Annotated in this window: 50 protein-coding genes and 1 riboswitch (1 of these 51 running past the window's edge); of the genes, 28 read left to right on the top strand and 22 right to left on the bottom strand. The window is 60.4% G+C overall.

The window, feature by feature from the left end; all coding sequences use genetic code 11:
* A partial coding sequence (locus AC13RE_RS27470) for a metallopeptidase TldD-related protein (RefSeq protein WP_488565264.1) occupies window positions 1-1,097 on the top strand: 1,097 nt, incomplete at its 5' end.
* 18 nt (window positions 1,098-1,115) lie between these two features.
* On the opposite strand, the gene AC13RE_RS27475 is transcribed toward AC13RE_RS27470, so the two are convergent.
* Both AC13RE_RS27475 and AC13RE_RS27480 read right to left on the bottom strand, forming a co-directional pair.
* The gene (locus AC13RE_RS27475) at window positions 1,116-1,421 is read right to left on the bottom strand and encodes a pyrophosphatase (RefSeq protein WP_488565265.1); all 306 of its coding nucleotides are present in this window, start codon (window positions 1,419-1,421) and stop codon (window positions 1,116-1,118) included.
* Window positions 1,422-1,529: 108 nt separating this feature from the next.
* Window positions 1,530-2,837, bottom strand: coding sequence for a serine hydrolase (locus tag AC13RE_RS27480; RefSeq protein WP_488565266.1), 1,308 nt, complete (start codon window positions 2,835-2,837; stop codon window positions 1,530-1,532).
* A gap of 227 nt (window positions 2,838-3,064) precedes the next feature.
* Here AC13RE_RS27480 and AC13RE_RS27485 point away from each other — a divergent pair, with 227 nt between their 5' ends.
* Window positions 3,065-4,123: a polysaccharide deacetylase family protein gene (locus AC13RE_RS27485; protein WP_488565267.1), complete on the top strand. Its 1,059-nt coding sequence runs from the start codon at window positions 3,065-3,067 to the stop codon at window positions 4,121-4,123.
* A 3-nt stretch (window positions 4,124-4,126) separates the two neighbouring features.
* Here the strand turns inward: AC13RE_RS27485 and pdxH are convergent, their stop codons facing one another.
* Complete coding sequence (gene pdxH / locus AC13RE_RS27490; RefSeq protein WP_015339042.1) at window positions 4,127-4,747, bottom strand: pyridoxamine 5'-phosphate oxidase; 621 nt, start codon at window positions 4,745-4,747, stop codon at window positions 4,127-4,129.
* A gap of 64 nt (window positions 4,748-4,811) precedes the next feature.
* On the opposite strand from pdxH, the gene AC13RE_RS27495 reads away from it, so the two are divergent.
* From AC13RE_RS27495 to AC13RE_RS27510, 4 genes are all read left to right on the top strand, one after another.
* On the top strand, window positions 4,812-5,270 hold the full coding sequence (locus AC13RE_RS27495; RefSeq protein WP_015339041.1) for an RT0821/Lpp0805 family surface protein: 459 nt from the start codon (window positions 4,812-4,814) through the stop codon (window positions 5,268-5,270).
* 314 nt (window positions 5,271-5,584) lie between these two features.
* A complete protein-coding gene (locus AC13RE_RS27500; RefSeq protein ID WP_132716003.1) occupies window positions 5,585-6,748 on the top strand; it encodes a DnaJ domain-containing protein in 1,164 nt (387 codons plus the stop codon).
* A gap of 121 nt (window positions 6,749-6,869) precedes the next feature.
* Complete coding sequence (gene fabI / locus AC13RE_RS27505) at window positions 6,870-7,688, top strand: enoyl-ACP reductase FabI (RefSeq protein WP_015339039.1); 819 nt, start codon at window positions 6,870-6,872, stop codon at window positions 7,686-7,688.
* Between the two features lie 17 nt (window positions 7,689-7,705).
* On the top strand, window positions 7,706-8,302 hold the full coding sequence (locus AC13RE_RS27510; RefSeq protein ID WP_488565268.1) for a histidine phosphatase family protein: 597 nt from the start codon (window positions 7,706-7,708) through the stop codon (window positions 8,300-8,302).
* Window positions 8,303-8,412: 110 nt separating this feature from the next.
* Here AC13RE_RS27510 and AC13RE_RS27515 read toward each other — a convergent pair whose 3' ends face one another.
* Complete coding sequence (locus AC13RE_RS27515; protein ID WP_015339036.1) at window positions 8,413-8,673, bottom strand: DUF1344 domain-containing protein; 261 nt, start codon at window positions 8,671-8,673, stop codon at window positions 8,413-8,415.
* A 307-nt stretch (window positions 8,674-8,980) separates the two neighbouring features.
* Here AC13RE_RS27515 and aroC point away from each other — a divergent pair, with 307 nt between their 5' ends.
* Together aroC and ribB are read left to right on the top strand one after the other, a co-directional pair.
* Window positions 8,981-10,078, top strand: coding sequence for a chorismate synthase (gene aroC / locus AC13RE_RS27520; RefSeq protein ID WP_488565269.1), 1,098 nt, complete (start codon window positions 8,981-8,983; stop codon window positions 10,076-10,078).
* Window positions 10,079-10,088: 10 nt separating this feature from the next.
* On the top strand, window positions 10,089-11,192 hold the full coding sequence (ribB, locus tag AC13RE_RS27525; protein WP_112605961.1) for a 3,4-dihydroxy-2-butanone-4-phosphate synthase: 1,104 nt from the start codon (window positions 10,089-10,091) through the stop codon (window positions 11,190-11,192).
* 116 nt (window positions 11,193-11,308) lie between these two features.
* Here ribB and AC13RE_RS27530 read toward each other — a convergent pair whose 3' ends face one another.
* From AC13RE_RS27530 to AC13RE_RS27540, 3 genes are all read right to left on the bottom strand, one after another.
* Complete coding sequence (locus AC13RE_RS27530) at window positions 11,309-11,854, bottom strand: GNAT family N-acetyltransferase (RefSeq protein ID WP_488565270.1); 546 nt, start codon at window positions 11,852-11,854, stop codon at window positions 11,309-11,311.
* A gap of 77 nt (window positions 11,855-11,931) precedes the next feature.
* Window positions 11,932-12,990 (bottom strand): dipeptidase, encoded by a 1,059-nt coding sequence (locus tag AC13RE_RS27535; protein ID WP_132716000.1) that lies wholly within the window; start codon window positions 12,988-12,990, stop codon window positions 11,932-11,934.
* Between the two features lie 73 nt (window positions 12,991-13,063).
* On the bottom strand, window positions 13,064-14,254 hold the full coding sequence (locus AC13RE_RS27540; protein ID WP_488565271.1) for a winged helix-turn-helix domain-containing protein: 1,191 nt from the start codon (window positions 14,252-14,254) through the stop codon (window positions 13,064-13,066).
* A gap of 208 nt (window positions 14,255-14,462) precedes the next feature.
* On the opposite strand from AC13RE_RS27540, the gene AC13RE_RS27545 reads away from it, so the two are divergent.
* Genes AC13RE_RS27545 through AC13RE_RS27555 form a run of 3 tightly spaced genes read left to right on the top strand, consistent with a single transcriptional unit; the run spans window position 14,463 to window position 16,328 of the window.
* A complete protein-coding gene (locus AC13RE_RS27545) occupies window positions 14,463-15,140 on the top strand; it encodes an energy-coupling factor ABC transporter ATP-binding protein (protein WP_488565272.1) in 678 nt (225 codons plus the stop codon).
* Complete coding sequence (locus AC13RE_RS27550) at window positions 15,140-15,742, top strand: energy-coupling factor transporter transmembrane component T family protein (RefSeq protein ID WP_488565273.1); 603 nt, start codon at window positions 15,140-15,142, stop codon at window positions 15,740-15,742. Before AC13RE_RS27545 ends, AC13RE_RS27550 begins: the two co-directional genes overlap by 1 nt.
* Window positions 15,743-15,770: 28 nt before the next feature.
* The gene (locus tag AC13RE_RS27555) at window positions 15,771-16,328 is read left to right on the top strand and encodes a biotin transporter BioY (protein ID WP_488565274.1); all 558 of its coding nucleotides are present in this window, start codon (window positions 15,771-15,773) and stop codon (window positions 16,326-16,328) included.
* A gap of 8 nt (window positions 16,329-16,336) precedes the next feature.
* Here AC13RE_RS27555 and AC13RE_RS27560 read toward each other — a convergent pair whose 3' ends face one another.
* Window positions 16,337-16,738, bottom strand: coding sequence for an acyl-CoA thioesterase (locus AC13RE_RS27560; protein WP_112397994.1), 402 nt, complete (start codon window positions 16,736-16,738; stop codon window positions 16,337-16,339).
* Window positions 16,739-16,906: 168 nt separating this feature from the next.
* Here AC13RE_RS27560 and AC13RE_RS27565 point away from each other — a divergent pair, with 168 nt between their 5' ends.
* The 4 genes from AC13RE_RS27565 to dxs all read left to right on the top strand — a co-directional run bounded on the left by AC13RE_RS27565 (window position 16,907) and on the right by dxs (window position 21,152).
* Window positions 16,907-17,848, top strand: a complete 942-nt coding sequence (locus AC13RE_RS27565) for a histone deacetylase family protein (protein WP_488483696.1) — start codon at window positions 16,907-16,909, stop codon at window positions 17,846-17,848.
* A 2-nt stretch (window positions 17,849-17,850) separates the two neighbouring features.
* The gene (locus AC13RE_RS27570) at window positions 17,851-18,102 is read left to right on the top strand and encodes an exodeoxyribonuclease VII small subunit (protein WP_095434136.1); all 252 of its coding nucleotides are present in this window, start codon (window positions 17,851-17,853) and stop codon (window positions 18,100-18,102) included.
* 84 nt (window positions 18,103-18,186) lie between these two features.
* A complete protein-coding gene (locus AC13RE_RS27575) occupies window positions 18,187-19,110 on the top strand; it encodes a pirin family protein (protein ID WP_488565275.1) in 924 nt (307 codons plus the stop codon).
* A 125-nt stretch (window positions 19,111-19,235) separates the two neighbouring features.
* Window positions 19,236-21,152: a 1-deoxy-D-xylulose-5-phosphate synthase gene (dxs, locus tag AC13RE_RS27580; protein ID WP_488565276.1), complete on the top strand. Its 1,917-nt coding sequence runs from the start codon at window positions 19,236-19,238 to the stop codon at window positions 21,150-21,152.
* Between the two features lie 200 nt (window positions 21,153-21,352).
* Here the strand turns inward: dxs and AC13RE_RS27585 are convergent, their stop codons facing one another.
* A complete protein-coding gene (locus AC13RE_RS27585; protein ID WP_132715991.1) occupies window positions 21,353-23,299 on the bottom strand; it encodes a methyl-accepting chemotaxis protein in 1,947 nt (648 codons plus the stop codon).
* A 224-nt stretch (window positions 23,300-23,523) separates the two neighbouring features.
* Window positions 23,524-24,531: a DUF4424 domain-containing protein gene (locus AC13RE_RS27590; protein WP_132715990.1), complete on the bottom strand. Its 1,008-nt coding sequence runs from the start codon at window positions 24,529-24,531 to the stop codon at window positions 23,524-23,526.
* Between the two features lie 111 nt (window positions 24,532-24,642).
* Between AC13RE_RS27590 and AC13RE_RS27595 the strand changes: the two genes are divergently transcribed.
* Both AC13RE_RS27595 and AC13RE_RS27600 read left to right on the top strand, forming a co-directional pair.
* Window positions 24,643-25,383, top strand: a complete 741-nt coding sequence (locus AC13RE_RS27595; RefSeq protein ID WP_132715989.1) for a TlyA family RNA methyltransferase — start codon at window positions 24,643-24,645, stop codon at window positions 25,381-25,383.
* Complete coding sequence (locus tag AC13RE_RS27600) at window positions 25,380-26,630, top strand: class I SAM-dependent RNA methyltransferase (protein WP_488565277.1); 1,251 nt, start codon at window positions 25,380-25,382, stop codon at window positions 26,628-26,630. The genes AC13RE_RS27595 and AC13RE_RS27600 overlap by 4 nt, the downstream gene beginning before the upstream one ends.
* 4 nt (window positions 26,631-26,634) lie before the next feature.
* Here AC13RE_RS27600 and AC13RE_RS27605 read toward each other — a convergent pair whose 3' ends face one another.
* Together AC13RE_RS27605 and AC13RE_RS27610 are read right to left on the bottom strand one after the other, a co-directional pair.
* Window positions 26,635-27,387, bottom strand: a complete 753-nt coding sequence (locus AC13RE_RS27605; protein WP_488565278.1) for a crotonase/enoyl-CoA hydratase family protein — start codon at window positions 27,385-27,387, stop codon at window positions 26,635-26,637.
* A 9-nt stretch (window positions 27,388-27,396) separates the two neighbouring features.
* Window positions 27,397-29,175 (bottom strand): acyl-CoA dehydrogenase family protein, encoded by a 1,779-nt coding sequence (locus AC13RE_RS27610; protein WP_488565279.1) that lies wholly within the window; start codon window positions 29,173-29,175, stop codon window positions 27,397-27,399.
* A gap of 289 nt (window positions 29,176-29,464) precedes the next feature.
* Between AC13RE_RS27610 and AC13RE_RS27615 the strand changes: the two genes are divergently transcribed.
* Window positions 29,465-30,466 carry a transporter gene (locus AC13RE_RS27615; RefSeq protein ID WP_488565280.1) on the top strand — a complete coding sequence of 334 codons (1,002 nt, stop codon included), beginning with the start codon at window positions 29,465-29,467 and terminating at the stop codon, window positions 30,464-30,466.
* Window positions 30,467-30,635: 169 nt separating this feature from the next.
* Here the strand turns inward: AC13RE_RS27615 and AC13RE_RS27620 are convergent, their stop codons facing one another.
* Window positions 30,636-31,112, bottom strand: coding sequence for a BA14K family protein (locus AC13RE_RS27620; protein WP_488565281.1), 477 nt, complete (start codon window positions 31,110-31,112; stop codon window positions 30,636-30,638).
* 247 nt (window positions 31,113-31,359) lie between these two features.
* Here AC13RE_RS27620 and AC13RE_RS27625 point away from each other — a divergent pair, with 247 nt between their 5' ends.
* Window positions 31,360-32,370: a GH25 family lysozyme gene (locus AC13RE_RS27625; protein WP_132715982.1), complete on the top strand. Its 1,011-nt coding sequence runs from the start codon at window positions 31,360-31,362 to the stop codon at window positions 32,368-32,370.
* Window positions 32,371-32,479: 109 nt separating this feature from the next.
* Here AC13RE_RS27625 and AC13RE_RS27630 read toward each other — a convergent pair whose 3' ends face one another.
* Together AC13RE_RS27630 and AC13RE_RS27635 are read right to left on the bottom strand one after the other, a co-directional pair.
* The gene (locus AC13RE_RS27630; RefSeq protein WP_132715981.1) at window positions 32,480-33,568 is read right to left on the bottom strand and encodes a hybrid-cluster NAD(P)-dependent oxidoreductase; all 1,089 of its coding nucleotides are present in this window, start codon (window positions 33,566-33,568) and stop codon (window positions 32,480-32,482) included.
* A gap of 2 nt (window positions 33,569-33,570) precedes the next feature.
* Window positions 33,571-34,815 carry an aromatic ring-hydroxylating oxygenase subunit alpha gene (locus AC13RE_RS27635; protein ID WP_132715980.1) on the bottom strand — a complete coding sequence of 415 codons (1,245 nt, stop codon included), beginning with the start codon at window positions 34,813-34,815 and terminating at the stop codon, window positions 33,571-33,573.
* 97 nt (window positions 34,816-34,912) lie between these two features.
* Window positions 34,913-35,116: riboswitch (cobalamin riboswitch) on the bottom strand.
* A gap of 349 nt (window positions 35,117-35,465) precedes the next feature.
* On the opposite strand from AC13RE_RS27635, the gene AC13RE_RS27640 reads away from it, so the two are divergent.
* The 3 genes from AC13RE_RS27640 to AC13RE_RS27650 are packed head-to-tail and all read left to right on the top strand — an operon-like array spanning window position 35,466 to window position 38,571.
* Window positions 35,466-36,083 (top strand): DUF6656 family protein, encoded by a 618-nt coding sequence (locus tag AC13RE_RS27640; RefSeq protein WP_488565282.1) that lies wholly within the window; start codon window positions 35,466-35,468, stop codon window positions 36,081-36,083.
* Between the two features lie 59 nt (window positions 36,084-36,142).
* Window positions 36,143-37,117, top strand: a complete 975-nt coding sequence (locus AC13RE_RS27645; RefSeq protein ID WP_488565283.1) for an L-threonylcarbamoyladenylate synthase — start codon at window positions 36,143-36,145, stop codon at window positions 37,115-37,117.
* Window positions 37,118-37,140: 23 nt separating this feature from the next.
* Window positions 37,141-38,571, top strand: coding sequence for an FAD-binding oxidoreductase (locus AC13RE_RS27650; protein WP_488565284.1), 1,431 nt, complete (start codon window positions 37,141-37,143; stop codon window positions 38,569-38,571).
* A gap of 3 nt (window positions 38,572-38,574) precedes the next feature.
* Here AC13RE_RS27650 and phnF read toward each other — a convergent pair whose 3' ends face one another.
* Window positions 38,575-39,309 (bottom strand): phosphonate metabolism transcriptional regulator PhnF, encoded by a 735-nt coding sequence (gene phnF / locus AC13RE_RS27655; RefSeq protein ID WP_488565285.1) that lies wholly within the window; start codon window positions 39,307-39,309, stop codon window positions 38,575-38,577.
* Between the two features lie 72 nt (window positions 39,310-39,381).
* Between phnF and AC13RE_RS27660 the strand changes: the two genes are divergently transcribed.
* Complete coding sequence (locus tag AC13RE_RS27660; protein ID WP_488565286.1) at window positions 39,382-39,933, top strand: MOSC domain-containing protein; 552 nt, start codon at window positions 39,382-39,384, stop codon at window positions 39,931-39,933.
* Between the two features lie 285 nt (window positions 39,934-40,218).
* Here AC13RE_RS27660 and AC13RE_RS27665 read toward each other — a convergent pair whose 3' ends face one another.
* Both AC13RE_RS27665 and AC13RE_RS27670 read right to left on the bottom strand, forming a co-directional pair.
* Window positions 40,219-43,173 carry a DNA translocase FtsK gene (locus AC13RE_RS27665; RefSeq protein ID WP_488565287.1) on the bottom strand — a complete coding sequence of 985 codons (2,955 nt, stop codon included), beginning with the start codon at window positions 43,171-43,173 and terminating at the stop codon, window positions 40,219-40,221.
* Window positions 43,174-43,392: 219 nt separating this feature from the next.
* Entirely contained in the window at window positions 43,393-45,909 is a 2,517-nt protein-coding gene (locus tag AC13RE_RS27670; protein WP_488565288.1) for a DUF1217 domain-containing protein, read from the bottom strand.
* Between the two features lie 318 nt (window positions 45,910-46,227).
* Between AC13RE_RS27670 and AC13RE_RS27675 the strand changes: the two genes are divergently transcribed.
* Window positions 46,228-46,794 (top strand): DUF6101 family protein, encoded by a 567-nt coding sequence (locus AC13RE_RS27675; protein ID WP_015339003.1) that lies wholly within the window; start codon window positions 46,228-46,230, stop codon window positions 46,792-46,794.
* Window positions 46,795-46,873: 79 nt separating this feature from the next.
* Here AC13RE_RS27675 and ubiA read toward each other — a convergent pair whose 3' ends face one another.
* Together ubiA and AC13RE_RS27685 are read right to left on the bottom strand one after the other, a co-directional pair.
* Window positions 46,874-47,836 (bottom strand): 4-hydroxybenzoate octaprenyltransferase, encoded by a 963-nt coding sequence (gene ubiA, locus AC13RE_RS27680; RefSeq protein ID WP_488565289.1) that lies wholly within the window; start codon window positions 47,834-47,836, stop codon window positions 46,874-46,876.
* A gap of 74 nt (window positions 47,837-47,910) precedes the next feature.
* Window positions 47,911-48,696 carry a MipA/OmpV family protein gene (locus tag AC13RE_RS27685; RefSeq protein ID WP_488565298.1) on the bottom strand — a complete coding sequence of 262 codons (786 nt, stop codon included), beginning with the start codon at window positions 48,694-48,696 and terminating at the stop codon, window positions 47,911-47,913.
* Between the two features lie 295 nt (window positions 48,697-48,991).
* Here AC13RE_RS27685 and AC13RE_RS27690 point away from each other — a divergent pair, with 295 nt between their 5' ends.
* Complete coding sequence (locus AC13RE_RS27690) at window positions 48,992-49,426, top strand: hypothetical protein (protein ID WP_488565290.1); 435 nt, start codon at window positions 48,992-48,994, stop codon at window positions 49,424-49,426.
* A 187-nt stretch (window positions 49,427-49,613) separates the two neighbouring features.
* Here AC13RE_RS27690 and AC13RE_RS27695 read toward each other — a convergent pair whose 3' ends face one another.
* A complete protein-coding gene (locus tag AC13RE_RS27695; RefSeq protein ID WP_488565291.1) occupies window positions 49,614-50,873 on the bottom strand; it encodes a cyclopropane fatty acid synthase in 1,260 nt (419 codons plus the stop codon).
* 144 nt (window positions 50,874-51,017) lie between these two features.
* A complete protein-coding gene (locus tag AC13RE_RS27700) occupies window positions 51,018-53,327 on the bottom strand; it encodes a Tex family protein (protein WP_488565292.1) in 2,310 nt (769 codons plus the stop codon).
* Window positions 53,328-53,573: 246 nt separating this feature from the next.
* On the opposite strand from AC13RE_RS27700, the gene purD reads away from it, so the two are divergent.
* From purD to AC13RE_RS27715, 3 genes are all read left to right on the top strand, one after another.
* Window positions 53,574-54,842, top strand: coding sequence for a phosphoribosylamine--glycine ligase (gene purD, locus AC13RE_RS27705; protein WP_488565293.1), 1,269 nt, complete (start codon window positions 53,574-53,576; stop codon window positions 54,840-54,842).
* 112 nt (window positions 54,843-54,954) lie between these two features.
* A complete protein-coding gene (locus tag AC13RE_RS27710; protein WP_488565294.1) occupies window positions 54,955-55,383 on the top strand; it encodes a plant virulence effector HPE1-like domain-containing protein in 429 nt (142 codons plus the stop codon).
* A 363-nt stretch (window positions 55,384-55,746) separates the two neighbouring features.
* On the top strand, window positions 55,747-57,164 hold the 5' portion of the coding sequence (locus AC13RE_RS27715) for a methyl-accepting chemotaxis protein (RefSeq protein ID WP_488565295.1). The gene runs 400 nt beyond the window's last position; 1,418 of the gene's 1,818 nt are visible here — the first part of the coding sequence; its start codon is at window positions 55,747-55,749; its stop codon lies beyond the right edge, outside the window.

Genomic DNA, 57,164 nt, shown 5'->3' on the forward strand with positions numbered 1-57,164 from the left:
GCACCAACAAGGTGCTCTATGGCGACGAGAACCCGATCGGTACGCCGAGCTTCGAGGAGAAGGCAAAGCTCCTGCAGCGGATCGACAGCTATCTGCGCGACAAGGACGACAAGGTCCGGCAGGTGACGGCATCCATCGCCGCCAGCTGGCAGGTGGTCGACATTCTGCGCGCTGACGGTCATCGCGTTCGCGATGTGAGGCCGATGACGCGTGTCAATATCTCCGTGATCGTGGGTGACGGCGACCGGCAGGAATCCGGCTCCTTCGGCACCGGCGGGCGGATCGGCTTCGGAGATTTCGTCACAGAAGACAATTGGCACCACGGCGCCGACGAGGCCCTGCGTCAGGCGCTTGTCAATCTGGAGGCGATCGAGGCGCCTGCCGGTACGATGGATGTCGTGCTCGGCTCCGGCTGGCCGGGTGTCATGCTGCACGAAGCCGTCGGGCATGGGCTCGAAGGCGACTTCAACCGCAAGAAGACATCGGCCTTCGCCGGCCTGCTAGGCCAGATGGTGGCCGCTCCCGGCGTCACGGTCGTCGATGACGGCACGATCGAGAACCGCCGCGGCTCGATTACGGTCGACGACGAAGGCACGCCCTCGGCCTATAACGTGCTGATCGAAAACGGCAAACTGGTCGGCTACATGCAGGACCGGCAGAATGCCCGGCTGATGGGTATGAAGGCGACCGGCAACGGCCGCCGCCAGGGCTATGCCCATACCCCGATGCCGCGCATGACCAACACCTATATGCTCGGGGGCGACAAGACGCCGGAAGAAATCATCGCCTCGGTGAAGAAGGGCATCTATGCCGTTTCCTTCGGCGGCGGTCAGGTGGATATTACTTCAGGCAAGTTCGTCTTCGGCTGCACCGAAGCCTATCTCATCGAGGACGGCAAGGTCGGCGCGCCGATCAAGGGCGCGATGCTGATCGGTAACGGCCCGGATGCGATGAAACGCGTCTCGATGATCGGCAACGACATGAAGCTCGATACCGGCATCGGCAATTGCGGCAAGGCAGGGCAATGGGTTCCTGTCGGCGTCGGTCAGCCGCATCTCAGGATGGACCAGATCACGGTGGGCGGCACCAAGACCTAATCGTTCTTGAGGCGCTTATCACGCTTCGGGACGAAAACGCCATTTGCGCTCCACCGCAGCGGTCAAATCCAGGCCGTTGCGATGCGCGAATAAAAGAATGTGGCCGAGCACATCGGCCGTTTCGTCGGAAAGTGCGGTTGCCAGTTCCGCATCGCTCATGCCCTTGCGCCGTCCACGGCCGGTGACCTTGTTCCAGATCTGGATCAGCTCGCCCATCTCCTCCTGGAGTTTCAGCACGAACCAATCGTCGTCACGCTCCATGCCGTTATCGGCGGCGTAGCGTGCCGAAGCCGTTTCGAATTGCTCCATCAGATCTTTCAGCATCGAAATCGTTCCCTTTATGTTCTAGACATCAATGAACGATTCCCGCCAAAAAGTCGAGCCGGCGGAGATCGCTCCGCCGGCTCGCGTTTATCCAATTCAAGATTATGCTCAGCCCTTGCTTGGCAGCAGCATGCAATCGAAGTCCTTACGCTTCAAAGCAGAGCAGGCGGAATTCGCATCGTCGCGGCTTGCAAAGCCGGTGAAGCGGGCGCGATAGACCGTGCTGGCACCCTTGCCGACGGCCTCGGTATAGGGCGAGGCATTAGCGAGCGCATTGCCGGCCTTGGACTTCGCTTCCGAGAGAATATCCTTGGCAGCCTGGGCGGTCGGCGTCGCCGCGATCTGCACCTGCCAGCTTCCGGATACGACCGGCTTGCTGGCGGTTGCCGTCTGTTTGTTGTCGACCAGGATCTCGTCCATCGCAGCCGGGCGATCCATCGGCACGGTAACGTTCGAGGCGGCAGCGAATGCCATCGGAACGACCTCCGCGCGTTTGCGTGGGGTGGCTGCGGTGGTCTGCGTATCGACATCCACGGCAACATCGTCCGATGCAGACGCCACTTCGACCTGCTTGGCCATCTTGCCGCCGCCGACGCTCGCCATCAGGCGCGATGTCGCGGCGGGGGCTGCCTTGGGCACATAGCGGTCCAGCAGCGACGCCATCATCGCATCGCGGCCACGCGCGGTGGCGCCGCCCATGACGACGCCGATCACGCGGCGATTGCCCTGGCGCACGGCGCTGACGAGGTTGAAGCCGGAGGCATTGGTATAGCCGGTCTTAATACCGTCCATGCCTTCATAGCGATACATCAGATTGTTATGGCCGCGCACGTAATGGCCGCGGTAGTTGAAGCTCGTCTGCGAGAAGAGCCGGTACTCCTGGGGATAGTTGTTGATGAGCGCGACGGCGAGCGTCGACATATCTCGCGCCGTCGTCCACTGCTGCATGTTCGGAAGGCCCGAGGCATTCAGGAAGGTGGTGCGGCGCATGCCGAGTTCGCGCGCCTTCTGCGTCATCATCCGTGCAAAGCCGCTTTCGCTGCCGCCAAGCGCTTCCGCCATGGCGGTGGCGGCGTCGTTGGCGGACTTGATGATCATGCCATCGACGGCTTCACGGACGGTCACCGTGCCGCCGGGCTTGAGGCCCAGCTTGGTGGGCGGCTTGGCAGAGGCGAAGCGCGAAACCGGGATCCGGGTATTCCAGCTCAGCTTGCCGCGGTGGATCGCCTCGAAGGTCATGTACAGCGTCATCATCTTGGTCAGCGATGCCGGATGGTTGAGGTCATCCGCATTGCTGGACGCCAGCACGTTGCCGGTCTTTGCATCCATGATGAAATAGGCGCTGCCAGCGAAGCTCGCCACGGGAGCGCTCAACAGCAAGACGGCCGCAGACAAAGCCATCAGAAGTCGTTTCATAATTGTCCCCAACCGAAAGAATGCCAACACACCGCATCAATCCCTGTATGATTTTGCGACAAAAAGCCTGATACCGGTGCGATATTGAGGCAACAGCCTCGATAGTTCTTCAATTTTGCCTTTCCTGGTAAAATAAGCATTAACGCATTGGAAATTATGACAAAGATTCAGTAAGGTTTAACGGGGATGCGCTACAGCGTTGACATTGGTCAACCGGGTCGAGCCGCATGGAACAGGGCATCAAGGTCCGCCTCAAGCGCACGATGATCTCAAGCGGACTGGAAGCCGCCGCAATCTTGAAGGGTGCGGGGCTGATGCGCGACGTTGCCGGCCTCGGCACTATCTTCACCCTTCATCACGTCCGCCCTGCCCTCCCCCGCCGTTTTGCGCCCAATGCGCATCTGGAGGTCTCGCCCGACTTTCTCGATCAGGCGATCGTCCGGCTGAAACAGGACGGTTACGAGTTCATTGCACTCGACGCTCTTCCGTCACGGGCAAACGAGGCTGCCGGCAGACTACCCTTCGTCGCCTTAACGCTCGACGACGGCAACCGGGACAATCTCGATTATGCCCTGCCGATCTTTGCGCGCCACAATGTGCCTTTCACCGTCTTCGTCGCCCAGGGGCTTTCGGAGCGGACCCATAGCATATGGTGGGAGACGCTGGCTGAACTGCTTGGCCGGCTGGATCGGGTGACATTCGATTTCGGATCAGGAGACGAGTTTCTGCCACTCGGCAAAGACAGCCAGAAGCATGCCGCATTCGCCCGCTTCGCCGCTTTCGTCCACAGCGACGAAGAAAGCGAAGCCGTCGGCCGGATCGATGAGCTTGCCCGGCGTCATGGCCTGGAACCACTCGACATCGTCCGCGCATCGATCATGGATCGGAACGAATTGCGGCAGCTCGCACGCCATCCCCTTGCCTCGCTCGGCGCTCATACGGTGAGCCATCGGGCGTTGGCAAGGCTCCCCGAGGCGGAGGCGGCCGCGGAAATAGCACTCTCGGCCGATTATGTCGCCGACATCACCGGAAAGCGGCCCACCACAATCGCCTACCCCTATGGCACGAACGAAGCCGCCGCGCCGCGCGAAGGTCGGCTTGCGGCAGAGCTCGGCTTTTCCGTCGGCGTCACCACGCGCCCCGGCACGATCACAACGACAAACGGCAATGCACCGCTGCTGCTGCCGCGGCTATCGCTGAACGGCCATTACCAGAAGCCCCGCTATGCGTCGGCACTTGCATCCGGCATCCCCATGCGGCTGATGGGGCGCCGGGAGCCTGCATAAGGTTTACGGATACATCCGCACCTTTTGCCAGGCGCCTTCAGGCATATCGCGACGAAATTCGATACGATCATGCAGGCGGAACTGGCGGTCGTGCCAAAATTCGATCGACAGCGGCCGGATGCGGAATCCGGACCAGTAAGGCGGGCGCGGAATATCGCCGATCGCGTAACGGGCGGTATATTCGGCGACGGCCTTTTCCAGCGCGAAGCGGCCCTCCAGCGGTCGCGACTGCTTTGAGGCCCATGCCCCGATACGGCTGCCGCGAGGCCTTGTCTTATAGTATTCGTCGGCTTCCTTATCGCTCACCACTTCAACCAGGCCACGCAAACGCACCTGGCGGCGCAGCGACTTCCAGTGGAAACACATGGCGGCTTTCTTCTGGGAAAGAATTTCTTGGCCTTTCTGGCTCTCGAAATTTGTATAGAATACGAATCCGTCGCTATCGAAACCTTTCAGAAGAACCATGCGGACATTTGGCAAACCATCCTTATCCACCGTTGCCAGCGCTACCGCATTCGGATCGTTCGGTTCGGTGGTCTCCGCCTCACGCAACCAGGACGCAAAGAGACTGAAAGGTTCATTCTGCTCGGTGAAGTCACCGCTTGTTAACTCGTTTTCCGACATATTAATTCAAAAGCTCCGCAATTCCTAATAACCGCCGGCCTCTCTGGCTGGCCAAGAAGTTCGGGTGGAAGTCATAGCAAAGTCGATCGTTCATACAAAGCGCAAGCTTGCAAAAGGCGTGACGATGGCTGTCGCCCTCATCTCCCTTTTCACCCTTGGCGGCTGCGTCGGCGGCGGCATGGACTACCTGAGCTCGGCCAAAGTGGATCGCAGCGTATCGACGGGCACCGTGCCGACGGCACCGGTGACAGCGGACAGCATCTCCGACGAGACCACAGTGCGCAATGCCGTCACCTCGGCGGATCTCAATAAGCTCAACGGACAGCCCATACCCTGGGCAAACACCTCGACCGGCAGCGCCGGTGTCATCGATACGATTGTCGAAAGCAATGCATCCGGCGTGGTCTGCCGCCAATTCCGCACGAGCCGGCACTCCTATCAGGGCGTTGCCAACTTCTCTGGCAGGACGTGCCTTGTCGGCCTCGGCGAATGGCAGTTGCTGAGCTTCCAGCAGGCGGGCTGATCGCCTTTCTCCTGTTTCCGTCGCCTCCAAAACATCTTTGGTTTCGTACGCGTGATGTTGACATCCGCGCTCTCCGTCCGACTGCGATTTTTGGCACCGCTTGTTAGCGATTGGCTAACCATGCCCCGAAATGGGGATCTGCTGCCCCTCTCCGCCGTAACGCCTGATTAGCAACTCTTCCCGCAGGATCGGCTCATTGGCGCATCACCCTTGCCTCCCATGACAGGAAGCAGGACGGCGAAGCGCTATCAATTGGTTCTTTGCTTGGGGTGCTGCGATGGGGCTGGGCACACCCACGAATGATGGCGGGAAAGATGCGGGATCCGTATAAGGTGCTGGGCGTTAGGAAGGATGCGGGGGCGGACGAAATCAAATCCGCCTGGCGCAATCTGGCAAAGACTGCTCATCCCGATCACAATCCTGGCGATCCGACGGCGTCGGAGCGATTTGCCGAAATCGGCCGTGCTTACGAGACGTTGAAGGATCCCCAGAAGCGCAGCCGCTACGATCAGATCGCGCGCATGGCCGAGGCGAAGGGCCAGAGCCAGGAACAGACGATCATACAGCAGCGGCAGGCGGCACGGGAGGCCGCCGAACGAGCCAAGGCCGCGCGTGCCAATGCCGACAAGATCATGGAAGAGCTCGCCCGGGCCAATGCCCGCAAGGCAGCAGCCTCGGCGGCATCGGGCCAACATAGTAATGCCGCCGAATCGCCGGAAGATATGGTCGAGCGTATTTTCGGAGTGAAGACCGGCCAGGCGCAGCAGGCACAAGCCACGGCCGATGTCGGCGCACAGCAGGCGGAAAAGCCGCGGGAACAGCCCACTACCGCAGCATCGGAAGAGCTGCAGATGGAAGAAGAACAGTTCGCAGCGGTCTCCGCGTCGGCCGGCTCACGCTCGGCCTTCGGCATCCTCGGCTCTCTGGTGCGGCGCATCACGGGCGGCACTGTGCCCGAAAAGCCACCGGAAAAAACCCCGGAGGTCGCTGCCGAAGCGACGGTGACGCTCGACGACATGCTGAAGAGCCGTTGGATCACCGTGCCGCTGCCGGATGGCCGCGAGGCGCGCTTTCAGGCAACGACGGATATCTCCAACGGTCAGGTGCTGCACCTCAAGGGCCAGGGGCTGAAACTGCAGGGCATGCTGCGCGGCGATGTCGCCGTCACTGTGCATCTGTCGACCGACGGGCGCTTCATGCTCGAAGGCAGCGATGTGCGCACCATATTGCCTGTCAGCATCGAAAATGCGGTCCTTGGCTGCGAGACAACCGTCGAGGGATTGAACGGGCCGGTCCAGATCACGGTGCCGGCATGGTCCGGTTCGGATCAGATCATTCGCATTTCCGGTGAGGGATTGCCCGACGGCAATGGCGCAAAAGGCGATCTCATTGTCGAATTGCGGCTGATGCTCTGGGAAAAACCCGACGACAAGGTCACGGATCTCATGCGTAGTATGCGCGAAGGGCTTTTCCTGTGAAATTTTGGTGACAACAGCACCCTTTGTTACGATCCCTAACAGTTGATGATCTTTACGATGCTTGAACCGGGGGTCGGCCTATGCCATAGGCAGGTTCATCTAAAGTTCAAGGGAGCATAATATGGCTCAAGCCACTGGCCTCATGGCAGGCAAACGCGGCGTCATCCTCGGCGTAGCAAACAACCGTTCGATAGCGTGGGGTATTGCCAAGGCCTGTTCGGATGCCGGAGCCGAAATCGCATTGACGTGGCAGGGCGATGCCCTGAAGAAGCGCGTCGAGCCGCTCGCTCAGGAACTCGGCGCCTTCATGGCCGGCCATTGCGACGTGACCGAGCCGGCAACGATCGATGCCGTCATGGACACGCTTGAGGCGAAATGGGGCAAGATCGATTTCGTCGTGCACGCCATTGCGTTTTCCGACAAGGACGAGCTGACCGGCCGTTATCTCGATACCAGCCGTGACAACTTCACGAAGACGATGGACATCTCCGTCTATTCCTTCACCGCGGTTGCACAGCGCGCCGAGCGAATCATGAATGACGGCGGCTCCATGATCACCCTCACCTATTACGGTGCGGAGAAGGTCATGCCGCATTACAACGTCATGGGCGTCGCCAAGGCCGCTCTCGAAGCAAGCGTGCGCTACCTCGCAGTCGATCTCGGCAGCCGCGGCATCCGCGTCAACGCGATCTCGGCAGGCCCGATCAAGACGCTCGCAGCGTCCGGCATCGGCGACTTCCGCTACATCCTGAAGTGGAACGAGTACAACGCGCCGCTGAAGCGGACCGTCACGATCGACGAAGTCGGCAATTCCGCCCTCTACCTGTTGTCGGATCTGTCGACGGCCGTGACCGGCGAAATCCACCACGTCGATTCCGGCTATCACACGGTCGGCATGAAGGCCGTGGACGCGCCCGACATTTCCGTCGCGAAGGACTGACCAACAGGAATCTGACCGTGTCGCCCATCCTCTATGTGATACGCCACGGTCAGACCGACTGGAATGCCGAGCGCCGGCTGCAAGGGCAGAAGGATATCGATCTGAATGCCATCGGCCGCGAACAGGCGCGGCAGAACGGCGTCGATCTTGCGGAAATCCTTGCCTTCGAAAACATCCCCTTCGATTTCGTCGCAAGCCCGTTGCGGCGTACCCGCGAAACCATGGAAATCGTTCGGCAGGCCATGGGGCTGCCGCCCAAGGATTACAGCACCGACGACCGATTGGTCGAAGTGTCCTTCGGGGCCTGGGAAGGCTTTACTCTCAAGGAGTTGAAGGCGACCGAGCCCGACCGTCTTGCCGAGCGCAAGGCCAACAAATGGGATTTCATCCCGCCCGGCGATGATGCCGAAAGCTACGAAATCCTCTCCTGGCGCGTTGGCTCCTGGCTGACGTCCATCGACCGGCCGACGGTCTGCGTTACGCATGGCGGCGTTATACGCACGTTGTTTCGCCTGATCGGAGATGTCGAAAAGGAAGAGGCGGCCGAAATCCCCATCCATCAGGACCAGATCCTGAAAGTCGATCCGGAAATGAAGATTATCGGCTGGATGTAACGCGGTTTGGGATTAGGCCGGGGACCGTTATTTCGGAGAACGCTTAAAATCGATCAATCGAAAGCTCTGGATTTCACCCGCGCCGGGTGAGCGCCTGGCGAAGCTGGGATTTATTGGACGATATCAAGATCATTGACGACGCGCTTGCCGTCGACTTCCGTATAGAAGACCACGACCTTCACACCGGCCTGCAGGCCGCTGAAATCGAAATCCTCCGGCACCTGATAGCTCTTGCCATCATCCAGGGTGATATTGAAGTTCTTCGCATCGACCTTCTTGATGACGGCCTCGACATCTGCGCTCTCAGCAAAACCAGCGACAGGAGCAAGCAGGCTTGCCGTGGCCAAAAGCGTCGCTACAAAGAAGCGCATCGTCGTCACCCTTCAGGTAAATTGATTATGATTTCTTATGATGCCTAGAAAACACGTCGAATATGGCGGAAGTTGCCCCCAATAATGTCTTCGCCCGCCCAATTGGTGAATGCATCGTCACAATCCACAATTCGGATTAATCTTTGTTTACCATGCCGATGCTTGAGGAAGAAAATGGCCGGGCGCCGTTTCCGAGGCAACTGAAAGAAAGATTTTGTCTTGTCGGCATTTTGGCCTATGAGTGGGCCGCAATTGCAAGTGACAAGACGCGGCCTGCCGTCAGGCTGCGCTAATCCGGTCGTTTTACATGTCGCATAATACATTCGGTCACCTCTTCCGCGTCACCACCTGGGGCGAAAGCCACGGCCCGGCGCTCGGCTGCGTCGTCGATGGCTGCCCTCCGGGCCTCCGTTTCAAACTGCAGGACATTCAGATCTGGCTCGACAAGCGCAAGCCGGGGCAATCGCGCTTTGTGACGCAGCGGCGCGAGGACGATCTCGTGAAGGTTCTGTCGGGCGTCATGCTCGATGAGGACGGCGAGACGATGATCTCGACCGGAACGCCGATCTCGATGCTGATTGAGAATACTGACCAGCGCTCGAAGGATTATGGCGAAATCGCCCGACGCTATCGTCCCGGCCATGCCGACTATACCTATGACGTCAAATACGGCATTCGCGACTATCGTGGCGGCGGGCGCTCCTCGGCCCGCGAGACCGCAGCGCGTGTTGCCGCCGGCGGCATCGCCCGTCTCGTCGTGCCCGGCGTGACCATCCGCGGCGCGCTGGTGCAGATCGGCAAGCATAAGATCAACCGTGCCAATTGGGACTGGGCTCAGGTCGACCAAAATCCTTTCTTTGCGCCTGATCCGGACATCGTGCCGGTGTGGGAAGAGTATCTCGACGGCATCCGCAAGGCTGGCTCCTCGATCGGCGCAGTTGTCGAAGTCGTGGCTGAAGGCGTGCCGGCTGGGCTTGGCGCTCCGATCTACGGCAAGCTCGATCAGGATATCGCCTCGCTGCTGATGTCGATCAACGCCGTCAAGGGCGTCGAAATCGGCGAAGGCTTCGCCTCCGCCGAACTCACAGGCGAGGAAAATGCCGACGCGATGCGCATGGGCAATGACGGCAAGCGCATCTTCCTGTCCAATCATGCCGGCGGCATCCTGGGCGGCATTTCCACAGGCGAGCCCATCGTCGCGCGCTTTGCCATCAAGCCGACTTCGTCGATCCTGACGGAACGCCAATCGATCGATGCCGATGGCAACAATGTCGATGTCCGCACCAAGGGCCGCCACGATCCATGCGTCGGCATTCGTGCGGTGCCGATCGGCGAAGCCATGGTTGCCTGCGCGGTTGCCGACCATTATCTGAGAGATCGCGGCCAGACGGGCCAGCAGAGATAGGAATTTCGAGATGCCGTATGACCAGAAGCGCGTTGTCGATGCCATCCGGGCTTTTGAAGCCGGCGAGATCGTCGTCGTCATGGACGATAACGACCGCGAAAACGAAGGCGACCTGATCGTCGCCGCCGTACACTGCACGCCCGACAAGATGGCTTTCATCGTTCGCCATACCTCCGGTATCGTCTGCACGCCGATGCCGCGCGAAGAAGCCAAGCGGCTCAACCTCAATGCCATGGTCGCAGAAAACGACTCAGCACATACGACGGCCTTCACCGTTTCCGTCGACTTCAAGCATGGGACCACGACCGGTATTTCCGCCGACGACCGTACGCTAACCGTGCGCAACCTCGCCAACCCGAATGTCGGTCCCACAGATTTCGTCCGCCCCGGCCATATTTTCCCGCTCGTTGCCCGCGAAGGCGGCGTGCTGATGCGTTCGGGCCATACCGAAGCTGCGGTCGACCTCTGCAAGCTTGCCGGCCTGCCGCCGATCGGCGTCATCTGCGAACTCGTCAATGACGATGGCACCGTCACCCGCGGTCAGCAGGTGGTGAGCTTCGCCGAGCAGCACGGGCTGAAGCTTGTTTCGGTCGCCGACCTCATCGCCTATCGCCAGCGCAAGGAAACGCTGATCGAACTCGGCGCCAGCTTTGACGTCGAGACTCCGTTCGGCAAGGCGCGCGCCCATACCTATTCGCTGCCCTGGGATCCAATGCAGCACCTTGCCGTTGTCTTCGGCGACATCCGCGACGGTATCGACATTCCGGTCCGCCTGCATCCGGAGAACGTTGCCGAGGATATTTTCGGCAAGAACAGCCCGGTCGATTTCTACATGAAAAAGATCGCCGAAGAGGGCCGCGGCATCATCGTCTATCTGCGAGAGGGCTCTGTCGGCGTCGGCCATTTCGACAACGGCCGCAAATCGCGCCAGGCGGGCCGCGAAGCCCATGCCGAAGCACAGACGCGCGACAGCGAGTGGCTGGAAATCGGCCTCGGTGCGCAGATCCTGAAGGATCTCGGCGTCAGCTCGATCAAGCTGCTCACCAGCCGCGAGCGGCATTATGTCGGCCTGGAAGGTTTCGGGATCAAGATCGCCAAGACGGAAATCTGCTGATCTTTCACCCTCCCCTTGATGGGGAGGGTCGGAGCAACGCTCCGGGGTGGGGTGATCGCGTCGATGTCTGTAGCGAAACAATTGTCATCCCACCCGCCGCTTTGCGGCACCTCCCTTCACGGAGAAGGTGCCGAAAACTCGCGATCGAGCAGCCCCATCATGATGTCATCGTGCCAGCTGCCGTTGACATAGGCCGTCTCCCGCTCCCTTCCCTCGACAACGAAGCCGCATTTCTCATAGGCGCGGATGGCACGCTGGTTGTAGGCGAGCACGCGTATTCCGATGCGGTGCAGCCCCATATCACTGAAGGCATGGCGTAACAGGAGAGTGATCGCTTCCGTGCCAAACCCTTTGCCGAGTAACGCCGGGTTATAGATCCCGATCGCCATCGTCGCGCGCTTGTCCTGAAGATTGACGTTGTCCAATCTGATCACGCCGGCAAAGGCGCCCTTGATCTCGATGACCCATGCGTGAGGGTGATCGGCAATACCCTGAACCCATCTGACCGCAGTCTCCCGAGTGATGGGCTTGATGTCCTCTTTGTTGACGCCATACATCTCCGCGATCTCGGCATTGGTGCCCAAGAGGAGGCGCTCATCGGCGTCGTCAGCACATGGCGGGCGGAGTCTGACATTATGGCCTTTTAGAATCAGCGACGACAACGAACTCTCCTCCTCGGGTGCCCTTCTGCCTATTGGACTTAGTTAGCTATGTCCTCTCAAGGAGGAGGTGACAAAGTTCATGATCGATCCGGCCATGTGAGGCTGAACACGCGAAGCCAATTGTCATACGCGAATTTTCGCAAGGTCAGCTCGTCGAAACCACTTTCGCGCATGGCGTCGAGGAGACGCGGCAAGCCGCTTGCGTCCCCGATCTCGCGAGGCATTACGGCACCATCGAAATCCGATCCCAGAGCGACCCCCTCAGGCCCAACGCGAGCGATGAGGTAATCGATCTGACGAATGACGGCGTCGAGCGGCGTGTCCTCGTCAAGATTGGCATCCGCGCGGATATCGTTGACGGCAAGATTCAACCCGATGACGCCACCTGTATCGCGGATGGCGTCCAATTGCCGATCGGTGAGATTTCGCGTCGACGGACATATAGTATGGGCGCAGGCGTGGGTGGCGACGAGCGGAGCGGTACTCAATGCGGCCACGTCCCAAAATCCGCGCTCGTTCAGATGGGAAACATCGATCATGATCCCCAATTCATTGCATCTTCTGACCAGATTCTTTCCCAAATCCGTGAGGCCGGGTCCCGTGTCGGGCGATCTCGGATAGGCAAACGGAACGCCGTAACCAAAGATATTCGGGCGACTCCAGACGATGCCCAGGGATCGAAGGCCGGCATTGTGCAGGCTATCCAGATAGCCGAGATCGGGGCCGATGGCGTCGGCGCCCTCCATATGGAGCACGATGGCAAAGGCGCCGTCATAGCGTGCCGTCTCGATCTCGCCGACGCTCGTTGCAAGGCGTATTTTATCGCCCGAGCGCCCGATCAGCTTCCTTATGGCCGAGAGCTGCCCGTCGATTTGCCGGCGGGCATGGTCCGGATGCACCGCGTCGGCATAGTGAACTTCGTAGCCATTGTGAGTGATCGTCAGATCATCCACCGGCTCTTGGTCCGGCGCGGCGTACATCGCAAACAACCCACCAGCCAAGCCTCCTTCGAGCGCCCGCGGAAGATCGAGATGCCCTGTCTCGGACCGAGCCAGAAAATCACGGCCGTCGGATCTATAATCCAGCATGAACTGGACCGCATCATTGTGCCCGTCGAAGATCGGAACATTATCCATGCGATCGCTGTCCCCAAAAATCAGCGGCCGTTCCCCGGATGCCGCTCATCACTGATCTCTCGAAAAGCAAGGATCATCCCCGCCAGCCTTCGAGAAACACGACCTTCTCGACGCCGGTGAAACGGGCGATACGCTCCAGCTCCGCTTCCAGCTTCTCCAGCCGGCCGGCCGATGCCTTGACGCCCGGTTCGAGCCAAAGGCGCTTGACGTCAAGCGTTCCCGCCTTGCGATCAGCCTTCATATCGATCCGTCCGATCAGACGGTCTCCTTCGAGGAGCGGAAAAACGTAATAGCCATATTCGCGTTTCGGTTCAGGCACGAAGATCTCGATGCGGTAGAAGAAACCGAACAGGCGTTCGGTGCGGTTGCGATCGCGCAGCGTGGGATCGAAGGGGCTAAGCACACGGATACGCGCCGGCGCTTCGGCGTGACTATCGAGCGTGTCATGAAAGTCGAGGAAAGCAAGCGAAGGTCGAGGCTTGCCGCCACCGGCAGGCTCGATCAGCACTTCGGTCAGTTCGTCGCGATGCGTTTCGACCCAGCTTTTGGCCTCCTGCGGCGTCACCAGATCCCAGAAGGCGGCGATTTCGCCTGAGGTCGCAAAGCCGAGACGCTGCAGCGCGCTGCGGCAGGCCCAGTCGACAAATTCGTCATGCTCCACTTCCGGCTCATGGAAATGGGCCGGCAGCACACGTTCGACGAGGTCATAGACCTTCTGGAAATTGGTGCGGCCGGCGATCGCGAACTTGCCGGTGCGCCAGAAATATTCGAGCGCTGTCTTGTTGGGATGCCAGTTCCACCAGCCGCCTGAGACATGATCCTCCGCCTTGACCTCGCGGGCGGTGATCGCGCCGTTCTTCAGCACGCGCTCGTAGGTTTCCTCGAAAGCCGCCTCGAACCCCTCGCCGCGCCATTTTCGCCAGCGTTCGATGATCGCCACTTCCTCGCGGCGAAAACGGTGCTTCCAGTAGACGAAGAATGCGCTCGGCAGGATGGAGGCGTCGTGCGTCCAGTTCTCGAAGAGCGCGCCGTCCTTTTCCAGAAGTTCCGTCAGGTGCTCGCGCCGATAGGTCTGGTTGCGCGAAAACAGGATCTGGTGATGGGCACGCTCGACGGTGCCTATGCTATCGACCTGCACGAAGCCGATGTCATGGATGAGCTGCAACAGCCCCGCCTTGGTCAAGGCGCGGTTCGGCGGATTGGCAAGCCCCTGCTTGGCAAGGAACACGCGGCGGGCGTCACGATTCGAAAGCAGATTCGTCATGGCGGGATCATAGGCATAAATTCCCATGCTTTCAAAGAGGCCCTGATTTGATAAATAGGCGCGATACGCTATAGCTCCGCGATAGAGCAATTCCAGGAAAAGTGCGTAGCGGTTTTCCGTCCGGGATTGCGAGACAATAAAAGGCTGTAGCGGCTCTGAGGTTCCGTGAAACGCTGAGCCGCTCCAGCTTACCGAACAAGGAAGCCGCTTGGACATCCGCTTCGAAAATGCCGGCGTCGATTACGGCACGCGCACCGCGCTGTTTCCGCTGAGCCTGACGCTGAAGGAGCGCCGTATCGGCGTCATCGGTCTCAATGGCTCCGGCAAGACGACCTTCGCGCGGTTGATTAATGGACTAGTCAAGCCGACGAGCGGGCGGGTCGTGGTCGACGGGCTCGACACGGTCGGCGACGCTGCCAAAGTACTCGGCAAGGTCGGCTATATCTTCCAGTCGCCACAGAACCAGATCATCCTGCCCATCGTGCGCGACGATATTGCCTACGGGCTCAAGGCGCGCGGATATGACAAGGCGCAGATCGAAACCGCGGTCGAGGGCATTCTTGGCCGATTTGGCGTCGGCCATCTCGGCGCACGGCGGGCGCATGAGCTTTCCGGTGGTGAGTTGCAGATGGCTGCGCTCTGCTCGGTACTGGTCACCGGCCCGGATATCCTCATCCTGGACGAACCGACAAACCAGCTCGATCTGAAGAATCGGGCACTCGTGCAGAAGACCATGGCAACGCTTCCAGAAAATGTCATCGTCATTAGCCACGACCTGCCGCTACTTGAGGATTTCGACCGTGTGCTGCTGTTCGACCAGGGCCGGCTTGTTGCAGATGCGCCCGCAATGGAGGCCATCGCCCGCTACCAGGAGATGGCCGGCTGATGCAGACGCTGCATGTGGAAGCGGATACATGGGTGCATCGGCTCTCGCCGCGCGTGAAGCTGCTTGCGCTGACCGCATTCGGCGTATTGCTGTTTCTGACGCAGTCCATCGTGCTGCTCGCCTGCGCAAACCTTGTCGGCGCCGCCCTTTATCTTCGCAGCGGCCTTCCAGTTGCAGAGGCGCTCAAGCGGCTGCGACCTATCCTCGTCTCGATTGCCGTGCTCGCGATATTCGCTGCCCTCGTCGGTCCGCTGCACGCAGCGATCGTTACCGCCCTTCGTCTGACGGCGCTGGCGCTGTTCGCCGCCACAGTGACGGCAACGACATCGATGGCCGACTTCATCGATGAAATCACCGCGCTTGCCATGCCGCTCGAAAAGCTCGGCCTGCTGCAAGCCGCCGATATCGGCCTTGCGATCGGCCTCGTCATCCGTTTTGTGCCTGAAATTCTCGATCGCTACCGCGCGATCCGCGAAGCGCATCAGGCCCGCGGGATCAAGGTTCGCCTCGCAACCACGCTCGCGCCGCTGATCATCCTGACGCTGCGCGATGCGGACAACATCGCCGCGGCGATTGACGCGCGCGGCATTCGGCGTCAATGAACGTAAATCTCTTTCGGAAGGAGCCACCATGAACACCCGCGATCTCGTGCTTTCGGCGCTGTTTGCCGCCATCATCGTGGCTCTGGGCCTCTTGCCGCCGATCCCGATCGGCATCATTCCGGTTCCGATCACCGCCCAGTCGCTCGGCGTTATGCTTGCCGGCGTCGTGCTAGGCGCCAAGCGCGGGACCATCGCGGTGCTGCTCGTGGTCGTTCTTGTCAGCATCGGCCTACCGGTGCTGTCGGGCGGACGCGGCGGCCTTGCGGTCTTTGCCGGCCCGACGGCCGGCTTCTTCGTCGGCTGGATCTTTGCAGCCTTCGTCACCGGCTATCTCTCTGAACGACTGGTGAAGCCGGAGCAGAGCGGCCTATCTCAGGGAATCGGCTTCTTCATCGCTGCTGTTATCGGCGGCGTGGTGGTGCTCTATGCGTTCGGCATTGCCTGGCTGGCGATCAATATCGGTTTGAGCAAGGCATTTATCGGATCTCTGGGCTTCGTGCCGGGCGATATCATCAAGGCTGTGGTTGCAGCTCTTGTCGGCCGCGCCGTCATGGTCGGCTACCCGCTTCTGCCGCAGCGGAGCTAGGGCTCGGCTCAGGCCAGATATTTATAGAGCCAGTCGCGCGTGTCTTCCGGCAGCGGCACGGGATCATGCTCGTCGCCGCGCACCGCAAGCCAGAGGATTTCCACCTCTGCCGCCAGTTCGTTGCCGGTTTCGACCGCCACGACGAAACCGACCGATTTGCCGCCGATCTTGTTGACGCTGATCGAGTAGCGGGCGAGTTCATCATAGTGCAAAGCGCGGTGGAGCGAACAGGATACCTTCTTGGCGATGTAGACGGGCTCATCGTCGACAAGCGGCCGCGTGCGCCAGAAGTTCGAGAGTGCGGTCTCTGCCTGTGAGATATAGGATGCGATAAACATCTGGCCGTGCCTGTCGACATCGCGCGGCGGCACCCTTACCTCGATGACATCGGATCGTTCTACTCTTGCCATGACGCAATAACCCTGGCCGACGCCATACTGACCTTAATGAAAGCTTAACACCACGCTTCGATAAGTAAACGGGCGCCATTCCAAAGTGGTTAAGATGGATTGTTGACATTGTAGTGACATGGTCCATGTCCTGTAATAGGCGTCACACCTCATTTATAGATTGGCCCCATGAGCACACGTCTTTACGAACATCCGATCTTCCTTGAACACATCGTTCCGGCAGGTCACCCCGAACGGCCGGATCGGCTGCGATCGCTGAACATCGCGCTGGAGCATCCAAATTTCGAGCGGCTGGATCGGCGAAAAGCGCCTGCCGCGCATGAGGATGCAGTCCTGCTTGCCCACCCCGAGGAGCATCTGGAGTTCGTGCTGCGCTCGATGCCGGACAGGGGCGACGACGGCGAGATCAACCAGCTGGAAGCCGATACCTATGCCAGCCCGAAGACGTTGCAGGCGATCATGCATGGCGTCGGTGGCGCCATGGCGGCGGTCGATGACGTCTTCTCCGGTGCGGCCGACAATGTCTTTGTCGCGGCCCGTCCACCGGGGCACCACGCCGAGAAGACCAAAGCCATGGGCTTCTGCTTCTTCAACAATGCCGCGATCGCCGCGCGCCATGCACAAAAGGCACATGGTGCAGAGCGTGTCGCCATCGTCGATTGGGACGTGCATCACGGCAACGGCACGCAGGACATTTTCTGGGACGATCCCTCGGTGCTCTTCTGTTCCACCCACCAGATGCCGCTCTATCCCGGCACGGGCAAGAAGGATGAAAGCGGCACGCACAATACCATCGTCAATGCGCCGCTCTCCCCCAACACCGGCGGCGATCATTTCCGCGAGGCCTTCAAGTCGCGCATTCTGCCGGCGCTCGCCGACTTCAGCCCCGATCTCATCATCATCTCGGCCGGCTTCGACGCCCATCACCGCGATCCTCTGGCGCAACTGAACCTGACCGGCGAGGATTTCGACTGGGCGACGGGGCGGCTGCTGGAAGTTGCGGACCGCAGCGCGAAGAACCGGGTCGTCAGCCTGCTCGAAGGCGGCTATGATCTGGAAGGTCTCGCCGAGTCGGCGGGGATGCATATTCTACGCATGATGAGAGGTTGACGATGAGCGAGAGCGCCAAGGCAGATGTTTCGGGCTATTCCTTCGAGAAGGCCGTGGCGGAGCTTGAAAGCATCGTTGCACGGCTTGAGCGCGGCGACGTGGCGCTCGATGAATCCATTTCGATCTATGAGCGCGGCGAAGCGCTGAAGAAGCATTGCGAGGCGCTGCTTTCGGCTGCCGAGAACCGCATCGAGAAGATCCGGCTCGACCGTGCCGGCAAGCCTCAAGGCACAGAAGCGCTGGATGGGGCCTGAGACCCGATAGGAAAATTTGAGTTTGGGTGACATTGCCGGTAGGTTGGCCCGGTAGGTTGCGTTCCGACCGAAAGGAGAGCCGTTATGTCCTTCTTCCCAGGCAACGATCCGCAGGCCGGTGATGCCTTCGCCTGCGACGCGATCGAAAATCTGATTATACCGCGCACCAGCGACCTCGGCGGCTTCTCCGTGCGGCGCGCACTTCCGAGCAGCCGGCGGCGGCTGGTGGGGCCGTTCATCTTCTTCGATCGCATGGGGCCTGCCATTTTACGGCCGGGTCAGGCGCTCGACGTGCGCCCGCATCCGCATATCGGCCTTTCCACCGTCACCTATCTGTTCGACGGCGAAATCCGCCATATGGATAGCCTCGGCACCGCCAAGGTGATCCGCCCCGGCGATATCAACCTGATGACGGCCGGGCGCGGCATCGTGCATTCGGAGCGCACGCCGGAGAACTTGCGCGACCATCCGTTTTCCATGTCCGGCTTGCAGACGTGGCTGGCGCTGCCCGACGACAAGGAAGAGATCGATCCGTCATTCGCCCACACCGAGAAGGACGAGCTGCCTGTCATCGCCGATGGCGGCGTGGCCGGGCGCGTTGTCATCGGCGATTTCGAGGGCCTGAAATCGCCGGTGAAATCCTTCTCGGATACGCTTTATGTCGATCTTCAGCTGCAGCCGAACACGACGTTTCCTTTTGGGGCAGCGCACGAGGAACGCGCAGTCTATATTCTCTCCGGTTCCCTCGTCGTCGCCGGTGACCGTTTCGAACAGGATCAGCTCCTCGTCTTCCGGCCGGGTGATGCGATTACACTGGAGGCCGCTGAAAAAGGCTGTCATCTCATGCTTTTTGGCGGTGCAGCGCTCAATTCGAAGCGCTATATCTGGTGGAATTTCGTCTCGTCATCAAAGGAGCGTATCGAAAAGGCCAAGGAAGAATGGCGCACGGGCCGCTTCGATATCGTGCCGGGTGACGAGGAAGAGTTCATTCCCCTGCCGGAGAGCTAACGGGTTCATAACATTCCCACATGTTTCTTGTTCGGGAACACCTTGAATTCGGCGTCTTTTGTCGCAATCTGTTTTGACGTAAAGGCGGACAACCGCCCAAGAATAGCAAGAAAGAGGCTTCAGCCTTGACACAAATGCCACAGACGCCCCTGCTGGACCGGGTCCAATATCCTTCCGACCTGCGAAAGCTGGAGGACCGGGAATTGCCGCAGCTCGCCCGCGAAGTCCGCGATGAGATGATCGATGCGGTATCGCGCACCGGCGGACATCTTGGCGCCGGCCTCGGCGTGGTCGAGCTGACCATTGCAATCCACAGCGTCTTCAATACGCCGAACGACCGCCTCATCTTCGATGTCGGGCACCAATGTTATCCGCACAAGATCCTGACCGGGCGCCGCGACCGCATTCGCACGCTGCGGCAGGAAGGCGGTCTCTCCGGTTTCACGCGCCGGGCCGAGAGCGAATATGATCCCTTCGGCGCCGCGCATTCCTCGACATCCATTTCGGCCGGTCTGGGCATGGCGGTTGCCGCCGAGCTCGATAATACCGACCGCCGCGTGATCGCCGTCATCGGCGACGGCGCAATGTCCGCCGGCATGGCCTACGAGGCCCTGAACAATGCCGGCGCGCTCGATGCGCGGCTGATCGTCATCCTCAACGACAACGATATGTCGATCGCCCCGCCGACGGGAGCGATGAGCGCTTATCTCGCGCGTCTCGCCTCCGGCCGCACCTATATGGGCTTCCGGGACTTTGGAAAGAAACTGACCGCCTATCTCGGCAAGAAGGTTGACCGCGCCATCACCCGGGCGGTCGAGCACGCACGGGGCTATGTGACCGGCGGCACCATGTTCGAGGAAATGGGCTTCTACCATATCGGCCCGATCGACGGCCATTCCTTCGAACATCTGCTTCCGGTGCTGCGCAATGTACGCGACAATGCACAAGGCCCGGTGCTGATCCATGTCGTGACGCAGAAGGGCAAGGGCTATGCGCCCGCCGAGGCGGCTGTGGACAAATATCATGGCGTCAACAAGTTCGACGTCATTACCGGCGCACAGACGAAAGTGAAGCCGAATGCGCCAAGCTACACAAGCGTCTTTGCGGACGCTTTGGTGCAGGAGGCGACCCTTGACGACAAGATTGTCGGCATCACCGCTGCCATGCCGAACGGCACCGGCCTCGACAAGCTGCAGGAACTCTTTCCCAAGCGCTGTTTCGATGTTGGCATTGCCGAGCAGCACGCCGTGACCTTCGCCGCCGGCCTTGCTGCCGAAGGCTACAAGCCCTTTGCCGCCCTTTACTCGACCTTCCTGCAACGCGCCTATGACCAAGTGGTGCATGATGTGGCGATCCAGGGCCTGCCGGTGCGCTTCCCGATCGACCGCGCCGGCTTCGTCGGCGCCGATGGGCCGACCCATGCTGGCTCCTTTGACACCGCATTCCTCGCCACCCTGCCCGGTTTCGTCGTCATGGCCGCCGCCGACGAGGCGGAACTCAAGCATATGGTGCGCACAGCCGCCGCCTATGATCTCGGCCCCATTTCCTTCCGCTATCCGCGCGGTGAAGGCGTCGGCGTCGATCTGCCGGAGCGCGGCCAGATCCTCGAAATCGGCAAGGGTCGCGTCATCAAACAGGGCACGAAGGTCGCCCTGCTCTCCTTCGGTACGCGCCTTGCCGATAGCCTTGCCGCCGCCGAAGATCTGGACGCTGCCGGGCTTTCGACGACGGTTGCGGACGCACGCTTCGCCAAGCCGCTCGACCACGATCTCATCCGCCAGCTTGCCGCCCATCACGAGATCCTGATCACCATCGAGGAAGGCTCGGTCGGCGGTTTCGGCAGTCAGGTCATGCAGTTCCTTGCCAATGAAGGTCTGCTCGACAGCGGCCTGAAAATCCGCTCGCTGGTCATGCCCGATATTTGGATGGAACAGGCCAAGCCTGAGGCCATGAACGCCATGGCTGGCCTTGACCGTGCCAGCATCGTGCAAACGGTATTCCGTGCGCTCGGCCGCGGCCGCATCGTTGGAGCCGCCGGCTAGGTTTTTCCTTCTCCTCTCGGGGAGAAGGTGCCCGAAGGGCGGACCGGGGGCGTTCCGGCGTACTCTAAGTCGCCTTTCGCTTACCGCTCAAGGCACTCGCGGCCGGTGCTCCGAGACCCCCTCATCCGGTCCCGCGCCATTTCGTTTCACTCAATCGTTCGTGCCCACCTTCTCTCCGCCGGAGAGAAGGTGATCGGCAATCAGAACTCCTCCCAATCGTCGCGGGCAGCGACAGCGGTCGTCGCCGTTGCCTTGCCACCGAAAGCCTTGGCGACGGTGCGCCCAAGAGCACGGGCCGGAGAGGCGGCCGGCCTCGAACGTGCTGTCGCCACGGCCGGACGCGCGGGTGCAGCCTTGCCGGTATTGCCGAGACGGAACTGCTGGAGCAGCTCGTTGAGTGCTGCAGCTTCGCGGGCGAGCGCATGGCTGGCCGCTGTCTGCTCCTCAACCATAGCGGCATTCTTCTGCGTGCCTTGATCCATGTTGTTGACGGCCGTGTTGATCTCCTGCAAGCCAGTCGACTGTTCGCGGGTCGCAGTCACGATTGCGCCGACATGGCGGTTGATCTCCTGCACCTCGGATACGATCAGTTCCAGCGCCTTGCCGGTCTCGCCGACCAGCGACACACCGGTATTGACCTGATCGCTCGACGTCGTGATCAGCGACTTGATTTCCTTGGCGGCATTGGCCGAGCGCTGCGCAAGCTCGCGCACTTCCTGGGCAACGACCGCAAAGCCCTTGCCGGCATCCCCGGCACGCGCTGCCTCGACGCCGGCATTCAGCGCCAGAAGATTGGTCTGGAACGCGATGTCGTCGATGACGCTGATGATGTTGCTGATCTCGCCCGAGGATTTTTCGATCTGCTGCATGGCCGAAACGGCTTTGCGAACCACTTCGCCCGAACGTTCCGCACCGAGGCGGGCGCGCTCGACGAGATGGCCGACATCCTCGGCGCGCTTGGCGGAGTCGCGAACCGTGATCGTGACCTCTTCCAGTGCTGCGGCCGTCTCTTCGACGGCGGCGGCCTGCTGTTCGGTACGGTGTGCCAGATCGTCGGCGGCCGAACGGATTTCGTCAGCACCGGCATTGATGGCGGAGGCATTTTGGCCAACGGACCGCAAGGCCGCTTCGAGCTTTTCGACCGCATTGTTGAAATCGGCGCGGACGCTGTCGAACTGCGGCGCGAAGCCGTCATTGAGACGGGTTGCGACATTGCCCGCCGATAGGGCCGAGAGGCCGCCGGCGAGCGCTTCCATGGCGAAACGGATTTCGCCCTCTTCACGTGCCTTCTGCTCGTCATTCATCAGGCGCTGACGTTCGGCGTCGCCACGCATACGCTCGGTCTCGCCGGCAAGACGCAGCTTCTCGATGCCAGCCTGCTTGAAGACGAGGACGGCATCCGCCATGCGGCCGATTTCATCGCCGCGGCCAACAGCCGGGACTTCGACGTCATGCTCGCCGTTTGCCAGACGGCCCATGGCCGCCGTCATGCCGACGATTGGACGGACAATGATGCGCGAAAGCAGCCAGGCAAGTACAGCGGCGGCGAGCGAGGCGAAGACGCCGCCGATGATGAGGGTCAAGCGCAGATCGCCGTTGGCATCGTCCTGCATGGCTGCGAGACTGCTTGCCTTGGCGCGGGCAGCCTGCTTGATCTTGGCGGCGGCATCGCGAAAGCCGTCAAGCTGGCCCTTGGTTTCGTTCTGACCGATCTTGACGATCTGGTCGAGCGGCATCTCGGTTTCCTTACGCGCCTTGGCCTGCGGCTCCGCGAGCTGGTGGAAATAGAGATCGGCAGCCTTCTGCATGTTGTCGATCGCCTGCAGCAGATCCGGCGAATCGGCAGCCGCCTGCTTTGCAGCAGCGATGCTCTTCAGCATCCGCTCGCGATTGTTGAAGATATCGTCATAGGTGCTGTTGCTGCGCAGAAGCAGAAAGCCCCGCAGATTGACGGCCTGTTCCAGCATGGCCTGCAGCGAATCATCGATCAGGCTGACGAGCTGCTGCGACCTTTCCTGCTCGACGGCAGCACCGGCGGAAACCTCTTGCTTGGAATAGACGAATGCGGAAACGCAGGCGAAAATGGCAATCAGGGCCGTAAATGTGATGGCAAGCTTGCCATTTAAAGAGAGCTTTTTCGCGGACATAAGCGGGCGCCTCCGGAGCGCAGGTCCTGGCGAGCATGTTTAAGGACCGCGCGAGGAAGAGGCGCGGCTATGCTCGAAGAATTCAGGGAGGGGGCATGATTGGGACGCTGACGCGCGAAGCCTTCATGGCAGGCGGCGATCTTGAAACGGATCGCCGCAATCACGGGCATCAATAGAGGCTTCGGCTTTAAATTTATTTAATTTGAGAGGCAGTTAGTGCGCCGCTAGTTCACGGCAGCTGCAACCAGGATCAGGATATCCAGGTCGTGCTCCGGGTAGAAATCCTGCGCCGTCATCTGGAATGTCGTCGCGCCGATCTTCTTTACATTCGTACCGCAAAAGCTGATGTAGTTTTCAGGACTGCCCTTATCGACCGTCAACTCGAAATGCTTGATCGGACCGGACCAGTTGGCTCCGGTCGTCAGCACATAGGAGATCCAGCTCTCCGTATAGCCGCGGCCACCCTTGTCGGCCACCGCGGCAAGTTTCACCGCCGTCTTCAGAAAAGTCTCGTCGAGACAATATTTGCCACGATAGGCCTGGAGTTGTTGCTTCTGGTAATCTTCGTCGCCGGCGAAGGTGATGGCCACGGTGCCGCCGACACTTGGCTTGTAGCGATGCTCGACCGCAATCTTCACCTTGGCCGGAAATTTCGTACGCCACCAATAGGTGGTATGCAGCGTCCACATCGGCGTCGGATGATGCTTCATGCCCTGGCCGTCATTGTCGTATTCGTCGTCGGCGATCAAACCGCGGGCAGTCCAGTCCTCGAGTAGATCGACGGGCAGTTTGGCGACGGCATCCATGGCCGCCTTGCTGAGCGGCAGCAGCGGCACGCCATGAGCCTTCAATTCATCCGTCATGTCGACGCCGGCCACCGATACGCGCTGCTGCAGGGTCGGCGTAATGGCCTTACCATCCTGGGTCACAGTGAAGCCGAGGAAATTGTCGGAATCAACATTTCCCGTATCGACCATGCTGTCTATGTCACCCTTGATATCGGGCATCGGGAAGGCGACGACGCTTTCGACATCCCTGTCGGAAGTGTTTTCGAACACGTAATCGACGCGCACTTCGGTCTGCGAAATGAACAGTTTTTCCTGATCCATGCTGATATCGCCGGTGCGGACATAGGCAAGACCGCCCGTCTTCAGCTCGGCCATCGTATCATTTGCCATAGCCGGAACGGCGATCGTCGCCATCAGCGCTGCATAGCCACAGATCTTTCGCATGGTGCCCCTCACCGTTGATGTCGGCGATTATCGCCTGTCGCAATCCTGCGTCAACGCCGATATCAGCATAAAAGGCTTGCAACACAGCCGATTGCCCGGCATGGACAGCCCATGTCAGAACCACAACGCCTCGACCAGCTTCTCGTCACCCTTTCGCTCTTCGCCAGCCGCTCGCGCGCTCGCGATGCGATCCAGCGTGGCACGGTCACCGTGAACGGCAAGATCGTGACGAAGCCCGGGGCACTCTTCACCGAAGACGCACAGATCCGCATCGACGATCCGGCGCAGGATTATGTTTCACGCGCGGCGCTGAAGCTGGTGGCGGCGCTTGATCATTTCGACCTCGATCCGCGCGGACAGCATTGTCTCGATGTCGGCGCATCGACCGGCGGTTTCACCGAGGTGCTGCTTGAGCGAGGCGCTGCTCATGTCACGGCGATCGACGTCGGTCACGACCAGATGCATCCGCGCGTGGAAGCCGATCCGCGCGTGACCAACATCGAAGGGCTGAATGCGCGCAATCTGACCGCCGAGGACATAGGCGAGCCCTTCTCCTTCATCGTTTCCGATGTCTCGTTCATTTCGCTCAAGCTGGCTCTCGCGCCGGCGCTTGCGCTTGCCGAACCGGGCGCACGAGCGGCACTGCTCGTAAAACCGCAATTCGAGGCGGGCCGCGATGCGATCGGCAAGGCCGGGCTTTTGAAGGACCCCTCCTCCGCTCCGGCGGTGGCGGCCGAACTTGAGCGCTGGTTCACCGAAGACATGGGCTGGCAAAGCCTCGGCCTCATCGCCTCGCCGATTACAGGCGGCGACGGCAACCAGGAATTTCTTCTCGCAGGGATCAAGCCATGAGCACTGAAACCGTCACCATCCAGAAGCTCGGCGCCCAGGGCGACGGCATCGCGCAGGGCGCCGATGGCCCGATCTATGTACCTTTCACGCTGCCGGGCGAAATCGTCGCCATCGCTCGGGTGAAGAGCCAGGGCACGCTGATGTCGGTCGCGTCCGCTTCGCCGGATCGCCAGGAGCCACACTGTCGGCACTTCGGCTCGCATGGCGTCAACGGCGCCTGCGGCGGCTGCACCCTGCAGCATTATGCCGATGCGCCCTACCGCGCCTTCAAGCGCCAGCTTGTCATCGATGCGCTGCGCTCCAAGGGCCTGACGCCCGAAGTGGACAATATCGTCGCTGCGCATCCGGGCGAGCGGCGCAGGGTCGTCTTCGCCGCGCGCAAGACTGAAAAGGATATGCTGATCGGCTTCAATCAGGCCGAAAGTCACCACATCGTTGCCATCAACGAATGTCCCATCGCCTCGACCGGCATCATGGCCCGCCTGCCAGCGATCAAGACGATCGCAGCTGCAATGGCCGTCAATGCCGAAGCCTTCCGCATTTCCGTGTTGGAAACGCAGACCGGCCTCGATCTCGCCGTTGACGGCATCAAGTCGCTTTCGGACAAGCAGCGCCGCAGCACCATCGAAACGGTTCTGTCGCTTCGCGGCATCGCCCGCGTTTCGCTGAACGGCGAGATCCTGGTCGAACCGGTAAAGCCGATGATCGATTTCGGCGGCGTCCAGGTCGCACCGCCGCCTGGGGCCTTCACGCAGGCGACCAAGCAGGCCGAGGACGCCATGGCCGAATTGGTTGCAACTCATGTCGGCAAGGCCAAGCGTATTGCCGATCTCTTTGCCGGCAGCGGCACCTTCTCGCTTCGCCTGGCTCGGATCGGGCGCGTGCATGCGGTGGAAAGCGAGGAAAAGCCGCTCGCGGCACTCGACCAGGCCGCACGCACCACACAGGGGCTGAAGCCGGTCTCCGTCGAACGCCGCGATCTCTTTCGCCGACCGCTGATGACGCAGGAACTGAAGGTCTACGACGCCGTCGTGTTCGACCCGCCGCGCGCCGGCGCGGAATTCCAGAGCAAGGAACTGGCTCGATCGCAGGTCAAGAAGATCGTCGCCGTCTCCTGCAACCCGCTGACCCTCGCCCGTGACCTCGCTATCCTCGTCGAGGGCGGCTACCGCATCACACGCGTGACGCCGATCGACCAGTTCCTATGGACCTCGCATGTCGAGGTGGTTGCGGCGCTGGAGAAGTAAGCCTTCACCGCTTCATGAAAGCTTCGAAAGCCGCGCGAGCTTCGGCGCTTTTCAGCTGGGCGGCGAAATGCTCGGCCTCTTTCTGGATGCGGTCGAGGACGGCATCCGGAGGTCCCCGCATCAGGTCGCGTGCGATCCGAAGGGCCTCGGGCGGCTTGGCGGCGAGTTTTGCGGCCAGAGACAGCGTTTCAGCCTCCACCGCGTCGGGTGACGTCACCTTCCAGATCAGGCCGGCCTCCTTGGCGTCAGCAGCGGAAAGGCCTTCGCCGAGCGCAAGCAGGGCGAAGGCACGCTGATGGCCCATCACGCGTGGGGCAAGCAGGCTTGAAGCAGCCTCGGGAACGAGGGCAAGATCGACGAAGGGTGTCTTGAACAGGCTGCGGTCGGAGGCAACGGTCAGATCGCAATGCAGATGGATCGTGGTGCCGATGCCGATCGCCAGGCCATCGACGCCGGAGACGACCGGCTTCTTCGTGCTCGCCAGCGCGACGAGAAAATCAATGACTTCGCGCCCCATATTGCCGCTCATGGCGAAGGCAAGGAAATCGGCGAGGTCATTGCCGGCAGAGAAGCAGCCTTCCGTGCCCAGGAAGGCATGGACGCGGATATCCGGCGCAGCTTCCGCCGCCTTCAGCGCGTCGGTCATCGTCTGATACATGGCGCGGGTGATGGCGTTCTTCTTTTCCGGCCGGTTGAACCGGATGATCTGGATATGCAGCGCGGACTCGGGGCGTTCGATGAGGATATGGTCAGTCATGGCTTTCCCTTAGGCTAATGCGGCGCGGGCGGCTTCGAGGCTGGATGCGCCGGCGATAACCCGATCGGAGAGAGCGGCAGTCTCGGCTAGGAGGTTTTCGGCAACGAAGCGGCAGAGTGCGATGCGCTTGGCCCCCTCGCCATCGCCTGCATCGGCAAGGCCACCCTTGGCCATATAAGAGCCTGTTAGCACGAGGCCAAAAAGCCGCTGGTAAGGCGTGGCGCCCGCCAGAGCTTCGGCAACGGCGCCTTCTGCCTGTTTCGACAGGAGCCATTCGCTTGTCTTTTCCAGATCGGCAATGGCCGCCTGTAGCCGCGGCGCCGTTTCGCCGAAACCATCCAGATTGGACTTGGCGACGGAATCGGCGATCTCGCGCAGTTCGGCAATGAAACCGCGCACGTGGTCGCCATTGGCGATCGTCAGCTTTCGCGTCACCAGATCGATGGCCTGGATGCCGTTGGTGCCCTCGTAAATCGGTGCGATGCGGGCATCCCGCAGCAGGCGCGCGGCGCCTGTCTCCTCGATAAAGCCCATGCCGCCGTGAACCTGGATGCCAAGCGAAGCGACATCGACGCCGGCATCGGTGGAGAAGGACTTGGCAATCGGCGTCAGCAATGCAGCGCGCTCCTGCCAATATTTTGCTCTCTCGGGATCGCGATGCGACATGTCGATCGCCTGCGCACAGGCGTAGCAGATCGCGCGTGAGCCCTGCGTCAATGCCTTCATCGTCAGCAGCATACGCGCGACATCGGGATGCTCGATGATCGGGCTCATGCCCGAGGATGTCGTACCCGGCGCGCGGCCCTGGGTGCGCGCCCGGGCATAGACGATGGCCTGCTGGGTCGCGGCTTCAGCAATCGCGACACCCTGGATGCCGACAGCCAATCTGGCATTGTTCATCATCGTGAACATGCAGGCGAGGCCCTTGTTTTCCTCGCCCACCAGCCAGCCGACGGCGCCCTTTTCCGCACCATATTTGCCATCGCCATAGATCATCGTGCAGGTCGGTGAACCGTGGATGCCGAGCTTATGTTCCAGCGAATGCACGAAAAGATCGTTGCGGGCACCGAGCGAGCCGTCCTCATTCACAAGGAATTTCGGCACGAGAAACAGCGAAATGCCGCGCGTGCCGGCTGGCGCATCCGGAAGGCGGGCGAGAACGAGATGGATGATGTTCTCGGTCGCCTCATGATCGCCCCAGGTAATGAAAATCTTCTGGCCGAAGATGCGATAGGTACCGTCATCGCGGCGTTCGGCGCGGGAGCGCAGCGCGCCGACATCGGAGCCGGCATGGGGCTCCGTCAGGTTCATGGTTCCCGTCCACTCGCCGGAGACGAGCTTTGCCAGATATGTCTTCTTGAGGTCTTCGCTGCCGTGTGCCCGGAGCGCTTCGACCGCCCCCATGGTCAGCGTCGGCGCCAGGCCGAAGGCCATCGAAGCGGAATTCCACATTTCCAGCGTCGCGATATTCAGCATGTGCGGCAAGTCCTGCCCGCCGAACTCCTCCGGCGCGGTCAAGCCATTCCATCCGCCAGCGATCCAGTCGCGATAGAGCTTCTCCCAGCCATCGGGAAGAACCACCTTGCCATCCACCAGCCTTGCGCCTTGCTTGTCACCATTCTCGGCGAGCGGCTCCACCGCCTCACCGGCGAAACGCCCGGCTTCCGACAGTATAGCGTCGACAAGATCGGTGCCGAGATCGCCCAGAATGCCCTCTTCCATGGCACGCTCCATGCCGGCGACATGTTTCAGCGTGAACGCAATTTCTTCAACGGGCGCCTTGTACATGATGATTTCCTCCGGATCGGTACTGGCAATGACCCGCCTCACCCGGACCATCGACCATTTATGGCTATAGCTAGTTGATTTTTACGTAAACGTCAATTTTTTCAAATGGCAGGAGGTGTCGATTTCCACCGTCTCGCGAACCCAAACGGGACATGCGTCTTACGCGCGCCGAGCGGCTGTGACATCGCCGCCCATATCCGCGATTATTCCGCCAAAGCGTGGACTTGAATAAAAAACCGTCATGAACGAAGACTAAGGCGACTGTTCAGACAAAGCGAACGATGCCCCCATGAATACGCTCACGACAGCCAATACCATACCAGGCTTTATCTGGGCATACCGTCTCCGTCCCGGTGAAACCAAGCCGGAGCGCCTGCCCGACGATACCGATCGCTCGAGGCTGTTCGGCGACGACGGCTTTCTCTGGCTGCATCTCAATCTCGTGGATGCCCGGGTGCCGGCTTTCCTAGAGGATGCACCCGGACTGAACGAAGCCGCCCGCATAGCGCTGACCACGCATGAAACACATGCAACGCTTACGGTCGACGAGCAGATGCTGTTCGGCACGTTGGTCGATTTCCAGCGCGACTTTGCCCACAACACCCACGATATCGGCTGGCTGCATTTCGCGCTGACCGATCGCGTGCTGATAACCACCCGGCTGCAGCCGCTTCGCAGCCTGGACCGAACCCGGGTGCTGATCGAAAAGAACGCCGCACGATTTTCCAATCCCGTGGATATTTTCGAGCTGATCGTCGTCGAGTTCCAACGGACCCTGATCTCCGTCGTCATCGAGATCAGCGAAGAGTTGAATGCCATCGAGGACTTCGTCCACGGCAATACGTCACGCGACGAGCGCGCCAAGCTTCCGCCCATCCGCAGGACGATCGTGCGCCTGCATCGCCATCTGCGCACCGTTCTCTCGCTGATGCGCCATGCCGCCGCCTCGGACGATGAGGAAATGCCGCTCGGCTTCGAGGATGTCGCGGGCCGGCTGACCGGGCGGCTGGAAGCGGTCGAACACGACGTCTATGCGCTGCAGGAACGGGCGAGGCTGTTGCACGAAGAAATCGATTCCAAGCTCGCCTCCGAAATCAATCGGCATCTCTATATCCTGTCGATCATGACCGCATTTCTGCTGCCGCCGACGCTGGTGACCGGCTTCTTCGGCATGAACACATCGGGGTTGCCGTTGGCGGGCGGCGCAAGCGGCACCGGGTATGCAGTAGGGTTCATCATCGCCTCCATGCTGCTGGCATGGTGGCTGCTCAAACGGGTCAATATTCTCTGACGTCGAATCATGCAAAAAGCCGCCCGGCGGGAAACCGGACGGCTGGCATTGGCAGTTCTGGAAGCGCCGCTTAGAGCAATTCCAGGAAAAGTGCGCAGCGGTTTTCCTTCCGGAATTGCGTAAAAAAGAGCTAGAGCGGTTCAGAGATTCCGTGAAAAACTGAACCGCTTTAGAAATACGGCGAGTAGCACTGACGGCGCGGGCCGGAGTTCGGCTGGAACGTATTGTCGTAAGCGCGGTAAGAACGATAGCGTCCCTCGCACCATTCGACATGACGCGGATTGATGCCGGCGCTCGGAGCCGGAGCCGGAGCCGGCTCGTAATAGCGCGGCTGGCTGGCGATTGCGCCGCCAATCAATGCGCCGGCGCCGAAGGCAGCCAGCGGGAACCAATAGCCGTCATGATAGCGATAACCATGACGATAGCCGCCGCGATAACCACGGTAGCCGCCATACCAGCCGCGGCGATAGTAACCACCATGACGCCACTGTACCTGCTCGACATTACCCGGCGCGGCCTGGGTGGGCGCGGACTGTTTTACGACCGGTGCGGTGGGCATCTGCATGGCGAAAGACGGTGTGAAGCTCGTCAGGGCGACGGCAGCCGTTAAGGCGACTGTCGCGATTTTTGCACGGAAACCAAGCATTTTCATCTCCATTCCCTGGTTCGGCTTTGTACTCAAGCCTGTAGGCGTTTCATGTCGGGAATGCTTCCCGAGCAAGGTTTCGCTGCCTGCTTCGTCGTATATCCGAATAGACGACAAGAAACGCGGCGGCGCGTTATTTAGTTCCTCAAATCCCTACCGATTTAAGGAGTTACAAGGGGCTCCACGATGAATTTATAGTGATTGCTTTCTTAACCCAAGATTAACCAGCAATCCTTACTATTATTTCATGAAAGGATACCGAAAGAGTAACCTCCTCATTTACAGCTTGCTGACGATCCTGGCCCTGATGGGGCCGGTCTCCAAGTCTTCGGCCGGTGAGAGCCAGCCCTGGGGCGATCCGAAAAACGCCCTGATTGTCGATGCTTACGAGCTGAACACCATCGACTGGGCCGCATTCCTGCAGGACAAGCGGATTGCCGGTTTCATCTCAAAGGCGTCCGACGGACTTCCTGAAAGCTTCAGTTGCACCGGCGACCATGGCGGCGATACCGTGGCTCATTGCAGGACGATGTGGCGCAAATACGCCGTCAGCCGTGAGCTGTTTCAAACGCGCCGCATGCTGGCAAAATCGAATGGCCTGTTATGGGGCGCCTATCATCTGGGGCGGCCCGGCAATCCGATCGACCAGGCCAATCATTTTCTCGATTATGCCGATCCGCAACCCGATGAGCTGATGGTGCTCGATATCGACGGCATGGATGCGACGCAATTCATGTCGCTCGACGATGCGCAGATCTATGTCGCCCACATCAAGGTCAGAACCGGCCGCTATCCTATTCTCTACGTCAATCATAATACGGCACGCTATATCGCCGATCACCGAGGTACCTATCCGCTGCTGTCGCGGCTGCCCTTGTGGTATGCGCGCTACAAGCCTGATGTCAAAGGCACTTTCCCGCTCGGCAATTGGGACAATTATGCCATCTGGCAGTTTGCTTCGTCGGACAATTGTTCGGAGAAAAGCTGCCCCTATCGGGTCCCGGGCACGCTTACCGATATCGACGTCAACGTCGTGCCGATGACAAAGGTCCAGCTCGCTAGGATCTGGCCGCAGGGCGACCTCCTGCCGGCGAAACCGCTGCCCGCGCCGGATCTGACGATCGCGCTCGCACAGATGTGCAGCGGGCCGCGGCAGATGCTCGTTTCCCTCATGCTCGAGATCGACCCCGTCGTCACGGCCTCGACCCCGCAAACAAAGCCGGTCGAGATCAACGAGCTGAACTACCAGGATTTCTAGAGCGTGATGCCGAAAAGTGTGGGCGGTTTTCGGACGACATCACGCTCGACTTCTTTGAAGTTGGAGCGGATTCAGATTTTAGGTCGAATAGACCTAAAATCATCCGGCTCTAGGCCTCGATCTGCACATCCGTCTTCGGGCGCGAGCAGCAGGCGAGGATGTAACCCTCGTCTATCTCATCATCGAGGATGCCGCCATTGTGGCTCATCTCGACTTCGCCCGAAAGCTTCATGACCCGGCATGTGCCGCAGAGGCCGGATTCGCAGGCGGCGCCGATGCGCACGCCGGCGCCGCGCGCCGCCTGAAGCACGGTCTGGCCCGCTGCACAGGCCACATCCTTGCCCGCCATCGTGAAGCGGATCGTGGTCGCCGCCTCGCCGGAAGCATCGTCGGAGACTTCCGCAAGCGGTGTCGCCGCATTGGCCGGCTGGAAGCTTTCCTGATGGTAGCGTGACATGTCGAAGCCGTGCGCTTCCAGCATGGAGCGCACGGCATCCATGAAGACTTCCGGGCCGCAGCAGAAGATGGTGCGATCCATGAAATCGGGCGCCAGCAGGCCGATCTTCGCCTTGTCGATGCGGCCCTTCAGCCCCGACCAGAGATCGGTGCGGCCGCAGCCTTCGACGATGAAGCCGAGATCGAGGTTCGGCATGAAGCGGGCGAGATATTCGAGCTCGGAGCGGAAGATGATGTCCGTCGGGCTGCGCGAGCAATTAACGAAAGTAATGTCAGACAGTGGTGCTATGTCCGACATATACCGCGTCATCGACATCATCGGCGTGATGCCGGAGCCGGCCGAGACGAAGAGATATTTCTCGCCCGGATGACGGATGTGGCTGAAATCGCCCAGCGGGCCGAAAGCCTTGATGCGCATACCCGGCTTCAGGTTCTCGAACATCCAGCGCGTGCCGATGCTATCTTTCTGCGCCTTCACCGTCACGGCGACAGAGAAGGGCCGCGACGGCGTGGATGATAGCGTATAGGTGCGCATGACCGGCTCCGGAGCCGTCGGCAGCTCCAGCGTCACGAACTGGCCCGGCAGATAGCGGAACCAGTTGTCCTTGTCGGACCCGAAGGTGAAGGTCATCACGTCGGGCGCTTCGGGCGTGACCGAGAGACATTCAAGCAAATGCTGCCTGTCGTTCCAGGGCTGCATCTGGTCGAGGTGTCGATGCGGATGGGAGACGGCCATGTTCATACTCAGGCTACCGCCGACAGCTTGGCCTGGTCGCCCTGCAGCCGGTTGATCATGAAAGTCGTGTACCATTCGACGAACTGCATGACGCCGCCTTCATGGATTTCCGAATAGGGACCGGGCTCATAGGCCGGCGAGCGGATGCCGAAGGCATTTTCCTCAACGATGCGGCGGTCCTGGTCGTTGGTTTCAGTCCAGACGTGTGTCAGTTCCTCGAGATTGTAGTCGACACCTTCGACCGCATCCTTGTGAACGAGCCACTTCGTGGTCACGGCGGTTTCCTCGGCGCTGATCGGCAGGACGCGGAAGGAGATCGCGTGGTCGCCAAGGATGTGGTTCCATGTCGTCGGATAATGGAAGAGCAGCATGGTGCCGATGCCATTGATCGTAACGTCGGGCGAGAGTGGCCGCCTGACGGCGTTCTGGCCGGACATGGTGTAGCTTTCGGCGCCTTCGATCAACGGCATACGGGCGGTGCGGAACTGTCCGTCAGGAGAGATCTTGAATTCGCTCGGCAGGCCGGCGGCTTCGCAGCGCGCCCAGTGCTCGGTAATGACGGGATCGCTCATCGCGCCCTGCACGCCGGTAACCGTCGGAGCTTCCGGGAAGGTGCGGCAGAGTTCGGGGTGATTGGCCGCGCAATGGTAGCATTCGCGGTTGTTTTCCCAGACGAGCTTCCAGTTGCCCTTTTCGATGATCGTGCTCTGGAAGGCGACCTTGGCTTCGCTGATATGATGCGGGGCCATGTAGGGCTCGATCGTGGCGCGAACCGGTGCGAAATCCGGAGCGTTCTGTGCCAGGCAGATGAAGATGTAGCCAGCGACGCTTTCGCAGTGAACCGGCTTCAGCGAATGCTGGCTCTTGTCAAAATCCTCAGCCATCTGACGGGCAAAGAGCAGGGAGCCGTCAAGCTCGTAGGTCCATTGGTGATAGGGGCAGACGAGCTTTGCCGACGATCCGCGCTCGGTCGTACAGACGCGCGAGCCGCGGTGGCGGCAGCTATTGTGGAAGGCGCGGATGACCTGATCGCGACCACGGACGATCACGACGGGATAATCGCCGATCTGGACGGTGAAGTAATTGCCCGCCCGCGGCACTTCGCAATCATGGCCGATGAACAGCCAGTCGCGATAGTAGATCGTCTCCATGTCGAGCTTGAAGTAATCCGGATCGGTGTAGAAGGGTTGCTCCAGGCTCAAACCTGCCCGGTGGTTCTTCAATTGCCGCAGAACTTTGCTGCCGATATCCATTTGCCTATCCTTGCGCAATACCGGAAGACGAGCAGAGGACATGCAAGGCCGTTGGGGACGGCCGAAAGCAATGCCCCGACCGCCCGCCGCGGTCAGTAAACCATATGTGCCCAAGGCTGGTTTCCGGGCTCTGGAGCGGCCCTGTTGCCAGGACCCCATGGCACCTTCCCAGACCAATCGGCCCAGTGGCTTTATCCGCCATGCCTCACTCCACCACCGTTGCGGGGGCAGCGCCGGATTTTGACCGGCTTCCCAATTCTCCGTCTCCCTAGCAGACGGCACCTTGAGATTGATATCATCATAGCTCTCGGCCGCGTCTGCCGCTGCGCTGCAATGCGACATCGGCTTCGAATTTGACGACAGGCGAAACAGGGCGATGAGACGGTTGCATATCCTGAGAATATTGACAGGTAATTCAATTGCTTGAGCGCATGCATCGGAGATGGTCAAAGCATCGCATATCCATTCCACCAATGACGCTTTATCCTGATTGCGACAGGTCGGCGAACGGCCGGTAATCAGGGGAATAATTGGGCGGCAGAAAGCGCCAACGGAGCCGCTATCGGGGCGCCTTCAATCCGGCGCGATCAAGCTCGGCTCAAGCTCCGTGGTTCATCATGTCACCAAAGAGTTTTATAGCGAGATCCGGCATGGCCAAACTCAGATATTTCGACGCTGGGAAGCCCGCCGAGCCCGAACCGGCGCAGCCGGTATCGACGACGGGGTACACCGAATTCCTGCGCACCGGCCGCATCAACCGCAGCAGGCCGCATTGGCTGGCGGAAGAGCGGGAATACCTCACCCACGAACAGGTGGCCGAACGCACGGCGCTGAAGCTCAGGGACGCCGGCGAGAAGACCCACGACCGGCTCAACAATTTCCATAGGTCCATCCGCTTCCCGAAGCTCATCTTTCATCACACGCTGAAGGACACGCCGCATCTCGGCTATTGCCACGTTACCGCGGCGCGGACACAATTCGCGCATTATGAGGACGTGAACTGGGCTTTCTATATCGCCAACTTCTTCGCCCGGATCGGCCAGGAGGAAAACTTCTTCGAAGACATCAGCCTCAAATATTCGCGGATGTATTTCGCTGTCGCCATCCATCCGGACAAGGAGGCCGAAGACAAGAAACTGACGATCAACCGCGACGTCAGAGGCAACGGCGTACTGTTCCACACCCACGATCCGCAGATCGCCATCCGCAATGTTCTTCTCCTCGGCGCCCGCAACGAGCAGCTCCGCGACATCATTCGACAGCTTTGACGATTGATCCGAAAACTCGAAGAGCATAAGAAACGGCCTGAACTGCAAGCAGGCAGGCCATGGCACGACACATAGACATTCTCGAACATCCGCAAACGGCGATCGAAGTTGCGACAGCGACTCTCACCGAGGGTCTACCGATCGGGCTGCCGACGGAGACGGTCTATGGCCTTGCCGCCGATGCCACCAATCCCGCCGCCATTACCCGGATCTATGAGACGAAGGGGCGGCCGCGCTTCAATCCGCTGATCTGCCATATGAGCGACCTCGCCATGGCCGAGCGCTATGCGGTCTTCGACCCCATCTCGCGCAAGCTCGCCGAAGCCTTCTGGCCCGGTCCGCTGACGCTGGTGCTGCCGCTCAAGCCCGATAGCGGCATCCATCCGCTGGCAACCGCCGGCCTCGACACGGTCGGCATCCGCGTGCCGCAGGGCTTTGCCGGCGAGCTGATCCGCGCCTTCGACCGACCGCTTGCAGCACCCAGCGCCAATACCTCGGGCAAGATCAGCGCCACCAGCGCAGATCATGTGGACGACGACCTTGGAGAGCGGATTTCTCTTATTCTCGACGCCGGATCATCGGTTGTCGGCGTGGAGTCGACGATCGTCAAGGTTGAGGATGGCGAGATGCGCCTGCTGCGACCTGGTGGGCTGGCGGCGAGCGAGATCGAGCGGGTAGCCGGTAAGGCACTGAAGCGCAAGAAGAAGGCTTCCGCTGCCATCGAGGCGCCAGGCATGCTTGCTTCGCATTATGCGCCGGGAGCGGCGGTGCGGCTCGACGCCACGGAGGTTTCCGCAAGCGAGGCGCTGATTCGCTTCGGCACGCCAGACATTCCCGGCAGCGAGAACGCCGTTGCCGTGCTGGATCTGAGCGCCACCGGCGATCTCTCGGAAGCAGCGGCAAACCTCTTCGATTTCATGAAGCGCGCCGATGCCACCGGCGCTGCGACCATTGCTTTTTCGCATATTCCCGACGAGGGCCTCGGCGAGGCTATCAACGACCGGCTGCGCCGCGCGGCCGCGCCCAGAGACTAAAACCATCAGGCAAAGGAAACGCCATGAGCAGCTCCGCCTCCTCTTCCGACCTCCTCGATCGCTTCGCCGTCATCGTCGGCGAAAAACATGCCGTGCGGGATCCGGTGGAAATTGCGCCGCATCTGGTGGAAAACCGTGGGCTCTATCATGGCGCTTCGCCCATGCTGCTGAAGCCCGGCTCGGTGGAAGAGGTTTCGGCCATCCTCAAGCTTGCCAGCGAGACCGGAACGGCCATCGTGCCCCAGACCGGCAATACAGGGCTTGTCGGCGGCCAGACGCCGCGCGAGGGCGGCTCGGACATCATCCTGTCGCTAGAACGCATGAACCGCGTGCGCGATATCGATCCCGTCGGCAATACGATGATCGTTGACGGCGGCTGCATCCTGGCCGATGTCCACAAGGCGGCAGCCGAGCATGGCCGCATGTTTCCGCTCTCGCTCGGCTCGGAAGGCTCCTGCCGCATCGCCGGCAATCTTTCCACCAATGCCGGCGGCACGGCCGTTCTTGCCTATGGCAACATGCGCCAGCTCTGCCTCGGCCTTGAAGTCGTTCTGCCCACGGGCGAGATCTGGAACGGATTGCGCCGCCTGAAGAAGGACAATACCGGCTACGACCTGCGCGATCTCTTCATCGGCGCCGAAGGTACGCTCGGCGTCATCACCGGCGCGGTGCTGAAGCTCTTTCCGCAGCCACTCGGCCATCAGGTCGCCTTTGCCGGCCTGCGATCGGTCGATGACGCGCTGACTCTGTTCAAGAATGCCTCCAGCCTCTGCGGCACGGCGCTGACCGGCTTCGAGCTGATGCCGCGCATCGGCGTCGAATTCACCACGCGGCATATTCCGGGCGTGCGCGATCCGCTGGAGACGGTACATCCCTGGTATGTGCTGATCGACATCTCCACCTCCGATTCGGCCGAAACGGCCGAGCGGATGATGTCGGCTCTGCTCGAACAGGGCTACGAGGCCGGCCTCATTCAGGATGCGACCATCGCCAGCTCGGAAGCACAACAAAAGGCCATCTGGCATATGCGCGAGAGCATGTCGGACGCGCAGAAGCCGGAAGGCGGCTCGATCAAGCACGACGTTTCCGTGCCGGTGGCGCAGATTCCGCAATTCATGGCCGAAGCCGAAAAGGCCGTTGTCGCCGCCATGCCTGGCGCCCGCGTCTGCGCCTTCGGCCACATGGGCGACGGCAATATCCACTACAACATCTCGCAGCCCGTCGGCGCCGACAAGGCCGAGTTCATCGGACGCTGGCGCGAGATCAACAAGATCGTGCACGGGCTTGTGCTGCAGCATGGCGGCTCGATCTCCGCCGAACATGGCATCGGCCAGCTGAAGCGCGACGAGCTGGCTTCCATCCGCTCCGATATCGAGATGGACCTGATGCGCCGCATCAAGACGGCCTTCGACCCGGCAGGGATCATGAATCCGGGCAAGGTGTTGAAGGTCTGAAGTTTAGACCGTCACGACGACCCGCTCGGAAGCGAAGCAGCCGATCTGGCAGGAAATGACTGTGCCATTGGCATCGATGTCTTCGCCGGCATAGGCAAGCACCGGCACGAGGCGCGATTGCTGCAGAAGCCGTGCCTCTACTTCCGTCGGCATCCGAGCCGCGATGTCGGTTGAGCGCCGCCAATAATCCATCACGCCATACTCCCTCAGGGCTGCCGTGAACGAGTTCATTGCTGCGAACTTCTCCGCCAAGCCCGGAAAACGCTTCGCCGAGCAGCTGCGCGTGACGACGGATACGGGAAGCGCGTCGGCATAGGCGATCACGCACATGTCCAACACAGCCTCGCCCGGCTCGAGATTGAGCCTTGCAGCTATATCGACGCTTGCCGGAACTTCCCTGACCGAAAAAACCTTGCGCGCGAGGTTCGCATCCGTCGCGGTCAGATCCTTGCTAAACCGCACCTTGTCGCCCAGTTGGAAACGAACGGGGATGTCGGCGCGGACATAGGCGCCGCTGCCGCGCGCGACGCGTAGCAAGCCCTCCCCTTCCAGCTCTGCGATCGCACGCCGCACCGTCACCCTGGAGACGCCGAATTGTTCGGACAAGGCGCGCTCGCTTGGCAGGCGGCTGCCGGGCGCATGCCTGCCCGTATCGATGGCAGTTCGCAACTCCGCAGCAACGCTCGCCCAGCCTCTGGCAGCTTTTGCGCCTTCGGCCTTTCGATTTTTCTCTTCCATCACAAATCTGTCGCCTTGAAATTGGTATATACCAATTTATAAAGATCCAGATCGTTTATGGAAGGGTTCGGCATGGGCGACAAGCGCATATATGTGACAACGGTCAGCAGCAGCGGCGTGCACGAGTTCAGCAAGCAGACCAAGGATCATATCCAACTGCTGACAGGGCTTGGCGTCGAAGGCGATGCGCATATGGGGGTGACGGTGAAGCATCGCTCGCGCGTCGCGGTCGATCCGACCCAGCCCAATCTGCGCCAGGTGCATATCATCCACGAAGAGCTGTTCGACGAACTCACCGAAAAGGGATTTTCCGTTTCGCCGGGCGACATGGGCGAGAATATTGCCACCCGAGGGATAGACCTGCTTTCGCTGCCGCAAGGCACGCGCCTGCATATCGGCGCGGAAGCGATCGTCGAGGTGACGGGCTTACGCAATCCCTGCAAGCAGATCGACGATTTTCAGAAGGGACTGCTGCATGCGGTGCTCGACAAGGATGCCGATGGCGGTCTGGTTCGCAAGGCAGGGATCATGGGCATTGTCTCAAGGGGCGGTCGGGTGCAGCGAGATGACACCATTCGCGTCGAGCTGCCGCCGCTGCCGCATATCAAGCTTGAGCGGGTTTGATGCGCTCCGTATGAAGAGAAACTAGCCTTGAGCATGCTGAGCGTCTGATACCCCCCTCTGTCACTTACGTGACATCTCCCCCACAAGGGGGGAGATTGGTGGGAGTTTGACGCCCGCCCTCGTTAAGGCGGAAACGTCGATTTCAACAAATGAGCTATCAGCTTGAGGCGAAAGAGGGCTGCAAGCTAACAATCTCCCCCCTTGTGGGGAAGATGTCCCGAAAGGGACAGAGGGGGGTGCACACTCTCCACGACGATCGCAGCCAGCGTCATCCCCCAAATTGGATCAATCGAAATCCTCATTGCCCGAATTGCCGCCGCCATTGCGGTTGCCGGAGATGATCTCGCGTTTGCCGACGTGGTTGGCGGGGCCGACCAGGCCGTCTTTTTCCATGCGCTCGACGAGCGAGGCAGCGCGGTTGTAGCCGATGCCGAGGCGGCGCTGGATGTAGGAGGTCGAGCACTTCTTGTCGCGCATGACTACCTTGATCGCCTGTTCGTAGAGATCGTCGCCGTCTTCCGAGGCAATCGCGCCCTTGTCGAAGACGGCCGTATCTTCTTCCTCGTCTTCTTCGTCCTCGTCGGCGGTGACCGTATCGAGATATTCCGGACGGCCCTGCAGCTTCAGGTGTGCTACGACCTTCTCGACTTCCTCGTCGGACACGAAGGGGCCGTGAACGCGGGAGATGCGGCCGCCGCCGGCCATGTGCAGCATGTCGCCCTGGCCGAGGAGCTGTTCGGCACCCTGTTCACCGAGAATGGTGCGGCTGTCGATCTTCGAGGTCACCTGGAAGGAGATGCGCGTCGGGAAGTTCGCCTTGATCGTGCCGGTGATGACGTCGACGGACGGACGCTGCGTCGCCATGATCAGGTGGATGCCGGCGGCGCGCGCCATCTGTGCCAGACGCTGAATCGCACCTTCGATCTCCTTGCCGGCGACCATCATCAGGTCGGCCATTTCGTCGACGATGACGACGATATACGGCATCGGCGTCAGGTCCATTTCCTGTTGCTCTTCGATCGGGGCACCCGTGCCCTTGTCGAAGCCGGTCTGGACCATGACGTGGATCGTCTCACCCTTTTCCTTGGCGGAGGCAACGCGGCTGTTATAGCCGTCGATGTTGCGAACGCCGAGGCGCGACATCTTCTTGTAGCGATCCTCCATCTCGCGCACCGCCCATTTCAGCGCCATAACGGCCTTCTTCGGATCGGTGACGACAGGGGTCAGCAGATGCGGGATACCGTCATAGACAGAGAGTTCTAGCATCTTCGGATCGACCATGATCAGGCGGCACTGTTCCGGGGTCATGCGGTAGAGCAGCGACAGGATCATGGTGTTGATCGCGACCGACTTGCCCGAGCCGGTCGTACCAGCGACGAGCAGATGCGGCATCTTGGCGAGCTCGGCGATAACGGGTTCGCCGCCGATGGTCTTGCCGAGGCCGAGCGCCAGCTTGTAGCCGCTCTTCTCGAAATCGGGCGAATCGATCATCTCGCGGAAATAGACGGTCTCGCGGTTGACGTTCGGCAGTTCGATGCCGATGACGTTGCGGCCGGGAACGACGGCGACGCGCGCCGAGAGAGCCGACATCGAGCGGGCGATATCGTCGGCAAGGTTGATGACGCGCGAGGATTTGACGCCTGGCGCGGGCTCAAACTCATAAAGGGTGACGACCGGGCCGGGACGGACATGGATGATCTCGCCCTTGACGCCGAAGTCCTCCAGCACGCTTTCCAGAAGGCCGGCATTCTGCTCCAGCGTTTCCTGCGTCATGATCACGCCGGAACGAACGGCAGGTTCCTGTAGCAGTTCGCGCGGCGGCAGCTCGTATTCGCCGTCAGCGGAGCGGGCGATCGGCCGCCATTCGGGCGGCGTCAGCGATGCGGGCCGGCGCGGCGAGATCCGCGATGGCGGTGCGTCGATCAAACGCTGAGCGGCGGCTTCGACCGCGGGGATCGTCGGCGCAGCCTTGGCGACCGGTTGGGCAGCAGCCGGCGCGGCGGCCTTCGTCGGCATCGGCGCCACGACCATGACAGGCGCGGGCCGGGTTTCAGCTTCGGCACCATAGACGGCGGTTACGAAAGCGGGCGGCACGAATGTTTCGGCTGGCACCACCACAGTCTGCGGCTCGGCAGCAAGTGCTTCGACGATGACGGGGGCCGCCTCGACGGGGGCCAGAACGGCAGCCTCAAGCGCGGCAAGCTCGTCCATGGCCGGCGTGCTGATATCTGCTGCTGACGGTCTGGAAACGGTTTCGACGTGAGCTGCGATCTCGACTGCCGGAGGCTGCACGACAACGGGCTGCGGCTCGACCGCCGCTGCCGGGCGGCGGCACTCGACGACGCGGAACTTGGCGATGATCGATTCGGCATCGACTTCCGGCTTGGGCGTCGCCGGCTGCTTCGGCTCCCCCTTGAGGGCAGAGACGAATTCGCCATCGAACGGCATCGCATCCCAGAAGGCAAAATCGGAAAGATGGACAAGACGCGACTCGACCACAGGCGCGGCTAGGGACTCGGGAACACTTGACTGAACAGGGGAAGCATCCAGCGCGATCGCAGGAGCTTTCGAGAATGCGGTAGCGATAACGGTCATCTCCAATGCGTCCGGCTCGGTTGCCGGGGAATTCTGAATTACTGTCGGAATATAGCCTTCCACCACCAGCGGCATGTCTTCGAGCGCTGGCAGATGGAACTCTGATGATTGCATCGGCTGCTGAATGGCGGCGGCGATCGGAGCCTCGACGGCGGGCGGCTCCATGACCCGCATCGCGGCGTGCGCGGAAGCCTGCGGCCGGATCTCAGCCTTCGGCTCGACAGGCGGACGGCGGCTGATAATTTCATTTTCACGGGTGCGGGTGAAGCGCACGTTCGGCCCCATCAGGAAGGCATTCTGCCAGCCGGGCGATGCGAGATCTTCCGCGGAGATTCCCTGCGGCAGAACCGGCATTTCCTGCTCGCTCGTAACGGCGGCGGCCTGAAGCGCCTCCACAACAGGCGGCGGGGCCGCGGCGGTGCGCTTCCTCACCTCTTCGGCAAGGCGCTTTTCCTCGGCGTGACGCTGCTCTTCAGCCTTGCGCTTGGCTTCGCGGGCGTTGCGGATCTTCTCTTCCAGGAACGCGCGGCGAGCCGCGATCTGCTCGGCGCGGCGCGCCTCTTCGGCCGCCTGCTCCGGGTCGAGATCGCCCTCCGGCTGGACGCCTTGCGAGGCATTGGAAAGTGTCGTTCGGGAAAGACGCATGAGACCTGCAACCCAGTCATTGATATTGCCGTTGGCTTCTCAAATCGAATAGGGCAAGGATGGTTAATAAGTTCCTTCCTGCGCTTGTGGAAAGCAGCCATTCCGCACTCGGAAAATAGGTCCGAATATTCTCGGAATCTCTGTGGAAACAAGGGCATGACGCAGCTCAGCCGCACGGAAGTGCGGCAATGAGACAGGTTAAATTTTTTGTCGAGCCCGTTAGCGCGATGAGGACAGCTGCGCGATGGAAAGCAGCGTGTCGGCGCTGATACCCACGCCCGGGGAGGAACTCGTCAGAATCGAAAGCGCAGGGGATGTCGAGGAGGTCGTATTGTTCTGCAGGTCGTACATGGCCGAGAATCGCTGCAGCAGCCGATTGAGCTTGTCGGGATCGTGCAGGTCGCTCACATTGATGAAATTGCCGAGCATCTTGGCCTGGGTATCGACGTCCATATTGGAGATCGAGCTCGGCAGACTGAAGCTGGTCGTGACGACCTCATAAAGGGCGGCATCCCCCATGATGTCGTAGATCGAATTGATATCAGGCGCCTTGCGCTGGAAATAAAGCGCCAGGCGCACGCCGGGATTGCTGTCACCTTGCTGATCTTCCAGCGTCTGATGCAGGAAGAGATCATTGGTCGCTGAAAGCGCGCCCTGATTTTGCGCCGTGCCGAGCTTGCTGTCGGTCAGGTTGCCGTCGGTACCGAAATTGAACGCCTCGACGATACTCTTGAACTTGGCACCGTCAGCCGTGTTGACGAAGCTCTTCGCATCGGACGGATCGGAGGCAAAAGCTTTCTTCAGCGTCGCCGAATCGACCGTCTTCGGATCGATACCGTTAGCCGTCAGGATGAAATTCGTAAGTTTGCTGTCGGCGAGCAGATCCGTGGCGCTGGTCACCTTGACGATATTGGTGGCGAAATAAGTAGCGGCTGTCTTGGCGTCGTTGTTGGCCTTGGTCAGTTCGGCACCCGACAGCCCCGCCGTGCTATGGCGGGAATATTGCGAGATATAGCTGTTGATCTGCGTCTGCGACAGAGCCTGCACCGGCGCCTTCAGATTGCCTTTGCTGTCGAAATTGAAGGCCTTGGCAAGTGCAGTGAACCGCGGATCCTTGAGCGAGTTGACGTAGCTCTTCGGATCATAGGGATCGCTTTCGAGAATCCTGGTCAGCTGTGACTTCGTGACTTCGTTTTCGCCGATACCATAGGCGCGCAGCGCCATCTGATAGAGCTCCGGCGCGCTGTCATTGGCGGCGCTGCTGTCGGAGGTGTTGCTCGCAAAGAAATCCTTGATGGTCTTCACGTCAGCGATGCGGTTCTTGTAGTTGTTGACCGCATCCGTATTCAGGTTCGACTGCGACGACTGGTAGTTGCTCATATAAGCCTTGGAGGCCGCGTCGATCTCGCTTTGGGACTGCGCCGTCTGGCCGGAAGCAAGCGTCCCGTCCGACTGGAAATTGAACTGGGAGACGGCGTAAGTCAGGCCGAAGATGGCAGCGGTCGTCGGATCGGCGAAGGCATTCTTGAAGACGGCGGCGGGTGTCGTCGGATCGATGCCATAGGCCGTCTTGACGTAATCGAAGAGACGCGTGTCCGATGTCAGCTGATCGACCGACGTGATGGAGCCGATATGATTCTTGTAATAGAGATCGTTATCGGCCGCGCCGACGCTCGTAACGAACGAGGGCACGGTGAAATTATAGGCGCTCATCACATCGGCCTGCTGGCTGAGCGTCTGCGGCCCCCCCGGATAGTTCGCGGTATAGCCTGCCGTGGTGGCGCTTATCTGGCCGGACGTCTGCGCCTGCGAGCCGGATGCGACCGTGCCGTCGCTCTGGAAATTGAACTCGGCCATGACGGCGGTCAGTCCGTTCGAACTCGCGGTCGCGGCATCCTTGGCCGATGCATTGAACTGATCCGCGGTGATGTAGGACGGAATATTGAAAGCCGTCTTGACGTATTGGAACAGTTGCGGATTGGACGTCAGCTGGTCGACCGACGTGATGTTGCCGATATTGGCCTGGTAATAGGCCGTGTCGCCGTCCGGCGTCGATGTCTTGACCGTGCCGTCGGCATTGAAATTGAATTCCGCCACCAGAGCCTTGTCGGCGGCGCTGCCATTCTGATTGACGTAGCTGTTCGGATCGCTGGGATCGCTCGTCAGCATCTGCTTCAGAGCCGAATTCGATACATAGGTCGGATCGATGCCGTAGGCCTGCAGCACGTAATTGCGCAGGCGGGTATTGCCGAGCAGGTCATCAACCGTCTTAACCGAGGCAATGTTCTGGCTGTAATAGCTCGTTTCGGTCGCCGCCGACGTCTCCTCATTCGTAAACGACTGTTGGTAAAGCCCGATGAGGTCGTCTTCCTGCGTGCTGGTTTGCGCGGTATTCGTCGAGCCTGTCGCGCTCGTGCCGAAATTGAACGCCGCAGCGAATTCCTTATAGCGCGGATCGGTGAGCTTATTGGCGAAACTGCTGGAATCGCTGAGGTCGCTGGTCAAGACCTGTTTCATAAAGGCCTTGGCATAGGTCATGTCGGAAAGCCCGTAGGCTTCCATCGCATAACTGTATAATTGATAGTCATTCAGGAAGCTGTCGACGTCTTTTACTTTGCCGATATTGGCATTGTAATAGTCGATCGAACGCTTGTTTTGCGACTGCTGCGCCACCTGATTGAGCGACGTCGTCATATCTCTGGTTGCGATCGTATAACCAAGATAAGTGGAAATCATCAGCAGAATCCCAATAGATCTCTAATAAAAGCGGCGAATCTGGCTGACATTATTTCATATAAACCTTACCTGAGACTTACAGGCACTCATCCAATGCGTGCACCGTATCGATGCACCACCCTGCCCTGTATTCACCTTATGGAAACCCTGATGCATTCAACTTTGCTAACCATTTGAGGACGCAAAGTTTTCTTAACCTCGATTTTTAAGCTGTCTGGAAGGGACGGCGCCTAATCTGCCCAACAACGAGAGGACAAAAGTTCTCCGAGAGAAGACCGGAACAACCGGCTCTCAGGTAAAGCAAGGGTAGAGAAATCGATGACTAATACCGTCCTGAAGCCCGACTGGGCTGGAACCACACTGCGGCTTGATCCGGCGCGCTTCCCGCAACAGGTCAGCTATGCCATGCGAGGTGCCGAGGGTGACGTCACCATTACGATCGATGAGCGCGGCGCAGTGCTGCGCAAGATCCTGCCGTCCAGCGGCCTGCCGCTGTCCGTCGCCTTGCCCAAGCGTGCATTCAAGGGTGTTGCAGCCCGTGCCATCGACCATGGCGATGGCGAAGTCACTGTCACGCTGGAACTGCATCACTCCGATCCGGATCTCTGCATCCCCCTTCTCGTCGCTCATGACCTGAGCGATATCGCCGCCGACTGGCGCTCCTGGTCGGAAGCCTTCCGTATTCCGATGCTGATGATCGAAGCCGACGGCGTGGCCCGTCCGCTGGAAGAACATCTCGGCGGCGTCCGCTCGCAGGACAGCCAGCCGCGTCGTCGCCATTCCTACTTCGCAAATCGCCGCCCCCGCTTCCTCGTGCGCCGCACGACGGGCAAGCTCGGCATCAAGATGAAGATCCAGGGTCGCGAGATCATCGCAAGGCATTGAGCCGATAGGGCTCGAAAACCGAATATCGCCAAAAACCGGCCGTGGGAGAACCGATCCCGCGGCCGAAATCTTTGCGTTTTCAGGGAGCAAGAAGCAGGAACGACAGGAAGAGGCCGACGAAGATGATCAGCCCGACCCGATTGTTCGATTTGAATAGCGCAAGGCATTGGGCACCGTCGTTGATATCGAGCACGGCGATCTGATAGGCGAACATGCCGCCGGCGACGATAAGGCCAAGATAGGCCAGCCAGCTTGTACCCGCGAGCGCAAAGGACAGCAGCATCAAGAGCAGCGCCACCCCATAGAGCCCGACCAGCCAAAGGCGCGTTTGATCGCCGAAAAGCCGGGCAGTCGAGCGCACGCCGATCAGCTCGTCATCCTCCTTGTCCTGATGCGCATAGATCGTGTCGTAGCCGATGGTCCAGAGGATGGCTGCGAGATAGAGCACGATCGAGGCAAGCGACAGGCTTCCGAAGAGACCCGCCCAGCCCATCAGGGCGCCCCAGGAAAAGGCAAGGCCGAGGAAGAATTGCGGCCAGTCCGTGAAGCGCTTGGCAAAGGGATAGAGCGCGACGATGCCGAGCGACAGGACACCGAGCACGACGGCAAACCAGTTGAACTGCAGCAGTACCAGCAGGCCGACCAGAGCCTGCAATGCGATGAATACCTTGGCCTGCAGGCGCGTTACGCGGCCCGATGGCAGCGGGCGCGAGCGCGTGCGCGCCACGGACATGTCGATCTCGTGGTCGACGAGGTCATTATAGGCACAGCCGGCACCGCGCATGGCAACGGCGCCGACGAAATAGAGGAAGAGGTGATAGATCACCACGAATCCGGGAGAGCCCTGCCCCGAGGCGACGGAGGCATTGGCCGCAAGCGCCACGGACCAGAAGCATGGCCACATCAGCAGCTGCCAGCCGATCGGCCTGTCCCAGCGTGCAAGCTGGGCGTATGGCCAGAGCGTCGGGGGCAGAACGCGGTAGACCCAGTTGCCGGATGGCGCGTCAGCGACGCGCCCGTTGATGTCGCCAGTGTTTTGCATAGGCGAGTAGTAGTGACATCCGGCACCGGAGGTCAAGCGGCGAGGCCATAACGAAACATGACCTCGCCCGTTGCTCAGTTCATCGTGAAATTGAACTTGTAGCTCGCGGAAACGCCGATCAGCAGCTGGTTGCGATCGCCGCGCTCGCGCACGAGGCTGCTGTCGGCGGCGGGACCGGTGAGCCGGGTATATTCGAGGAAGGTGCTGGTCGTCCAGTTCTGCGAGGCCTTCCAGGTCAGTGCGCCGCCGAAGCCGACGGATTTGACACCGCCGCCGGGCTTGTAGCCGCTGAGGCCGGAGGCAGCCGATTGGCGCGCATTGACGCCGTAATAGGTGTCGAAATAATCGCTGCTGGCGAGTGTCACGCGTGGACCTGCGGAGGCGCGAAGCTCCGGCGTGATGTCGGTAAAGGCATCGACCGCGGCATCGGCGACGACGCCGCTATGGGCACGAATACCCTGGCGAACTTCGACGCGAGCGCGCAACCAGTCCGTGGGGTAGGCTTCGGCAAAGCCGCCGGCTTCCACACCCCACTTGACCTTTTTCAATCCCCTCAGCTCGCGGCCATCGCTGCTGTCGCGGCTCGGCACGAATTTGCCGACGATGCCGATGCGAAATGCATCGCTTTCGATCAGGGCAAAGGACGGATTGTCGTTACGCGAGGAAAAGCGCGGGCCTGGGCCTTGCCGGCCGATAGATACCAGCGGCGACCATTGCAGCTTGTTGTGCTTGCCGCCTTCGAACTTCGGTGCCGAGAAACCGGCCGCACCGACGCTTAAGTACCAGTCACCCGACCATAAATGCTGGCCATCGCCCGCCTCGGCAGCGCCGGCATAAGCGACGACGGAGAGGCCACCAATGAAAAGGAACCTTAATTTTGCAAACACAACGAAACTCCATGATACGCAATACAAAGGGCCGTCCGACCCAAGAGTTGCTGCAAATTATGCTGATCGCGTTACCGCTCCCTTAACCACAAGGCGGCGAATTCGGTCGGAACATCAAATTCAGGTTGCTCCAATCCGAACGCCATTCGACATGCGATGACCTATCGCGCTGATTTAATTTCTGTATAAATGCTCAATCGTGGGTAATGGCTGCAATTGCCAAGTGCCCGCCATCTCATAGCCCCCCATTTCAAAAGATGAGAAACGAATGAAGAGCATATCTCTAATCTCCCTAGCTCTGATCCTGACTGCCGGCATGGCGCTTTCCGGCTGCGTCGGCACTCCGATCAGCGGGGCGAAACAAAGCCATTTTTCGGGAAATGCTGCCCCCGGCAAGAAGACGAAGATTACGAGTACTTCACTCGTGAAACAGGACTGCACCTTTGCAGGATTTCCCTACACAGGCGTCATCAAACAGCCTGCCCACGGCAAGGTTGACGTCGAGCATGGCCCGGTCGCGGCAAAGTTTCCGAAAGACAGCAATGCCTATCTATGCTCGGGCAAGACGGTCCAGGGGAACATCGTCTACTACACGCCGAACCCCGGTTTCTCGGGCACCGACCAATTCACCCTGCGCCTTACGGGACTGAATACGGATGGTACGGTGCAAGACGGCACCTTCACCGTCCATGTCGGCAGATAGCAAGTTTGGCGACGTGCAGGCGTGAATAAAAATGGCCGGACCGTAGCTTTCCACGGTCCGGCCCCGTCAAACGGCGGCATTAGAGCGGTTCAGCTTTTCGCGGAATCCCTGAACCACTCCATCTCCTTGTTTTCACGCAATTCCGGACGGAAAACCGCTGCGCACTTTTCCTGGAATTGCTCCAGGCTCAGAACGTCACCTTCTCCAAAGGCGCGCGCCCTGCCTCGAATTCCTTCAGCTTCGCCTCGCGCTCCGCGATGTAATTGCGATTATCCGGTACGGCGAACTGGTTTTTGGTGATCTGGAGCTGCATAATGAACAGCTCATCCCAGCGGAAGCCCATTTCGGAACCGGCCAGATAGAACTCCCACATGCGGAAGAACTTTTCGTCGTAGAGCGCGACGGCGTCGGCCTTGCGCGCCACGAAGCGGTTGCGCCAATGCCTCAGCGTATAGGCGTAGTGCATCGGCAGGGTTTCGACGTCCCTGGTGAGCAAACCTGCCTTTTCCAGTGGCGGCGTGGTCTCGCCGATGGAGGGGATGTAGCCGCCGGGGAAAATATACTTTTCGATGAAGGCGTTGGTGGCAAAGCTCGGCTTCGGACGGGCAATCGAATGCAGCAGCATGACGCCGTTGTCATCCAGAAGTTCAGAAACCTTGCGGAAGAACTTGCCATAGTCGCCGATGCCGACATGTTCGAACATGCCGACCGAGACGATGCGGTCGAACGTCTTGCCCGTCAGGTAGCGATAGTCCTGCAGCTCGAAGCGCACGCGATCGGAGAGGCCGCGCTTGGCTGCCCGCTCGCGCGATACCTTCAGCTGCTCTTCACTGAGCGTGATGCCTGTCACGTCGAGGCCTGGATAGGCTTCGGCAAGATACATGGCCATGCCGCCCCAGCCGGAGCCGATCTCCAACACCTTCTGACCGGGCTCGACCAGCAGCTTGGCGGCGATGTGACGCTTCTTGGCCAGCTGCGCTTCGAAGAGGCTGATGCCAGGCGGATTGAAATAGGCGCAGGAATATTGCCAGTCCTCATCGAGGAAGAGATCGAAGAGCTTCGCCGAGAGATCGTAGTGATGCGCAACATTGTATTTGTTGCGATTGATCGGCGAGCGGCTCTTGATCTGCTGCCAGGCGATGCGGCCGAGCAGCAGCGCCGCCATGCGGAAATCGAAAATCTCGTTGGTGGTATTCTGCTTCACCAGCGACAGGAACTCGTAGATGTCCCCCTGCTCGAGGATGAAGCGACCCTCCATATACATTTCGCCAAGCTTGAGCGTCGGATCGCGGGCAACCGCATCTTCAGCCTGCTGATCGGCAAAACGGACGGCCACCGTCTCTCCGGTTCCGTCGCCGACCATATGGGTCTCGCCGGATGCGAGCGTAAGCCTGAGTGAACCTTTACGGATGATTTTCTTGACGAGAGAAAAGAGTGTCGACGCCATGGACGCCCCGAATGTTATGACATGACATTAAGGCAACTTTAACGCCTCACAGCATTGTGGCAAGCGCACCTTTTCACAGTCATTGGCACTCTGACAACAACGCTGCCAGAGTGTGACATTCTTGCACGAAGTTCCGCTAAGTCCTTATTTTCGTTTGAATGCGTCCGCCAACGCTGCCCCAAAACTACCCTGTTGTTCGGCCTTCGGACGGGTATTTCCCGTAACGCCAGCGCTGCGCGGACCACCCTGTTCGCGTGTGTCCCGGCCGGACGGGGCTGCCACAGTGCTGCCATCTTTGCGCATGGAGAGGCCGATTCGCTTACGCTTCGCGTCGACTTCGACGACCCTGACCTTGACGACGTCGCCGGCTTTCACGACCTCATGCGGGTCCTTGATGAAGCGATCCGCCAGCTGCGAGACATGCACCAAACCGTCCTGATGGACGCCGATATCGACAAAGGCGCCGAAGGCGGCGACGTTGGTGACAGTTCCTTCCAGCAGCATTCCCGGCTTGAGGTCACCGATCTCGTTGACGCCTTCGGCAAAGGTTGCGGTCTTGAAGCTCGGGCGCGGATCGCGCCCCGGCTTTTCCAGTTCGGCGATGATGTCGCGCACGGTCGGCAGGCCGAACTTGTCGTCGATGAACTGACGGGGATCGACCGCCTTCAGCGCTGCCGTATCGCCCATCAGCGTGCGCAGGTCGCGGCCGCAGGCGGCTACGATCTTCTTGGCGACGCCATAGGCTTCCGGATGTACCGAGGAAGCGTCGAGCGGCTCCTTGCCGTTCGGAATGCGCAGGAAGCCGGCGCATTGCTCGAAGGTGCGCTGGCCGAGACGGGCGACCTTCAGGAGATCGCGCCGCGTCTCGAAGGCCCCTTCGCCATCGCGATGCCGAACGATCGCTTCGGCAATCGAAGGCCCAAGGCCCGAAACGCGGGCAAGCAGCGGCACAGACGCCGTGTTCAAGTCGACACCGACGGCATTCACCGCGTCTTCGACCACGGCGTCCAGCGAGCGCGATAGCTTCTGCTGGTCGACATCGTGCTGGTACTGGCCCACGCCGATCGACTTCGGCTCGATCTTCACCAGCTCGGCCAGCGGATCCTGCAGGCGGCGGGCGATGGAGACGGCGCCGCGCAACGAGACGTCGAGCCCGGGGAATTCCAGCGCCGCCGTTTCCGAGGCGGAATAGACCGATGCGCCGGCTTCGGAAACAATGACCTTGGTCGGCTTCGGCGCCGGCAGTTCGGCCAGCATGTCGGCCACCAGCTTTTCGGTTTCGCGGCTGCCTGTGCCGTTGCCGATCGCGATCAGTTCAACCTTGTGCTTGCGGATAAGTGCGGCCAGCGTCGCCTGCGTGCCACGCACGTCGTTCTTCGGCGGGAAGGGATAGACGGTCGTCGTCTCCAGCAGCTTGCCCGTGCCATCGACCACGGCAACCTTGACGCCGGTGCGGATGCCCGGATCGAGGCCCATCGTGGCGCGCGAACCCGCAGGCGCTGCCAGCAGCAGATCCTTCAGATTGCGGGCGAAAACATGGATCGCTTCTTCTTCTGCGCGTTCGCGCAGCTCCCGCATTAGATCGAGCGACAGCGACATCGAAAGCTTCACACGCCAGGTCCAGCTTGCGACCTCCGTCAGCCAGCGGTCGCCGGGCCGGTTTGCGCCGATATCATAGGCCGCAGTGATCATGCGTTCGACCGGCTTGTTGGGTGAGACGGCGTCGGTATCGATTTCGATGTTCAGTGTCAGGACTTCCTCGTTCCAGCCGCGCAGCATGGCAAGCGCGCGATGACCGGGAGCCGTCGCCCAGCGCTCCTGATGGGCGAAATAATCCGAGAACTTGGCGCCTGCCTCCTGCTTGCCATCGACGACTGCAGCCTTAAGCGTCGCGTTGGTCTTCATGTAATTGCGCAGCTTGCCAAGCAGATCGGCATTTTCGGCAATGCCTTCGGCGATGATATCGCGCGCCCCCTCCAGCGCCGTTTTCACGTCAGGCACATCGGCCGTGATAAAGCCTTCGGCGAGAACCGCGGGCTCTTTGGAGCGATCCGCAAGGATCGTGTCGGCCAATGGGCCGAGGCCGCGTTCCCTCGCAATTTCGGCGCGCGTGCGGCGCTTCGGCTTGTAGGGCAGATAAAGGTCTTCCAGCTCAGCCTTTGTGCCGACGGTTGCAACCTTGCTCATCAGCTCGTCGGTCATCTTGCCCTGGCTGGTGATGGATTCGATGATAGCGGCGCGGCGGGCTTCCAGCTCACGCAGATAGACCAGACGTTCCGACAGAGTACGAAGCTGCGTATCGTCGAGGCCACCGGTCACTTCCTTGCGGTAGCGGGCGATAAAGGGCACCGTTGCACCTTCGTCCAAGAGCTCGATGGCGGCCTTGGCCTGATCCGGGCGGGAGTTGATCTCGGCGGCGATGGTAGCAGCAAGGGAACGGATATCGGCGGACATGTGTCTCTCTGAACTGGACAATCGTAAAGGGGACCATAAGCATGATCCCGCGGACATAAGAAGCGGTTTTCGTCGCGGAACACGCCAATCCGTGCGCGGAGATGGCGTGGAGGGCGAAGCCGCTTCCGCTTTAACGGGATAAAAAGGCATGGCAATGTTGCCAGCCCTGCCTCCACAGGATTTGCCGCTTGACCTTTGGCTCAAGCCCCCTTAACCGCGCAAAAGGACGCAACGAAAGGGCAAGCCATGAGAGTTCTGTTGATCGGATCGGGCGGACGCGAGCACGCATTGGCCTGGAAACTGGCGCAATCGCCTCTCATGACGGAATTCTATGCCGCACCCGGCAATCCCGGCATTGCTGAACATGCGATGCTTGCGCCGATCGATATCGACAACCATGACGCTGTTGTCGCCTTCTGCAAGGACAAGGCCATCGACTTCGTCGTCGTCGGCCCCGAGGCACCCTTGGTCGCCGGCATCGCCGACAAGCTGCGCGCCGCCGACATTGCCGTTTTTGGCCCTTCTGCAGCCGCCGCCCAGCTCGAAGGGTCGAAGGGTTTCACCAAGGATATCTGCGCCCGCTACAATATTCCCACCGGCGCCTATCAACGCTTCAACAATGCACCGAAGGCGAAAGCCTATGTCCGCGCTCAAGGCGCGCCGATCGTCGTCAAGGCGGACGGCCTTGCGGCGGGCAAGGGCGTCACCGTCGCCATGACCATCGACGAAGCGCTGGCCGCAATCGACGATTGCTTCGAGGGTGCATTCGGCGAGGCTGGCGCGGAAGTGGTGATCGAAGCCTATCTCGATGGCGAAGAGGCAAGCTTCTTCTGCCTTTGCGACGGCAAGCATGCGCTGGCGCTTGCGACCGCACAGGACCACAAACGCGTCGGCGACGGCGATACCGGCCCGAACACCGGCGGCATGGGCGCCTATTCCCCTGCCCCCGTGATGACGCCCGAATTGGTTGAGCGCACCATGAAGGAAATCATCGAGCCGACGATGCGCGGCATGGCCGAAAGCGGCCATCCCTTCAGCGGCGTATTCTTCGCTGGGCTGATGATCACCGCCAAGGGTCCTGAACTCATCGAATACAATGTCCGCTTCGGCGATCCGGAATGCCAGGTGCTGATGATGCGGCTGAAGAGCGACCTCCTGCCGATGCTCTATGCCTGCGCCAAGGGTACGCTGGATCAGGTGACGGCCGAATGGAGCGAGGATCCGGCGCTAACCGTCGTCATGGCCTCCAAGGGCTATCCCGGCTCCTACGCCAAGAACACACCAATCGCGGCGCTGCCGGCCGACAGCGAAGGCGAGAAAGTGTTTCATGCCGGCACAGCCTTGAAGGACGGCGCGCTCGTTGCGACGGGTGGGCGAGTCCTCAACATCACTGCGACAGGCAAGACTGTGGGCGAAGCAAAAGAACGCGCCTATGCCCTTGCCGGCGAAGTGAAATGGGACAACGGCTTCTATCGCAATGATATCGGATGGCGTGCAGTGGAGCGCGAAAAGTAAACATCACTTCGGTTCCGCAATCGCAAGTCCATTAAATTTTTACCTAATCTCCTGACGGGATGGAAATAAAGCCACACTAATGTCTTCGTCACTATAGGCGGAGTTCTTGGTTATGCGTTCCTTCTTTGTGACCTTGGCGTGCGTACTGGCCGGCGGTTCCGCCATGGCCTCGTCGATCCAGCCGATCGACGGCACGATGATCGGCGGCAGGGGCAGCATTATCAACAAGAGCTGCGCCGAATGTCCTCCGCTGAAGCCTCCCGTCACGGAAAAAGAATACACCGTGCCGACGCTGGAACCCGGCACGCAATCCGTCGTCGTGCGTGATATCGATGGTCAGAAAAAGGTCGTCCGCACCGAAGCTTGGATGGGTGGCTCGCCTGTTAACTTCGTCAGCAAGCCTACGCCAGAAGCGCTTGCCGCCGCCGGTGAGCCCGTCGACGGCATCGACATGACGGCTCGAACGGCGGCCTTGCCGAACTCATCCACAACTCGCGAACCTGCGCCGCTCGATATCTCCGCCTTCCAGCTTCGCCAATAAGCCCCGCAAGCCGCCTTGGTAACGCTTGGCCGCTTGCGGGATGCCGACTATATTCATACTTATAAATATATCCTCACAATATTCGATAGGCCTAAATAACTGCCGCAAATCTCAAAGTCTCCTCGACGGCATAACCAAGTAAAATTTCGTATTACTTACAATTCCCGCACGTATCTCCGGTTTAATTCCAAATTAAATACAACCAAATCCCTACAATTAAAGCTTTCTTAGACATAAACAGCGATTTTACTGCCACCGGACAGCAGCATGTCATTTAAGCGGCGGCAAACGTATTGAGTATCTCTCAGGCGATCGCACAGGCGGTAGGATACCGCACCGGTATTCACCCCTGTGGGAGGCACCATGAAGAATCTCAAGATTTCGCATCAACTATTTGCCCTGCTCGGCGTCCTGATGGCCGCCTTCGCCGTGGCGACCTATTTCCAGATCCGGTCGCAGGCCGATTCTATCTATAGCGACCGTTTCGACATGCTGCGCACGCAGGTCGAATCCGGCATCTCCATTTTGGACCAGTATTATCAGCGCGAAAAATCCGGCGAGATGACTCATGAGGCGGCTCAAGCCGAGGCCTTCAAGGTATTGTCGCATGTCAGCTTCGCGCCGGCGGGCTATTTCTTCGGCTTCGACTATAACGTCATACAGCGCATTCACCCGAGCCCGGTCAATATCGGCAAGGACATGTCCGGCCAAGTCGACAAGAACGGCACCCATTTCAGCAAGGAAATGGTCGAGAAGGCGATCAAGGGCGGCGGTCGCACGATCTATTACTGGAACAAGCCCGGCCATCCCGGCACCGACTTCTTCCTGAAGGGTAGCTATTCGGCCGCCTTCGCGCCCTGGCAGATCGTGCTCGGCTGCGGCGTCTACATGGACGACCTGGATGCGCAGATCAATGCAACGATGTGGCGCGCCCTGCTCATCTGCGGCATCGTCTTCGTCATCGGCATCGGCGCCGCGATCTACTTCATCCGCGGCATCACGAAGCCGCTCGCCGACGTCCATGCCGCACTGAAGGCCGTGGCCGACGAAGATGTGAAGATGGCCATTCCGCATGCCGAGATGCGCAACGAAATCGGCCTGATGGCGAAAGCGACCCAGGCGCTGCAGGAAAAGATCCGCGAGCGCCACATGCTGGCCGACCGCCAGGCTGCACAGGAACTCGAAATCAGCAATGAGCGCGAACAGAACCTGCGCCAGCAGCAGGACGAGGCCCACGAACAGGCGCGCGTCGTCTCTGTCATCGGTCGGGCGCTTGAAGATCTTGCCCAGGGGAACCTGACGATACGGTGCGGCGATCTCGGCACCAGCTATGCCGGCCTTCGCAACAACTTCAACGAAGCGCTGTCGCATCTCGAAGCCGCGATGGGCCGCGTCAATGCCAAGGGCAACGACATTGGCCTTAGCAAGGAAGAAATCCGTCGCGCCTCCAACGAACTGTCGCAGCGCACCGAGCGTCAGGCCGCCAGCCTGGAAGAAACCTCGGCGGCACTCGACGAGCTGACCGTCGCTGTCCGCCAGACCGCGGAAGGCGCCGACGAGGCCAGCAAGCGCGTTCATGCCGTCAGCGCCGAAGCATCGCGCAGCGATGCCGTGGTTGCCCAGGCAATCGAGGCGATGAGCGGCATCGAGAAGTCCTCGGCCGAAATCGGCAAGATCATCGGCGTCATCGACGAGATCGCCTTCCAGACCAACCTTCTGGCGCTGAATGCCGGCGTCGAGGCGGCTCGCGCCGGCGAATCCGGCAAGGGCTTTGCCGTCGT

It is taken from the genome of Martinezella sp. CNPSo 3959, assembly GCF_057784355.1.

What these genes read in the sequence shown, in the direction of transcription:
- AC13RE_RS27475 (WP_488565265.1), bottom strand. Translation starts at nt 1,421, where the DNA reads ATGCTGAAAGATCTGATGGAGCAATTCGAAACGGCTTCGGCACGCTAC.
- AC13RE_RS27480 (WP_488565266.1), bottom strand. Translation starts at nt 2,837, where the DNA reads ATGAAACGACTTCTGATGGCTTTGTCTGCGGCCGTCTTGCTGTTGAGC.
- AC13RE_RS27485 (WP_488565267.1), top strand. Translation starts at nt 3,065, where the DNA reads ATGGAACAGGGCATCAAGGTCCGCCTCAAGCGCACGATGATCTCAAGC.
- pdxH (WP_015339042.1), bottom strand. Translation starts at nt 4,747, where the DNA reads ATGTCGGAAAACGAGTTAACAAGCGGTGACTTCACCGAGCAGAATGAA.
- AC13RE_RS27500 (WP_132716003.1), top strand. Translation starts at nt 5,585, where the DNA reads ATGCGGGATCCGTATAAGGTGCTGGGCGTTAGGAAGGATGCGGGGGCG.
- fabI (WP_015339039.1), top strand. Translation starts at nt 6,870, where the DNA reads ATGGCTCAAGCCACTGGCCTCATGGCAGGCAAACGCGGCGTCATCCTC.
- AC13RE_RS27515 (WP_015339036.1), bottom strand. Translation starts at nt 8,673, where the DNA reads ATGCGCTTCTTTGTAGCGACGCTTTTGGCCACGGCAAGCCTGCTTGCT.
- aroC (WP_488565269.1), top strand. Translation starts at nt 8,981, where the DNA reads ATGTCGCATAATACATTCGGTCACCTCTTCCGCGTCACCACCTGGGGC.
- ribB (WP_112605961.1), top strand. Translation starts at nt 10,089, where the DNA reads ATGCCGTATGACCAGAAGCGCGTTGTCGATGCCATCCGGGCTTTTGAA.
- AC13RE_RS27535 (WP_132716000.1), bottom strand. Translation starts at nt 12,990, where the DNA reads ATGGATAATGTTCCGATCTTCGACGGGCACAATGATGCGGTCCAGTTC.
- AC13RE_RS27540 (WP_488565271.1), bottom strand. Translation starts at nt 14,254, where the DNA reads ATGACGAATCTGCTTTCGAATCGTGACGCCCGCCGCGTGTTCCTTGCC.
- AC13RE_RS27550 (WP_488565273.1), top strand. Translation starts at nt 15,140, where the DNA reads ATGCAGACGCTGCATGTGGAAGCGGATACATGGGTGCATCGGCTCTCG.
- AC13RE_RS27555 (WP_488565274.1), top strand. Translation starts at nt 15,771, where the DNA reads ATGAACACCCGCGATCTCGTGCTTTCGGCGCTGTTTGCCGCCATCATC.
- AC13RE_RS27560 (WP_112397994.1), bottom strand. Translation starts at nt 16,738, where the DNA reads ATGGCAAGAGTAGAACGATCCGATGTCATCGAGGTAAGGGTGCCGCCG.
- AC13RE_RS27565 (WP_488483696.1), top strand. Translation starts at nt 16,907, where the DNA reads ATGAGCACACGTCTTTACGAACATCCGATCTTCCTTGAACACATCGTT.
- AC13RE_RS27570 (WP_095434136.1), top strand. Translation starts at nt 17,851, where the DNA reads ATGAGCGAGAGCGCCAAGGCAGATGTTTCGGGCTATTCCTTCGAGAAG.
- AC13RE_RS27575 (WP_488565275.1), top strand. Translation starts at nt 18,187, where the DNA reads ATGTCCTTCTTCCCAGGCAACGATCCGCAGGCCGGTGATGCCTTCGCC.
- AC13RE_RS27585 (WP_132715991.1), bottom strand. Translation starts at nt 23,299, where the DNA reads ATGTCCGCGAAAAAGCTCTCTTTAAATGGCAAGCTTGCCATCACATTT.
- AC13RE_RS27590 (WP_132715990.1), bottom strand. Translation starts at nt 24,531, where the DNA reads ATGCGAAAGATCTGTGGCTATGCAGCGCTGATGGCGACGATCGCCGTT.
- AC13RE_RS27595 (WP_132715989.1), top strand. Translation starts at nt 24,643, where the DNA reads ATGTCAGAACCACAACGCCTCGACCAGCTTCTCGTCACCCTTTCGCTC.
- AC13RE_RS27600 (WP_488565277.1), top strand. Translation starts at nt 25,380, where the DNA reads ATGAGCACTGAAACCGTCACCATCCAGAAGCTCGGCGCCCAGGGCGAC.
- AC13RE_RS27605 (WP_488565278.1), bottom strand. Translation starts at nt 27,387, where the DNA reads ATGACTGACCATATCCTCATCGAACGCCCCGAGTCCGCGCTGCATATC.
- AC13RE_RS27610 (WP_488565279.1), bottom strand. Translation starts at nt 29,175, where the DNA reads ATGTACAAGGCGCCCGTTGAAGAAATTGCGTTCACGCTGAAACATGTC.
- AC13RE_RS27615 (WP_488565280.1), top strand. Translation starts at nt 29,465, where the DNA reads ATGAATACGCTCACGACAGCCAATACCATACCAGGCTTTATCTGGGCA.
- AC13RE_RS27620 (WP_488565281.1), bottom strand. Translation starts at nt 31,112, where the DNA reads ATGCTTGGTTTCCGTGCAAAAATCGCGACAGTCGCCTTAACGGCTGCC.
- AC13RE_RS27625 (WP_132715982.1), top strand. Translation starts at nt 31,360, where the DNA reads ATGAAAGGATACCGAAAGAGTAACCTCCTCATTTACAGCTTGCTGACG.
- AC13RE_RS27630 (WP_132715981.1), bottom strand. Translation starts at nt 33,568, where the DNA reads ATGAACATGGCCGTCTCCCATCCGCATCGACACCTCGACCAGATGCAG.
- AC13RE_RS27635 (WP_132715980.1), bottom strand. Translation starts at nt 34,815, where the DNA reads ATGGATATCGGCAGCAAAGTTCTGCGGCAATTGAAGAACCACCGGGCA.
- AC13RE_RS27640 (WP_488565282.1), top strand. Translation starts at nt 35,466, where the DNA reads ATGGCCAAACTCAGATATTTCGACGCTGGGAAGCCCGCCGAGCCCGAA.
- AC13RE_RS27645 (WP_488565283.1), top strand. Translation starts at nt 36,143, where the DNA reads ATGGCACGACACATAGACATTCTCGAACATCCGCAAACGGCGATCGAA.
- AC13RE_RS27650 (WP_488565284.1), top strand. Translation starts at nt 37,141, where the DNA reads ATGAGCAGCTCCGCCTCCTCTTCCGACCTCCTCGATCGCTTCGCCGTC.
- phnF (WP_488565285.1), bottom strand. Translation starts at nt 39,309, where the DNA reads ATGGAAGAGAAAAATCGAAAGGCCGAAGGCGCAAAAGCTGCCAGAGGC.
- AC13RE_RS27660 (WP_488565286.1), top strand. Translation starts at nt 39,382, where the DNA reads ATGGGCGACAAGCGCATATATGTGACAACGGTCAGCAGCAGCGGCGTG.
- AC13RE_RS27665 (WP_488565287.1), bottom strand. Translation starts at nt 43,173, where the DNA reads ATGCGTCTTTCCCGAACGACACTTTCCAATGCCTCGCAAGGCGTCCAG.
- AC13RE_RS27670 (WP_488565288.1), bottom strand. Translation starts at nt 45,909, where the DNA reads ATGATTTCCACTTATCTTGGTTATACGATCGCAACCAGAGATATGACG.
- AC13RE_RS27675 (WP_015339003.1), top strand. Translation starts at nt 46,228, where the DNA reads ATGACTAATACCGTCCTGAAGCCCGACTGGGCTGGAACCACACTGCGG.
- ubiA (WP_488565289.1), bottom strand. Translation starts at nt 47,836, where the DNA reads ATGCAAAACACTGGCGACATCAACGGGCGCGTCGCTGACGCGCCATCC.
- AC13RE_RS27690 (WP_488565290.1), top strand. Translation starts at nt 48,992, where the DNA reads ATGAAGAGCATATCTCTAATCTCCCTAGCTCTGATCCTGACTGCCGGC.
- AC13RE_RS27695 (WP_488565291.1), bottom strand. Translation starts at nt 50,873, where the DNA reads ATGGCGTCGACACTCTTTTCTCTCGTCAAGAAAATCATCCGTAAAGGT.
- AC13RE_RS27700 (WP_488565292.1), bottom strand. Translation starts at nt 53,327, where the DNA reads ATGTCCGCCGATATCCGTTCCCTTGCTGCTACCATCGCCGCCGAGATC.
- purD (WP_488565293.1), top strand. Translation starts at nt 53,574, where the DNA reads ATGAGAGTTCTGTTGATCGGATCGGGCGGACGCGAGCACGCATTGGCC.
- AC13RE_RS27710 (WP_488565294.1), top strand. Translation starts at nt 54,955, where the DNA reads ATGCGTTCCTTCTTTGTGACCTTGGCGTGCGTACTGGCCGGCGGTTCC.